Origin of the sequence: Tritonibacter scottomollicae, assembly GCF_003003215.1 — a bacterium.
Classification (GTDB): domain Bacteria; phylum Pseudomonadota; class Alphaproteobacteria; order Rhodobacterales; family Rhodobacteraceae; genus Epibacterium; species Epibacterium scottomollicae.
Genome location: NZ_PVUF01000005.1, coordinates 56,692 through 114,362, shown reverse-complemented (window position 1 = coordinate 114,362; position 57,671 = coordinate 56,692). Strand labels below are relative to the sequence as shown.

General features: G+C 60.9%; 48 protein-coding genes and 1 pseudogene (1 of these 49 running past the window's edge). 25 read left to right on the top strand and 24 right to left on the bottom strand.

Annotation, left to right across the window (positions count from 1 at the left end; translation table 11 throughout):
- From CLV89_RS10290 to CLV89_RS10265, 6 genes are all read right to left on the bottom strand, one after another.
- A protein-coding gene (locus tag CLV89_RS10290; RefSeq protein ID WP_106163578.1) for a holin-associated N-acetylmuramidase crosses the window boundary here: on the bottom strand, positions 1–359 show its 5' portion. The gene continues 250 nt to the left of window position 1, outside the view; only the first 359 of its 609 coding nucleotides appear in the window; the start codon lies at positions 357–359; its stop codon lies beyond the left edge, outside the window.
- Positions 360–447: 88 nt separating this feature from the next.
- Positions 448–891, bottom strand: a complete 444-nt coding sequence (gene ccmE, locus CLV89_RS10285) for a cytochrome c maturation protein CcmE (RefSeq protein ID WP_106163577.1) — start codon at positions 889–891, stop codon at positions 448–450.
- A gap of 13 nt (positions 892–904) precedes the next feature.
- Positions 905–1,933: an N-acetyl-gamma-glutamyl-phosphate reductase gene (gene argC, locus CLV89_RS10280; RefSeq protein ID WP_106163576.1), complete on the bottom strand. Its 1,029-nt coding sequence runs from the start codon at positions 1,931–1,933 to the stop codon at positions 905–907.
- Between the two features lie 86 nt (positions 1,934–2,019).
- Entirely contained in the window at positions 2,020–2,829 is an 810-nt protein-coding gene (gene murI, locus CLV89_RS10275) for a glutamate racemase (protein WP_106163575.1), read from the bottom strand.
- Positions 2,830–2,856: 27 nt separating this feature from the next.
- Complete coding sequence (locus tag CLV89_RS10270) at positions 2,857–3,735, bottom strand: lysophospholipid acyltransferase family protein (RefSeq protein WP_106163574.1); 879 nt, start codon at positions 3,733–3,735, stop codon at positions 2,857–2,859.
- 140 nt (positions 3,736–3,875) lie between these two features.
- Positions 3,876–7,313, bottom strand: coding sequence for an indolepyruvate ferredoxin oxidoreductase family protein (locus tag CLV89_RS10265; RefSeq protein ID WP_279327891.1), 3,438 nt, complete (start codon positions 7,311–7,313; stop codon positions 3,876–3,878).
- 150 nt (positions 7,314–7,463) lie between these two features.
- On the opposite strand from CLV89_RS10265, the gene CLV89_RS10260 reads away from it, so the two are divergent.
- The 5 genes from CLV89_RS10260 to grxD all read left to right on the top strand — a co-directional run bounded on the left by CLV89_RS10260 (position 7,464) and on the right by grxD (position 12,197).
- Positions 7,464–8,369, top strand: coding sequence for a LysR family transcriptional regulator (locus CLV89_RS10260; protein ID WP_106163573.1), 906 nt, complete (start codon positions 7,464–7,466; stop codon positions 8,367–8,369).
- 487 nt (positions 8,370–8,856) lie between these two features.
- Positions 8,857–11,022 carry a phosphoribosylformylglycinamidine synthase subunit PurL gene (purL, locus tag CLV89_RS10255; protein WP_106163572.1) on the top strand — a complete coding sequence of 722 codons (2,166 nt, stop codon included), beginning with the start codon at positions 8,857–8,859 and terminating at the stop codon, positions 11,020–11,022.
- 295 nt (positions 11,023–11,317) lie between these two features.
- Positions 11,318–11,554: a BolA/IbaG family iron-sulfur metabolism protein gene (locus CLV89_RS10250; protein ID WP_106163571.1), complete on the top strand. Its 237-nt coding sequence runs from the start codon at positions 11,318–11,320 to the stop codon at positions 11,552–11,554.
- Positions 11,551–11,799 (top strand): hypothetical protein, encoded by a 249-nt coding sequence (locus CLV89_RS22385; RefSeq protein ID WP_133166714.1) that lies wholly within the window; start codon positions 11,551–11,553, stop codon positions 11,797–11,799. The genes CLV89_RS10250 and CLV89_RS22385 overlap by 4 nt, the downstream gene beginning before the upstream one ends.
- A 35-nt stretch (positions 11,800–11,834) precedes the next feature.
- Positions 11,835–12,197, top strand: coding sequence for a Grx4 family monothiol glutaredoxin (gene grxD, locus CLV89_RS10245; RefSeq protein ID WP_106163570.1), 363 nt, complete (start codon positions 11,835–11,837; stop codon positions 12,195–12,197).
- 218 nt (positions 12,198–12,415) lie between these two features.
- On the opposite strand, the pseudogene CLV89_RS10240 reads toward grxD, so the two are convergent.
- Together CLV89_RS10240 and CLV89_RS10235 are read right to left on the bottom strand one after the other, a co-directional pair.
- A pseudogene (locus CLV89_RS10240) lies at positions 12,416–12,826 on the bottom strand (cell division protein ZapA); the annotation flags it as partial.
- Positions 12,826–13,752 carry a coiled-coil domain-containing protein gene (locus CLV89_RS10235; protein ID WP_106163568.1) on the bottom strand — a complete coding sequence of 309 codons (927 nt, stop codon included), beginning with the start codon at positions 13,750–13,752 and terminating at the stop codon, positions 12,826–12,828. The pseudogene CLV89_RS10240 and the gene CLV89_RS10235, both read right to left, overlap by 1 nt.
- A 324-nt stretch (positions 13,753–14,076) precedes the next feature.
- Between CLV89_RS10235 and tkt the strand changes: the two genes are divergently transcribed.
- Complete coding sequence (gene tkt, locus CLV89_RS10230; protein WP_106163567.1) at positions 14,077–16,098, top strand: transketolase; 2,022 nt, start codon at positions 14,077–14,079, stop codon at positions 16,096–16,098.
- 122 nt (positions 16,099–16,220) lie between these two features.
- On the opposite strand, the gene CLV89_RS10225 is transcribed toward tkt, so the two are convergent.
- The gene (locus CLV89_RS10225) at positions 16,221–17,171 is read right to left on the bottom strand and encodes a DUF808 domain-containing protein (protein ID WP_106163566.1); all 951 of its coding nucleotides are present in this window, start codon (positions 17,169–17,171) and stop codon (positions 16,221–16,223) included.
- 256 nt (positions 17,172–17,427) lie between these two features.
- Between CLV89_RS10225 and gap the strand changes: the two genes are divergently transcribed.
- A complete protein-coding gene (gap, locus tag CLV89_RS10220) occupies positions 17,428–18,429 on the top strand; it encodes a type I glyceraldehyde-3-phosphate dehydrogenase (RefSeq protein WP_106163565.1) in 1,002 nt (333 codons plus the stop codon).
- 101 nt (positions 18,430–18,530) lie between these two features.
- Positions 18,531–18,674: a hypothetical protein gene (locus CLV89_RS22610; protein ID WP_165798116.1), complete on the top strand. Its 144-nt coding sequence runs from the start codon at positions 18,531–18,533 to the stop codon at positions 18,672–18,674.
- Between the two features lie 129 nt (positions 18,675–18,803).
- Here the strand turns inward: CLV89_RS22610 and coaD are convergent, their stop codons facing one another.
- The 3 genes from coaD to CLV89_RS10205 form a co-directional block, all read right to left on the bottom strand.
- Positions 18,804–19,298: a pantetheine-phosphate adenylyltransferase gene (gene coaD, locus CLV89_RS10215; RefSeq protein ID WP_106163564.1), complete on the bottom strand. Its 495-nt coding sequence runs from the start codon at positions 19,296–19,298 to the stop codon at positions 18,804–18,806.
- A gap of 117 nt (positions 19,299–19,415) precedes the next feature.
- Complete coding sequence (locus CLV89_RS10210) at positions 19,416–19,850, bottom strand: CBS domain-containing protein (RefSeq protein ID WP_106163729.1); 435 nt, start codon at positions 19,848–19,850, stop codon at positions 19,416–19,418.
- A 54-nt stretch (positions 19,851–19,904) separates the two neighbouring features.
- The gene (locus CLV89_RS10205) at positions 19,905–20,801 is read right to left on the bottom strand and encodes a LysR family transcriptional regulator (RefSeq protein WP_106163563.1); all 897 of its coding nucleotides are present in this window, start codon (positions 20,799–20,801) and stop codon (positions 19,905–19,907) included.
- 155 nt (positions 20,802–20,956) lie between these two features.
- On the opposite strand from CLV89_RS10205, the gene CLV89_RS10200 reads away from it, so the two are divergent.
- Together CLV89_RS10200 and CLV89_RS10195 are read left to right on the top strand one after the other, a co-directional pair.
- The gene (locus CLV89_RS10200; protein WP_106163562.1) at positions 20,957–22,456 is read left to right on the top strand and encodes a CoA-acylating methylmalonate-semialdehyde dehydrogenase; all 1,500 of its coding nucleotides are present in this window, start codon (positions 20,957–20,959) and stop codon (positions 22,454–22,456) included.
- Positions 22,457–22,686: 230 nt separating this feature from the next.
- Positions 22,687–23,304, top strand: a complete 618-nt coding sequence (locus tag CLV89_RS10195) for a L,D-transpeptidase (RefSeq protein ID WP_106163561.1) — start codon at positions 22,687–22,689, stop codon at positions 23,302–23,304.
- An 88-nt stretch (positions 23,305–23,392) separates the two neighbouring features.
- Here the strand turns inward: CLV89_RS10195 and CLV89_RS10190 are convergent, their stop codons facing one another.
- Positions 23,393–25,243 (bottom strand): O-linked N-acetylglucosamine transferase, SPINDLY family protein, encoded by a 1,851-nt coding sequence (locus CLV89_RS10190; protein WP_106163728.1) that lies wholly within the window; start codon positions 25,241–25,243, stop codon positions 23,393–23,395.
- Positions 25,244–25,536: 293 nt separating this feature from the next.
- On the opposite strand from CLV89_RS10190, the gene CLV89_RS10185 reads away from it, so the two are divergent.
- Genes CLV89_RS10185 through mmsB form a run of 3 tightly spaced genes read left to right on the top strand, consistent with a single transcriptional unit; the run spans position 25,537 to position 28,626 of the window.
- On the top strand, positions 25,537–26,682 hold the full coding sequence (locus CLV89_RS10185; protein WP_106163560.1) for an acyl-CoA dehydrogenase family protein: 1,146 nt from the start codon (positions 25,537–25,539) through the stop codon (positions 26,680–26,682).
- Between the two features lie 26 nt (positions 26,683–26,708).
- A complete protein-coding gene (locus CLV89_RS10180; RefSeq protein WP_106163559.1) occupies positions 26,709–27,749 on the top strand; it encodes an enoyl-CoA hydratase/isomerase family protein in 1,041 nt (346 codons plus the stop codon).
- Positions 27,750–27,753: 4 nt separating this feature from the next.
- Entirely contained in the window at positions 27,754–28,626 is an 873-nt protein-coding gene (mmsB, locus tag CLV89_RS10175; protein ID WP_106163558.1) for a 3-hydroxyisobutyrate dehydrogenase, read from the top strand.
- Here mmsB and CLV89_RS10170 read toward each other — a convergent pair.
- Positions 28,623–29,384, bottom strand: a complete 762-nt coding sequence (locus tag CLV89_RS10170) for a helix-turn-helix domain-containing protein (protein ID WP_106163557.1) — start codon at positions 29,382–29,384, stop codon at positions 28,623–28,625. The genes mmsB and CLV89_RS10170 overlap by 4 nt on opposite strands.
- A gap of 129 nt (positions 29,385–29,513) precedes the next feature.
- On the opposite strand from CLV89_RS10170, the gene CLV89_RS10165 reads away from it, so the two are divergent.
- Positions 29,514–29,963 carry an excinuclease ABC subunit A gene (locus CLV89_RS10165; RefSeq protein ID WP_106163556.1) on the top strand — a complete coding sequence of 150 codons (450 nt, stop codon included), beginning with the start codon at positions 29,514–29,516 and terminating at the stop codon, positions 29,961–29,963.
- A gap of 81 nt (positions 29,964–30,044) precedes the next feature.
- Here the strand turns inward: CLV89_RS10165 and uvrA are convergent, their stop codons facing one another.
- The 8 genes from uvrA to CLV89_RS10125 form a co-directional block, all read right to left on the bottom strand.
- Entirely contained in the window at positions 30,045–32,936 is a 2,892-nt protein-coding gene (gene uvrA / locus CLV89_RS10160) for an excinuclease ABC subunit UvrA (protein WP_106163727.1), read from the bottom strand.
- Between the two features lie 93 nt (positions 32,937–33,029).
- A complete protein-coding gene (locus CLV89_RS10155; RefSeq protein ID WP_106163555.1) occupies positions 33,030–34,214 on the bottom strand; it encodes an MFS transporter in 1,185 nt (394 codons plus the stop codon).
- Positions 34,215–34,368: 154 nt separating this feature from the next.
- Positions 34,369–35,763, bottom strand: coding sequence for a dihydrolipoyl dehydrogenase (gene lpdA, locus CLV89_RS10150; protein WP_106163554.1), 1,395 nt, complete (start codon positions 35,761–35,763; stop codon positions 34,369–34,371).
- Between the two features lie 192 nt (positions 35,764–35,955).
- Positions 35,956–36,639 carry a YiiX/YebB-like N1pC/P60 family cysteine hydrolase gene (locus CLV89_RS10145; protein WP_106163553.1) on the bottom strand — a complete coding sequence of 228 codons (684 nt, stop codon included), beginning with the start codon at positions 36,637–36,639 and terminating at the stop codon, positions 35,956–35,958.
- 163 nt (positions 36,640–36,802) lie between these two features.
- The gene (locus CLV89_RS10140; RefSeq protein ID WP_106163552.1) at positions 36,803–37,381 is read right to left on the bottom strand and encodes a DUF924 family protein; all 579 of its coding nucleotides are present in this window, start codon (positions 37,379–37,381) and stop codon (positions 36,803–36,805) included.
- Between the two features lie 149 nt (positions 37,382–37,530).
- Entirely contained in the window at positions 37,531–38,805 is a 1,275-nt protein-coding gene (locus tag CLV89_RS10135; RefSeq protein WP_106163551.1) for an MFS transporter, read from the bottom strand.
- Positions 38,806–39,076: 271 nt separating this feature from the next.
- On the bottom strand, positions 39,077–40,126 hold the full coding sequence (queA, locus tag CLV89_RS10130; protein WP_106163550.1) for a tRNA preQ1(34) S-adenosylmethionine ribosyltransferase-isomerase QueA: 1,050 nt from the start codon (positions 40,124–40,126) through the stop codon (positions 39,077–39,079).
- A gap of 70 nt (positions 40,127–40,196) precedes the next feature.
- Positions 40,197–43,619 (bottom strand): YhdP family protein, encoded by a 3,423-nt coding sequence (locus CLV89_RS10125; RefSeq protein ID WP_106163549.1) that lies wholly within the window; start codon positions 43,617–43,619, stop codon positions 40,197–40,199.
- A gap of 61 nt (positions 43,620–43,680) precedes the next feature.
- Between CLV89_RS10125 and CLV89_RS10120 the strand changes: the two genes are divergently transcribed.
- From CLV89_RS10120 to CLV89_RS10105, 4 genes are all read left to right on the top strand, one after another.
- Positions 43,681–44,142 carry a peroxiredoxin gene (locus CLV89_RS10120; RefSeq protein WP_106163548.1) on the top strand — a complete coding sequence of 154 codons (462 nt, stop codon included), beginning with the start codon at positions 43,681–43,683 and terminating at the stop codon, positions 44,140–44,142.
- Positions 44,143–44,572: 430 nt separating this feature from the next.
- Positions 44,573–45,415, top strand: a complete 843-nt coding sequence (locus CLV89_RS10115; protein WP_106163547.1) for a ferritin-like domain-containing protein — start codon at positions 44,573–44,575, stop codon at positions 45,413–45,415.
- 230 nt (positions 45,416–45,645) lie between these two features.
- Positions 45,646–46,977: a DUF5930 domain-containing protein gene (locus CLV89_RS10110; protein WP_106163546.1), complete on the top strand. Its 1,332-nt coding sequence runs from the start codon at positions 45,646–45,648 to the stop codon at positions 46,975–46,977.
- Entirely contained in the window at positions 46,967–47,509 is a 543-nt protein-coding gene (locus CLV89_RS10105) for a bactofilin family protein (protein ID WP_106163545.1), read from the top strand. The genes CLV89_RS10110 and CLV89_RS10105 overlap by 11 nt, the downstream gene beginning before the upstream one ends.
- 212 nt (positions 47,510–47,721) lie before the next feature.
- Here CLV89_RS10105 and CLV89_RS10100 read toward each other — a convergent pair whose 3' ends face one another.
- Positions 47,722–48,270: a peptidylprolyl isomerase gene (locus CLV89_RS10100; RefSeq protein WP_106163544.1), complete on the bottom strand. Its 549-nt coding sequence runs from the start codon at positions 48,268–48,270 to the stop codon at positions 47,722–47,724.
- Positions 48,263–48,769: a peptidylprolyl isomerase gene (locus CLV89_RS10095; RefSeq protein ID WP_106163543.1), complete on the bottom strand. Its 507-nt coding sequence runs from the start codon at positions 48,767–48,769 to the stop codon at positions 48,263–48,265. The genes CLV89_RS10100 and CLV89_RS10095 overlap by 8 nt, the downstream gene beginning before the upstream one ends.
- A 212-nt stretch (positions 48,770–48,981) precedes the next feature.
- Between CLV89_RS10095 and CLV89_RS10090 the strand changes: the two genes are divergently transcribed.
- From CLV89_RS10090 to CLV89_RS10060, 7 genes are all read left to right on the top strand, one after another.
- Positions 48,982–50,172, top strand: coding sequence for a phosphoglycerate kinase (locus CLV89_RS10090; RefSeq protein ID WP_106163542.1), 1,191 nt, complete (start codon positions 48,982–48,984; stop codon positions 50,170–50,172).
- Between the two features lie 233 nt (positions 50,173–50,405).
- Positions 50,406–52,184, top strand: coding sequence for a methyl-accepting chemotaxis protein (locus CLV89_RS10085; protein ID WP_106163541.1), 1,779 nt, complete (start codon positions 50,406–50,408; stop codon positions 52,182–52,184).
- A 325-nt stretch (positions 52,185–52,509) separates the two neighbouring features.
- On the top strand, positions 52,510–52,809 hold the full coding sequence (locus tag CLV89_RS10080) for an FtsB family cell division protein (RefSeq protein WP_106163540.1): 300 nt from the start codon (positions 52,510–52,512) through the stop codon (positions 52,807–52,809).
- A 275-nt stretch (positions 52,810–53,084) separates the two neighbouring features.
- Positions 53,085–54,098 (top strand): pyruvate dehydrogenase (acetyl-transferring) E1 component subunit alpha, encoded by a 1,014-nt coding sequence (gene pdhA / locus CLV89_RS10075; RefSeq protein ID WP_106163539.1) that lies wholly within the window; start codon positions 53,085–53,087, stop codon positions 54,096–54,098.
- A gap of 17 nt (positions 54,099–54,115) precedes the next feature.
- Entirely contained in the window at positions 54,116–55,492 is a 1,377-nt protein-coding gene (locus CLV89_RS10070; RefSeq protein ID WP_106163538.1) for a pyruvate dehydrogenase complex E1 component subunit beta, read from the top strand.
- A 12-nt stretch (positions 55,493–55,504) separates the two neighbouring features.
- Entirely contained in the window at positions 55,505–56,830 is a 1,326-nt protein-coding gene (locus CLV89_RS10065; protein WP_106163537.1) for a pyruvate dehydrogenase complex dihydrolipoamide acetyltransferase, read from the top strand.
- Positions 56,831–56,965: 135 nt separating this feature from the next.
- On the top strand, positions 56,966–57,421 hold the full coding sequence (locus CLV89_RS10060) for an NADAR family protein (protein WP_106163536.1): 456 nt from the start codon (positions 56,966–56,968) through the stop codon (positions 57,419–57,421).
- Positions 57,422–57,671: the final 250 nt, after the last annotated feature.

The window sequence follows — 57,671 nt, the reverse complement described above, 5'->3', positions numbered from 1 at the left end:
ATCGCCCCGTCGACCGCAACGTCATATCCCATGTCGCACAAGAGCCGCTGAAGGATGCGCACCGCGTTTGCGCCCGCATTGACATGCATATCAAACACGCTGGCCTGTAGTGGTTCGGGCAGCAGATGCAGGCGTGGGCGACGAAAATACTCGCGCAGGAAAATCGCTTCTGCCTCGCTTGGCTCCACCGCTTTGACGTCGCGCGTGTCAATCTGAGCGTCGCCGGTCAGATCCAGGCCAAGCCGTCGCAGGGTGTGAATGGTCACGCCATGATTGCTCGCCCCCCCGGGATCATCAGGGTCATTCACATAGCCGCCTTCGCGGGCGACGATCTCTCGGGCGATCTGGGCCACATCCATGCCGGGATCTCCACCAATGGTTTGGTAGAGAGACTAGCTATGAGGGTTTGAGATCCGGTGCGCGGAGCGTACGGCGACGACGCAACACTCAGCTGTCGTCGCCTTGATAGACCCCCTGCGCCTTAAGCGCATCCACGACCTCTTTGGGCATGTAGGTCTCATCATGTTTGGCAAGGATTTCAGAGGCTTGAAAAACACCGTCGACATAGCGTCCAGTGCCCACCATACCCTGGTTTTCCTCAAACAGATCCGGCAACACGCCGGTGAATGTCACCGGCACGCTGGCACCGCCATCGGTTACTGAAAACAGCACTGCCTCTCCCTGGCCTCTGGTCAGCGTCCCTTCCTCGACCAGACCGCCAATGCGGAATGTCTCGGTCGGCTGCGGTGGCTCATCCATCACTTGGCTCGGCGAGCGGAAGTAATTGATCCCATCGCGCATCGCATAGCCGATCAACACGGTGGACCCCACCAATGCGACAGTCGCAAGCGCTATGACCTGGATTCGCCGCTGCTTTTTCAGGGACTTCATCTGGACCTCTTGTTCAAGGGAACAGCGGCGCCATCATCAGCCCAGCTGTTTCCTGTTCACCTAACATCAGGTTGGCATTCTGCAAGGCCTGACCGCTGCTACCTTTTGTCAGGTTATCCAGCGCCGCGATGACGATGGCACGACCCGAAATCCGGTCTGCGGTCACCCCGATATGCACGAAGTTGGAGCCGCGTACGTGATGGGTCGAGGGCGCCTGACCAAAGGGCAGCAGCTCCACGAAAGGCTCATCCGCATAGGCCTTGGCAAAGGTCTGATAGATCGCTTCCGCATCCCCCTTGACGTAGGTGGTGGCCAGAATGCCCCGGTTGGCGGGGATCAGATGCGGGGTGAACTGGATCTGCACGGGCCGTCCCGCCAGAGCGGAGAATTCCTGCTCGAACTCCCCCTGATGCCGGTGAGTGCCGCCGATCGCATAGGCGTTGCAGCCCTCGCTCAGCTCCGCATGCAGCAGGTTTTCCTTGAGCGCCCGCCCGGCGCCGGATACCGCGCATTTCATGTCGATGATGATCTCATCAAGGTCGATGACGCCGGCAGAAATCAGCGGCCGCAGCGCGAACTGCCCGGTGGCGGCGTTGCAGCCCGTCCCAGCCACAAGCCGCGCGTCCTTGATCTGGTCGCGGTAGAACTCAGTGAGGCCGTAGACCGCTTCTTCTTGCTGGGACAGAGCCGCATGCGGGTTGCCGTACCATTGCTGATAGGCATCCGGATCGCGCAGCCGGAAATCCGCCGACAGGTCCACGATCTTCAGATCCGCTGGCAGCTTGGCGATCACCTCCTGGCTGGTTTTATGCGGCAGTGCGCAGAAACACAGGTCGATCTTGGAGAAGTCGATTTCATCGATTTTACAGAGAGTTGGAAGGGAAAGATGACGCAGGTGCGGGAAGACATCCGCCATCTCCATCCCTGCCTTGCGCTCAGCGCCGAGGGCGGCAATCTCGATGGATGGGTGCTGGGAAATCAGCCGGATCAGTTCGGCGCCGGTGTAGCCGGATGCGCCAAGAATTGCGACGGAATGGGTCATGTCGAGACCTCGAATTTTATAGGTGTCAGGGGGTGTCCGCATCTCGTGCAGACCGGAAATCAGGTTGGGCGTGTGGCTAAGAGCACTCAGGCCGCTTCAAAAGTGATTTCTCGTCGCAGGAACTGCGTCGCCCGGCTGCTGACCCGCCCGGCATCGCCCGTGGTCACATAGCCGGCCTGGCCACCGCCGACCATGTCGGGGCGCCGTTCGAGATAATGCGCAAGGCTGTCGGCCACCAGACGGCCCTGGCTGAACACCTGCACATCCGCGCCAAGCGCCTCCTGAAAGATGGCCTCCATCAGCGGGTAATGGGTGCAGCCGAGGATTGCAGCCTCGGGTTTCGGCATCTTGCGCTGCAGCGCGTCGACGTGGCTCTTGACCAGTGCCTCGGCCAGGATCATGTCGCCCTCTTCGATGGCATCGACCACGCCGCCACAGGCCTGCGCCTCCACGTCAACGCCGATCGCCCGAAAGGCCAACTCGCGCTGAAAGGCGCGGCTGGCGACGGTGGCCGGGGTTGCAAACAGTGCCACATGTTTCACCGCGACTTCGCGCGGTGGCGAATTGTCGCCCCATTGGCGTTCGGTCAGCGCCTCGATCAGCGGCACAAACACGCCGAGCACGCGCTTGCCCGCGGGCACACCTGCCTCCTGCATCCGGCGCAGGGCTGCGGCCGAGGCGGTGTTGCAGGCGAGGATCACCAGATTGCAGCCGCGATTCCACATGTCATGCACCGCAGCGCTGGTCAGCTGGTAGATGTCTTCCGCATCGCGCACACCGTAAGGCGCGTGCGAATTGTCGCCGTAGTACAGGAAATCGACGTCCGGCAGACGTTTCTGCACCGCGTCCAGAACCGTCAACCCGCCGAGGCCGGAATCAAAAATGCCAACTGCCATGCCACATTGCCTCTCAGCGAGGGCCGTTCAGGCCCTGTGTTTGTCTTCGAACTCAAACCCGTAGTCATAGGATTTGAGCGGTGTCGGAGACAGCTCATACGTGGCTTTGCGCAGGAAATCCATCATTGCTTTGGAGTCTTTGGCCAGCGGGTCCAGCACGTCCCGCCCGATGGGATCGCCGATCACCACCCGCACGGGCGTGTCGACCCGTTTGCGGAACTCCTTGATCAGCAACCCCATTCGCAGGGTGTAATGCAAATGCGAGGCGATCTGGAACAGGCGCGAGGTATGCCCGTCGAAATACAACGGCACCACAACCGCATCGGATTTCGCCACCATCCGCGCGGTAAACCCCCGCCAGCCCGGATCCATCGGATGCGCAAACGGTTTGGACGCGGTCGAGACCGTGCCGCCCGGAAAGATCCCGATCGCGCCACCCTGCCCCAGATACTCCAGCGCGTCCTTGCGGGTCTGCAGATTGACCTTCATCGCCTCTTTTGTTTCGGCAAAATCGATCGGCAGGATCACCTTGTTCAGATCCTCCGCCTTGCGAAACACCTGATGTGCCAGCATGCGGAAATCGCCACGGCTGCGCGACAGGATATGCCCCATCATCAGCCCGTCTAGGATGCCATACGGGTGATTGGCGATCAGGATCACCGGCTTGTCCTGCGGGATATTGTCGAGGCTGCCGCCGGTCACGTCGAGCGTCAGCCCGTAGCGTTCCACGATCACATCCCAGAAGCTGCGCCCCGAGGCGATCTCGGAATCATAGCCCTTGGCCCGCTTGATCAGACGCAGGCGGCCGGTGGTGTTTTCCATCAGGCGGATCATGATGCGTCCCGGCCGCGTCTCGGCCGAGTGCGAATAGGAAATATCGCGAGCGATATGACGACGCTCAAGCATGTCTTTGAGGTCTCCGTAAAGACAGGGAATGCGCTGCCTGCAGTGCAGGTGCCCGGCTACCTAAGGCCGGGCGCGCATATTGCCCAGCCTTGGTAACACATTCATGACGCCATCCCCAAGACACAGTGGCGTGGGGGCCACTATTCGGCGGCAGCCTTCAGCGGCGCAGGCCCCTGTTTCAGCGCCACCAGCAGTTCCTCGCGCCGCTTGGCAGCCTGCTGTTCGCTCTTCATTTTGACAGGGCCAAAGCCACGGATCTGCAACGGCAGCTCCGCCAGCGCCACCAGCGCATCCATGTCTACCGCGTCGGATTTGGCGAGCCATTCCTTCATGTCGGTCTCATATTGCTTGATCAGCGCCCGCTCCATCTTGCGCTCGGCGGTATAGCCAAAGACATCCAGCGGCGTGCCGCGCAGCCCCTTCAGCTTGGCCAGGATCCGCAACAACCGTTCCGTACCGGGGCCGAACTTGCGCTTTTTCGGGCGGCCATTGGCATCCTTGCCGCCCAGAATCGGCGGTGCGAGGTTGTAAGAGATCTTCAGATCGCCATCAAACTCCGCCGCCGCCTTGTCGCGGCTGCTCAGCAGCAGGCGGGCAACCTCGTATTCATCCTTGTAGGACAAGAGCTTGTGATAACCTTTTGCCACCGCTTCCTTGAGCCGCGGATCGGAGACACCCGCCACCAGTTTCTCGTAGCGTTTCGCCAGCCGCTCGCCCTGGTAGTCCACCAGCTGCGCCCGGCGATAGGCGATTTTCTCATCAAGCGTCTTGGGCAGCTCAACGACGCTCGGCGCCAGCAGTTTGGCAGCGTCCTCGGGATAGAGCACCGCCCAGCGTCCGATATCAAAGGCGCGGAGGTTCTTCTCGACCGCAGCTCCATTCAGCTCGATCGCCTGTTTCAGCGCCTCATAGGACACCGGGATTAGCCCCCGCTGCCAGGCCGCGCCAAAGACCATCATGTTGGAAAAGATCGAATCCCCCATGCTGATGCGCGCCAGCTCTGACGCGTCAAACAGATCGACCCGGTCGCGCATCCGCGCCTGAAGTGCGATCTGCAACCTATCGCTTGGCAAAGCAAAATCGGTATTCCGGGTAAACTCTCCCGTGATGATCTCATGGCTGTTCACCACCGCGCCCGTGCGCCCGGTGGAGGTCAGTCCAAGGGTCTTGGCCCCCGCGCTCACCACCAGATCGCCGCCGATCAGCGCGTGCGCCTCGCCGGTGGCGACGCGGATGGCGCTGATGTCGGAGGGCCGCTCGGCAATGCGGCAATGGATATGCACCGCGCCGCCCTTTTGAGCGAGGCCTGCCATTTCCATCATGCCAGCGCCCTTGCCATCTATCTGGGCGGCCTGTGCCAGCACCGCGCCGATGGTCACAACGCCGGTGCCGCCAACCCCGGTGATCACCACGTTATGGGTGCCGTGGATCGCGGGCAGTTGCGGGTCGGGCAGCTCCGGCAGCTCCAGGCTGGCGGTGGCGCTCTTCTTCACCTTGGCGCCCTCAACGGTGAGGAACGACGGGCAAAACCCATTGACGCAAGAGAAATCCTTGTTGCAGCTGGACTGGTCGATGGCGCGCTTGCGGCCCAGTTCGGTCTCTTTCGGTACGATCGACACACAGTTCGACTGCACGCCGCAATCGCCGCAGCCCTCGCAGACATCAGAGTTGATGAGCACGCGTTGATCCGGGTCCGGGAACAGGCCCTTCTTGCGGCGGCGACGTTTTTCGGCCGCGCAGGTCTGGATGTAGATGATGGCGGAGACGCCGCCCACTTCCTCGAACTCGCGCTGGACCTTCATCAGTTCGGCCCGCTCATGCATCCGCATGCCGGAGGGGAACTGGCTGGCGACCACGTCTTCTTTTTCGTCATAAACCACGGCGATGGTCTTCACCCCCATCGCGGTCAGCTCATGGGCGATCTGCGGCGCGGTGAGGCCACCCTCGGCCTGCTGGCCACCGGTCATTGCAACCGCGTCATTATAGAGGATCTTATAGGTGATATTGGTTCCTTCGGCGAGTGCCGCGCGGATCGCCATCACCCCGGAGTGATTGTAAGTTCCGTCGCCAAGGTTCTGAAATACATGATTTCTTTTGGAGAACGGCGCTTCGCCAATCCAGTTCGCACCTTCACCGCCCATATGGGTAAATCCAACGGTTTCGCGGTCCATCCACTGCACCATGAAGTGACAGCCGATGCCCGCATAGGCCCGTGAGCCCTCCGGCAGTTTGGTGGAGGAGTTATGCGGGCAGCCGGAACAGAAATACGGCAAACGCGCGGCGATTTCCTCGGCATTGTCGGCCCGTTTGGCATCGTCGAGCGAGGCAAGACCGGCGCGGATCGCCTCGGTGTCGCGGCCTTCTTCGATCAGGATATTGCCCAGTTTCTCGGCAATCATGATCGGGTCGAGGGCATATTTGGTCGGGAACAGCTCCTCGCGGTGCATGGTGCCCGCGCCACCCTTGTACCAGCCGTAGACACGACGCCCGCGCCGATCATCAAAGATCGCTTCCTTGATCTGGATCTCGATCAGCTTGCGCTTTTCTTCGACCACCACGATCAGATCGAGCCCTTCGGCCCAGTCATGGAACCCCTTCATGTCCATCGGCCAGGTCTGCCCCACCTTATAGGTGGTGATCCCGAGGCGATCAGCCATGTTTTCATCGATATTCAAAAGGCTTAGCGCGTGAACCAGATCCAGCCAGTTCTTGCCCGCTGCAACAAAGCCGATCTTGGCGCCGGGCTTGCCCCAGACGCGTTTGTCCATCTTGTTGGCATGGCTAAAGGCCTCGGCAGCAAAGCGTTTGTAGTCGATGATGCGGTCTTCCTGGCGGAAGCGGTCATCGTCCAGACGGATGTTCAGACCATCCGCCGGCATGTCGAACTGCGGCACCGACACTTGCACCCGGTCGGGATCTCCGTCCACCACCGAGGTCACCTCGATGGTGTCCTTCATCGTCTTCAGGCCAACCCAGAGACCGGAAAACCGCGACAAAGCATAGCCATAGATGCCGTAGTCGAGGATTTCCTGCACCCCTGCCGGGCTGACGATCGGCAGGTAACAATCCAGCAAGGACCATTCCGACTGATGCAGCACGGTGGAGCTTTCGCCGGTGTGGTCATCGCCCATGGCGACCAAAACCCCGCCATGTTTTGAAGAGCCGGCCATATTGGCATGGCGTAGCGCATCGCCGGAGCGATCAACGCCCGGGCCCTTGCCATACCACAGGCCAAATACCCCGTCGTATTTGCCCTCATCGCGAATCTCAGCCTGCTGCGCCCCCCAGAGCGCGGTGACGGCGAGATCCTCGTTGAGACCGTATTGGAATGTCACGTCGGACTGCGTCAGCAGTTTCTCCGCCCGCTTCATCTGCATGTCGACAGCGCCGAGCGGCGAGCCGCGATAGCCGGTGACCAGCCCTGCCGTGTTCAGCCCGGCGGCCACGTCGCGCGCCTTCTGCATCAGCATCAGACGCACAAGCGCCTGCGTGCCATTCAGCAGAATGGGCGACTTTTCGAGATCATAACGGTCATTGAGCGAGATCTTTTGCGTGCTCATCCGGTCCTCCTCAACCATGACTTGCTTGCATTTTGGATCCAATAATAGGTCATAAATGCTGACCTGTATAGCCGTTTCTTAAAGAATCCGTGTCAGCCTCCGGTAAGGTTTGAATCTTATACTGTTCATCATGTAGTTTGGCAGAAAGAGGCAGAAAGAGTAAAAACAATGGATTGGGACAAGCTAAGGATCTTTCACGCGGTTGCGGATGCGGGCAGTCTGACCCACGCCGGTGATCGGCTAAACCTGTCTCAATCGGCCGTTTCACGGCAGATTCGGGGACTGGAGGAGAGCCTGAACGCCACGCTCTTCCACCGTCATGCGCGTGGATTGATCCTGACAGAACAAGGTGAACTGCTGTTTGACGCCACCAAGACGATGGCCAAACGACTCGAAACCGCATCGGCCCGGATTCGCGACAGCGAGGAAGGCGTGTTCGGCGAATTGCGGGTGACCACCACCACTGGCTTTGGGACGCTCTGGCTCGCGCCACGGCTGGCCAAACTTTATGAGCAGTACCCCAATCTGAAGATCGACCTGATGCTGGAAGAGCGTGTGCTCGACCTGCCGATGCGTGAGGCCGATGTCGCCATCCGCATGAAGGAGCCGAGCCAGGCCGACCTGATCCGCAAGCGGTTGATGACCGTGCAGATGCGTCTTTATGCGTCGCGCGGCTATATCGACAAGTTCAGCTGGCCCGAGACCATCGAAGAAATCTGTGACCACCGTTTGATCTGTCAGAGCCTGCGGTCCGCCCAAGTGGGGTCCGCTGCGGTGATGGTGCAAAAGCTGATGACCCATAATCCAAAGTCGATGCTGACGGTGAATAACTATTTCGGCGTACTTCAGGGTGTGCTGCAGGATCTGGGGATCGGCGTCCTGCCGGACTATGTGACAGAGGATTTCCCGGATCTGGTTCAGGTTTTGCCGAACGAAGATGGCAACGGTGTTCCGGTCTATCTCGCCTACCCAGAGGAATTGCGTCACTCACAGCGGGTTTCTGCCTTCCGCGACTTCGTTCAGGACGAGATCATCACACACCGTAAGCACATGAAAGAACTCGGAAAAATATAGAGTTATCGCATACTAATGCGAGCTATGCACACGACGCATGGCGGGCTTGATTTAACTTGTGTTCCAAAACACTTGCGACAGCGAAGCGGGCACCCTAAATGACCCTCATGAAGACGCGGCACACGCCGCACTTCATACCTCCCTGTTGGACTACGGCCGAGCTTAGTGCTCGGCCTTTTTTTTTTGGCGCAATGCCTGCCTTGTCTGCCCCAGTGCTCTGGGCCCGAGACAAACATGCCGCATTCAGCATTCTGCGTATGTAGTGCATTAGAGTTACAATAGATACCCGGCAATGCGTAGCGGTCGCACCGCACAGCCCTGACAAATCACGCGCCTCGCCCTGCATTCAGGCACGCTGCCTCCGTCACGCCCATTTTCCGGGCAGTTTCAGGACGCGTCGCATCGCCTATCATGCCCCCTTTCCCCGCCCCCAGCCTTGCTTTAAAAGGCCGTCAACTGAAGCGACCCGGGGGGCCATCTAAGCGCCATGCAGGAACCAGCCATTACGCCTGAAGTGATCGAAAGCCACGGACTGAATGCCGATGAGTACGATCTGATACTCGAGATCATGGGCCGGGAGCCGACTTTTACCGAGCTCGGCATTTTCTCCGCCATGTGGAACGAGCATTGTTCCTACAAATCCTCAAAGAAATGGCTGCGCACCCTGCCGACCTCCGGCCCTCAGGTGATCTGCGGCCCCGGCGAGAACGCCGGTATCGTGGACATCGGCGATGGCGACGCGGTCGTCTTCAAGATGGAAAGCCACAACCACCCCTCCTACATCGAGCCCTATCAAGGTGCCGCCACTGGTGTTGGCGGCATTTTGCGTGACGTCTTCACCATGGGCGCGCGCCCGATCGCCTCTATGAACTCGCTGTCCTTTGGCGAGCCGGCGCATCACAAGACGCGCCAGCTGGTGAATGGCGTGGTTGAGGGCGTTGGCGGCTACGGCAACTGTTTCGGCGTGCCTTGCGTCGGCGGCGAAGTGCGCTTCCACCCGGCTTACAACGGCAATTGCCTCGTGAACGCCTTTGCCGCCGGTCTGGTGAAGACCGACATGATCTTCTACTCCGCCGCCTCTGGTGTGGGCATGCCCGTGGTCTACCTCGGCGCCAAGACCGGCCGTGATGGCGTTGGCGGTGCGACCATGGCATCGGCGGAATTCGACGACACCATCGAGGAAAAGCGCCCCACCGTGCAGGTTGGCGATCCTTTCACCGAGAAACGCCTGATGGAGGCGACGCTGGAGCTGATGCAGACCGGCGCGGTGATCTCCATTCAAGACATGGGCGCCGCGGGTCTGACCTGCTCGGCTGTGGAAATGGGCGACAAGGGCGGGCTTGGCGTCAAGCTGAACCTAGAGGATGTGCCCCAGCGCGAAGAGGGCATGACAGCCTACGAGATGATGCTGTCGGAATCCCAGGAACGCATGCTGATGGTGCTGAAGCCCGAGCTTGAGGCCGAAGCCAAGGCAGTGTTCGAGAAATGGGATCTGGATTTTGCCATCGTTGGCGAAACCATTGCCGAGGACCGCTTCCTGATCCTGCACAATGGTGAGGTCAAGGCGGATCTGCCGCTGTCAAAACTCTCCTCCTCGGCGCCGGAATATGACCGCCCCTGGATCGAGATCGAGGCCCCCGAGGCGCTGACCGATGCGGATGTGCCGACCATCGACCCGATCGACGGGCTGAAGGCGCTGATCTCCTCGCCCAATTATGCCGGCAAACAGTGGGTCTATGAGCAATATGACACCACCGTAATGGGCGACACCGCCCGTCGTCCCGGACTGGGTGGCGGCGTTGTGCGCGTGCATGGCACCAACAAGAAGCTGGCCTTCACCTCTGACGTGACCCCGCGCTACGTCAAGGCGAACCCGGTCGAGGGCGGCAAGCAGGCGGTGGCCGAAGCCTATCGCAACCTCTGCGCTGTGGGAGCCAAGCCCTTGGCAACCACCGACAACCTGAACTTCGGCAACCCCGAAAAGCCCGAGATCATGGGCCAGTTTGTCGGCGCGCTGAAAGGCATCGGCGAGGCCGTCTCGGCGCTCGATATGCCGATCGTTTCCGGCAATGTCTCGCTTTATAACGAGACCGACGGTCAGGCGATCCTGCCGACGCCCACCATCGGCGCCGTCGGCCTGATCGCCGCCGATGAGGAGCCGATCCTGGGCGAGGTCCGCGACGGTCACGTGCTGCTGCTGGTCGGAGAGACAACCGGCCATCTCGGCCAATCAGCGCTGCTGCACGAGGTCTTCAACCGCGAAGATGGCGATGCGCCTGCAGTGGATCTGGACCTGGAAAAGCGCAACGGCGAATTCATCCGCAACAATCGCGACTTCATCAAGGCCTGCACGGATATCAGCGATGGCGGGCTGGTGCTGGCGGCCTTCGAGATGGCCGAGGCGGCCGGAGTCGGCGTTCAGATCGACGCTGCCGACACGCCGACCCTGTTTGGCGAGGATCAGGCGCGCTATCTTGTGGCCTGCAACTTCGATCAGGCCGAGGCGCTGATGATCGCCGCCGGACAATCCGGCGTTCATCTGGAAACGGTTGGAAAATTTACCGGTGACGCGGTGAAAATCGGTGGCTCCGAGGCCACGCTTGAGGAATTGAGCCAGGTGTTCCGGTCCAGCTTTGCCGAGGCCGTCGCGTAACTCAGTCTCATAAGGGGGGTGCTCCCGCGCCCGCAGGTGCCTTTTGCCTTTGGCAAAGCCCCCTTGGCGGCCTTGGGCCCGGCACCGCGCCCGCGCGGTGCCGGGCCCAACTGTGTTGGGCAGGCCCCTTCGGGGCCGGTCTATAAGCAGGCGGGAGCGCGCCCTGAACCTGTTTGGATGATCGACCTCAAGCGTCAAACGAAATCAGACCTTACAATCACGGTAGAGTTGCTTGCGTCCCCCGCACAGCAGCCCTACATTTTGCCGAAAGAACACCACAGCAAGGATGCGCCCTATGCCAATGCAGGCCCATGAAATCGAATCCCTCCTGCGCGAAACCTTCCCGGATGCTGAAATCCAGGTCGGCGGCAGCGATGGCGTTCACATGTCCGCCATGGTTGTCGACGAGAGCTTTCGCGGCAAGAACCGCGTGCAACAGCAACGAGCCGTCTATGCCGCGCTCAAAGGCAAGATGGACGGCCCTGACGGCGATCTGCACGCCCTCGCCCTGACCACCAAAGCACCGGAATGAGTTGGACGGGCTGGATATTGGTCAGTCTTGCTGTTGTCGCCAGTGCCATCCTGGCCGAGGCAAAGTGGCGATCCAAACGGCCACGCCGATTGGCAGACAGCCAACCAGTCTCCCGCTCCAAGGGCTCTCCCGACCTGCCGCTTGGCATGGAAGCCACCAACCTCGAGGCGGTAAAACACGTACATCGCGCCAACCAGAAGGCGGATACCTACAACAGATCGATCAGCCGGACACTATCGCGGTAATCGCGCTCCCGGCGCCACGACAAAGGACCACAGTCATGACCGACGCAAAGACCCGTATCGAAGACACCGTAAAAGCCAATGACGTCGTGCTCTACATGAAGGGCACCAAGGAAATGCCGCAGTGCGGTTTCTCTTCCCGTGTTGCGGGCGTGCTGAACTACATCGGTGTCGACTACACCGACGTGAACGTGCTGGCGGATGAGGACATTCGCTCCGGTATCAAGGAATATTCCGACTGGCCGACCATCCCGCAGCTGTATGTGAAGGGCGAATTTGTCGGCGGCTGTGACATCATCACCGAGATGACCCTCTCTGGTGAGTTGGACGGCATGTTCGAACAGAACGGCATCAGCTTCGACAAGGACGCCTCTGACAAGATCCGCGAAGCCAACGGCTGAGCCAATCGCCCGCCACCGGGGCAATATGCGCTGCAAAACATTAAGCCCGCCGACCTTATGGTCTGGCGGGCTTTTTCATATTCAAAGGCGAGATTCCCTCGCCGATCTGGCAGAACTCAGAGCTGTTCGGACAGATGTGGAGCGGCCTCGTCTAAATGCTCATCCGCGGCAGGGCCTTCATCCGCAACAGCAACGTCTTCGTCGTCATCATCATCCGGCGCCGCCTTCTCTTCGATCTCGGCAGCCAATGCCTCGGCGCGAGCAGCAAGCTCGGCCAGGGTCTCTGCCACCTGGGGCGGCACTACGGGCACCTCGACCTGCTCCGGCTCTGGCGGCGGCGCATTGCGCAACTCCTCCATCTCGGCCTCCTTGCGGGCGATTTCGGCATCCTTTTCTGCCAAGGTGGCTTCGACTTCCTTGATGCGGTCCTCCACGGCAGCCGTCTTGTCCGCGAGCATCAGACCGGCCATCAGCAGCATACGCGCCTCGGGCATGCGTCCGATCTGGTCCGACAGCACCTGAGCCTCGTCGTCCAGCATCCCCGCAGCCATCTGCAAAAAGCTCTGTTCGCCTTCCTGGCAGGATACCTCGAAATCGCGGCCTCCGATGTGAATGGTCACTTCAGGCATCAGGCTTCCTCTCCTTCGGGCAGATTGGGGGCCGTGGCCAGAAGCGGTTCCAGCCGAGCCAGGACCGCGTTGACTTCGGCCTGATCGGTGGCGCGTGCCGCCTTCAGCCCCTCGACCTCGGCCTCGAGGCCAGAATTAATCAGCGATGTGTCGCCAACGCCCTCGGCATTGGCAGCGCGCAGGGCGGCATTGGACTGGCGCAGCTGGTCGTTGCTGGCACGCAGGCCTTGCAGCTCGCCATCAAGCTCGCTCAATCGCTGGTCCAGCTCGGCGCTCACGCCCTCGTCCACCGGATCAGCTTCCGTGGCGGTGGCCTCTGCGGCCTCGACGCGGGCGCGCAATTCATCCCGCTCCACCCGGAGCGCGTTCAGCTCTGACTCCAGCTCGGCCGGATCAGCCGCACCTGCATCGGCGGCCGCACCCGCATCGGATGTGGCCTCGGGCATGGCCGACAGCTCTTCCAGCTGGGCTTGCAATTGTTCGTTCTGTGCGGTCGCTTCGCTCAGATCATCCTCGAGCGTTTCGCGTTCACTGGCAGCCTGATTGCGCGCAGCTTCCAGATCCTGCTTCAGGCGCGCCACTTCCGCTTTAAGGGCCTCTGTTTCGACCGAGTTACCTGCCGCATTGCGCAACAACTCAAGCTCGGAATGAAGGGCGATCAGATCCTCGGCGCCATCCACGGCGGCCACCTTCTTCTCCATATCCTCGAGCCGGGCATGCAACAGCTTCAGACGTTCCTCAAGCTGCGCATTGGCCATTTTCTCATCATCGAGATCGGCCAGCAGCTCGGCATGCTTTTGCATGTCCAGATCTTCCAACGTCGGCACAGGCCGGTTTGCGTGCTTTTGCTCCAGCGCCGCGACACCGCCATATATACGGTGCAACGCAGTCTGGATGCGGCCCTGCAAGTCTTGTAACTGCTCCATGCGTTCCTCTTTGCCTCGTCCCGTCTGAACCTCTGACAGAGCCTGTCGCCACCATCGGTCCACAGCCGGTCTTTCGCCGTTTTTCACGATGCTTCTTGTTGCAGTCATGGCCCCCGGCACTTGGACAGGGGTACGAATCAACGCAGAAACCATCAGCTGCCGTCAGCTTATCGCATGATGGGGTAAAACACCCCCCCATTGCTTTCAAGCACTTGCACGCGCAAGATCATGCGCCCCCCCGCAAAACAAGCCCTCAGCGCTTGATCTTTGGCCCTTAGCTGCTATCCAGCGACAAACCCTGCGAACCCAAAGAGGAACAGTTCAGTGGATCTGACAGCCCTGCGCTCTGAAAACCCCGATCATTGGAACAAAGCCGCCGCTATTCGCGCCCTGACGCTGGATGCGGTTGCGGGTGCGAACTCCGGTCACTCCGGCATGCCGATCGGCATGGCCGACGTTGCAACCGTGCTGTTTGAAAAGCACATGAAGTTCGACGTCTCCGCCCCCAAATGGGCCGACCGGGATCGGTTCATTCTGTCGGCGGGCCACGGTTCCATGCTGATCTATTCGCTGCTCTATCTCATGGGCGATGCACAGGTCACGCTGGATCAGATCAAGAACTTCCGCCAGTCTGGCGCGCTGACTGCAGGCCACCCGGAAAACTTCCTGCTGGACGCGGTTGAGGTCACCACTGGCCCGCTGGGTCAGGGGATTTCCAACGCCGTCGGCTTTGCCATGGCCGAAGAAATGCTGCGCGCGCAATATGGCAAGAAGGTTGTGGATCACCACACCTATGTCATCGCCGGCGACGGCTGCCTGATGGAAGGCATCAGCCAGGAGGCCCTGGGCCTTGCCGGGCGTCATCAGCTGGGCAAGCTGGTGGTGTTCTGGGACAACAACAACATCACGATCGACGGTCAGCTGGACCTGTCGGACCGCACGAACCAGGTGCAGCGTTTCAAGGCCTCTGGCTGGCATGTGCAGGAAATCGACGGCCATGATCCGGTGCAGATCGACGCCGCGATCGAGGCCGCCAAGAAGACCAAGAAACCGTCGATGATTGCCTGCAAGACCCATATTGCTCTGGGTCACGCGGCACAGGACACCTCCAAGGGTCACGGCGCGCTGACCGATGCGGATCAGCTCAAAGCTGCCAAGGACGCCTATGGCTGGACCGGTGGCGCGTATCAGGTGCCTGCCGAGATCAAATCCCAGTGGGAAGAGATCGGCAAACGCGGCGCAGACGCGCGTGCGGAATGGGAAGGTCGCTTTGCGGAGCTGTCGCAGCAGAAGCAGGACCGGTTCAACCGCGCCTTCGCGCTGGAGGCCCCGAAAAAGCTCTCCGCCACGATCAAGGCGCTGAAAAAACAGATTTCCGAGTCCCAGCCCAAGGTCGCCACCCGCAAGGCGTCGGAAATGGCTCTGGAAGTCATCAACCCGATCATGCCGGAAACCATTGGTGGCTCTGCCGACCTTACCGGTTCCAACAACACCAAGACCGGTGATCTGGGCGTGTTTGACACGGATAATCGCAAGGGCCGCTATGTCTACTGGGGCATCCGCGAGCACGGTATGGCGGCGGCAATGAATGGTATGGCGCTGCACGGTGGTATTCGCCCCTATGGCGGCACCTTCTTCTGCTTCACCGATTATGCCCGCCCGGCGATGCGTCTGGCCGCACTGTCGAAGATCCCCACCGTGTTTGTCATGACACATGACTCGATTGGTGTGGGCGAAGATGGTCCGACCCACCAGCCGGTGGAGCATCTGGCGATCTGCCGTGCGACCCCGAACACCTACACGTTCCGCCCGGCGGATGCGGTGGAGACGGCGGAAGCCTGGGAAATCGCACTGAGCTCAAAAGAGACACCGTCGGTGATCGCTCTGACCCGTCAGGGCCTGCCCACCGTGCGCACCGAACACAAGCTGTCGAACCTCACCGAGAAAGGCGCTTATGTGCTGGCCGAGGCCGAGAGCAAGCGTCAGGTGATCCTGATGGCCTCCGGGTCCGAGGTGTCCACTGCGATGGCAGCCAAGGATCTTCTGGAAGCCAAAGGCATCGGCACCCGCGTTGTGTCCGTTCCTTGTATGGAGCTGTTCCACGCGCAGGACGAGAGCTACCGTCGCAAGGTTCTGCCTGCAGGTCCGGTGCGTGTGGCGATCGAGGCTGCCGTGCGGGATGGCGGCTGGGACCGCCTGCTGCTGGGCGAACGTGGTCAAGAGAAGAAAGCGGGCTTTGTCGGCATGGAGGGCTTTGGCGCCTCCGCTCCGGCGGGCGAGCTGTTCGAGAAATTCGGCATCACTGCCGAGGGCACCGTTGCCAAGGTCCAAGAGCTCTTGGGCTAAGTCACGCGGGATTGGGGGCGCTGCCCCCGACCCTTCCGGGTCTCCCCCGAGGTATTTTTGAAAAGATGAAGGGCGCCCGAATTTCGAGGCGCCCTTTCTTTCGTCTTGCGGCGTGATCGTGTTCAGTGGGCGGCTTTGGCTCCAAACAACGGCGCGATGACCTTGGTCGCCAGAGGGATCAGCAAGAGGCCGATCACAAACCCGAGGATGCCATCGATCACCGCCTTGACCAGCCACTCTACCAAACCGTCGCCCTGCGCGACGCCTTTGGCGAAGGCGTAGATGGTTTCCTCTGGCCAGTGCCAGCCCATCTGATGGGCCGAATGGACGATAATGGAGCCACCGACCCAGAGCATGGCGATGGTGCCGACGACCGACAGCAGCTTCAGGAACCACGGCATGAAGGCGACGATACCGCGCCCAAGCGAGCGGGTGACGCCAGTGCGACCGACCTCGGTCAGCCACAGGCCGACGTCATCCATCTTCACGATGATCGCGACGACGCCATAGACCACGATGGTGATCATGATGCCCACCACCGCAAGGGTCGCGGCCTGAATCCACAGCACGTCGCTCTCGATTGTGGCCAGCGAAATGGTCATGATTTCTGCCGAAAGAATGAAATCGGTCTTGATCGCACCCTTGACCTTCTGCTCCTCCAGATGGGTCGGATCGCCCACGCCGTGGCTGCCATCCGGCCCGCCGGAGTGAGCATCATGGGGCATCAGCACATGCGCGATCTTCTCCGCCCCCTCAAAGCACAGATAACAGCCCCCGAGGATCAGCAATGGCGGCACCAGCCAGGGCGCAAACTGCGACATCAGCAATGCGATCGGCAGCAGGAACACCAGCTTGTTGATGAAAGAGCCGCGCGCGATGCGCCAGATCATTGGCAATTCACGCGCGGGCTGGAAGCCGGTCACGTATTTCGGCGTCACGGCAGCATCGTCGATAACGATGCCAGCCGCCTTGGAGCCCGCCTTCATCGATTGCGTCGCCACATCATCCACCGAGGCGGCGGCAACTTTGGCGATCGCCGCTACATCGTCCAACAAGGCCAGAAGACCGCTCATGTGCCACCTCTTTGAGTGCATGCTATTTCCTGACAGAACACCTAGCGCGCCAAAGGGTTCCCGTTCAAGCGTGCCGCTTTGCAGCATTTTCCCCGCAAGCCGGACACAACAGTTACCGCCAACGGCCGAAACCTGTTAACGCAACCATCAACGTTTTGCGCTAACAGTCTGTGTTTACTGTAGTTTTCGCTTTTTTCGGAGGTTAATGACGTCTATAGGCTGCCCCTAAGACAGGCTTTTTGTGGAGACGACAGAGATGACCATCAAAGTTGGAATCAACGGTTTTGGGCGCATTGGCCGCTGCACATTGGCGCATATCGCGGGCAGCTTCCGCAATGATATCGAAGTCATCAAGGTCAACGCGACCGGCCCGATCGAGACTGCAGCACATCTCATCAAATATGACAGCGTGCATGGCCGTTTCCCCGGCCAGGTCGATTTCAGCGAGGGACGTCTGAACCTCGGTCGCGGCGACATGCAGGTGTTCTCCACCTATGACATGGACACGTTGGACTGGGAAGGCTGCGATGTCGTGCTGGAATGCACCGGCAAGTTCAACGACGGGCTGAAGGCGAAGAAGCACCTGGAGCGCGGCGCGGGCAAGGTGTTGCTCTCTGCACCGGGTACGAATGTTGATCGCACCGTGGTTTACGGCGTCAATGACGAGGACCTGCTGACCAGCGACAAAATGGTCTCCAACGGCTCCTGTACCACCAACTGCCTGGCGCCGCTGGCAAAAGTTCTGGACGAGGCCTTTGGCATCGAACATGGCATCATGACCACGATCCATGCCTATACCGGCGATCAGCCGACGCTGGACCGTCGCCACGACGATCTCTACCGCGCCCGCGCCGCAGCGATGTCGATGATCCCGACCTCCACCGGTGCGGCCAAGGCGCTGGGTGAAGTGCTGCCCAACCTCAAGGGCCGCCTTGACGGTTCCGCAATCCGGGTGCCGACGCCGAATGTCTCGGCCGTGGACCTTACCTTCCGCGCTGGCCGCGAGGTGAGCGTGGCAGAAGTGAACGCCGCCATGGAAGAAGCCTCCAAAGGCCCAATGTCGCGCGTTCTGGGCTATGAGCCGGCACCGCTGGTCTCCACCGACTTCAACCACACCGAAGAAAGTTCCATCTTCGCGCCGGATCAGACCCGTGTGGTCGACGGTCGCATGGTGCGGGTGCTGGCGTGGTACGACAACGAATGGGGCTTCTCGGTGCGTATGGCCGACGTGGCCACCGCGATGGGCCGGTTGAACTAGGGGCCATTGAGCTGCCCGGTTAACCACCGCCCCTATTTGGGTTGAGATTTTGCGCCCGGTCAGGCATATCTGACCGGGCGTTTTTATGCGAGCATCCCTCGATGACCAATACCATTGCCCTCGCTCTCGGCCTGTGCCTGTTGTCTGCACTCGCCATTGATGTTGCCCTTTTCGGAACGGAACACCTGTTGTTCCTGGGCAAGAAGCTGTTTTTGTTGATCGAGTGGATGGCCTTTTGGCGTTGATCTGAGGAGCTGTGGCGGCCCCGGACATGCAAACACCCGACGCGGGGTCTCCGGTCGGGTGTCATTTCAGTCGCAGGCTCGGGCGCGGATCGGGGCGATCTTCACCCAGACCGGGTCACAGCGGGCGCATCAACTGCCCAGCCGCTTTCGCAGATTGTCATTGACCAGCGGTGTCACGAATTTGCTGACGTCACCGCCCAGCCGCGCGATTTCCTTCACCAGCTTGCTTGCGATCGCCTGGTGGCGGGCTTCGGCCATGAGGAACACGGTTTCGATGCTGTCATCCAGAGACCGGTTCATGCCGACCATCTGATATTCATATTCGAAATCCGCAACCGCACGCAGTCCGCGAACGATGACCTGAGCGCCGACGTCGCGGGCGCAATCGATCAGCAGGTTCTCGAACGGATGCGCCACGATCTCTGTGCCGGTCTGCTCTGTCAGCTTGGCGCATTCCGCCTCGATCATCGCCACCCGCTCATCGAGGTCGAACAGCGGACCCTTGTCACGATTGATGGCGACGCCAATGACCAGACGATCCACCAGCATGGCCGCCCGGCGAATGATGTCCACATGCCCGAGCGTGATCGGGTCAAAAGTTCCGGGATACAAGCCGATGCGCATGGGCCCCTCCTGCTTGCGTAAAATTTGAGCGCACGCAACCATGTTGCGTCGCGCATTGCAAGTACGTGGTAATACTTAATCTTCCTCACGTCGCGGCGCACCCGGTCGCACCAGTGATCAATGGCCCATGATCATGCCTTCTAGGGCGGATTTCTCCATCGCCACTTCGGTCAGCTGCGCCTTCACCACATCACCGAGGGAAATGATGCCGATCAACACACCGTTTTCGACCACCGGCATGTGGCGGAACCGCCCCTCGGTCATCTTCGCCAGCGCATCTTCGGCATTGCTGTCCTGCACACAGGTGACAACCTCTCGGGTCATGTAGTCTTCGACCTTGTGCTGAAGGCATACAGAGCCCGACTTGGCCAGCTGCCGCACGATATCCCGCTCTGACAGAATGCCCAGTGGTGTTGTCTGGTCCGATGAGACCACCACCGTACCGATGCCATGCTTTGACAGGAGCTGCGCGGCAGCCTCGATCGTCGCCTCAGGCCCGATCGTGACGACCTCGGCAATCTCCTTGGATTTCATAATCGACTTTACGAGCATTTTGCGCACCCAGAAATAAAACTTCACTCCCTCAAGGTTTGCCGCAAGATCCGATCAAGTCAAGCCTTCCAGCCGCTCGACTTCAACGCGAACCCCCTTTGACAGTGCCTCGGCAAATCGGTTCAGCCGTTCGCTGCGCTGATCCCCCTGATGGCGCACCAGATAGAAACTGCGCGTCAGGCTGAACTCATCTTTCAGCACCTTGCGCAAGGCGCGATGTGCGGGCAGCGCAAAATCATGCACCACACCAACTGCACTTCCTTCGGCGAGCATCTTGATCTGCACCGAGACCGAATTGGACGCGAGCGACACCCGCTCGACACCGAGGTCCGTCAGATAGTCCAGCTCGCGGTCAAAGATCATGTCAGGAATGTAGCCAATCATGCGATGGTGCCGCAGGTGGTCGAGTTTCTCGATCGGCTCATTGTCCCGCAAGTAGTAGCGTGAGGCCGCAAGATGCAGGCGATAGTCGGTCACCTTCTGCACCAACAGCTTTCCAGCCGTGGGGGCGCTGACCGTCACGGCCATATCCGCTTCACGGCGGGACAGGTTGATCACCCGCGGCAGCGCCACGATCTGGATGTCCAGATCCGGATTGTCCTTAGAGATTGCCGCACAGACCTGCGGCAGGATGTAGTTGGCGCAGCCATCCGGCGCGCCGATGCGGATCTGCCCGGACAGCGTATCGCTTGGGCCGGTCAGCGCCTCTTCCCCGGCGCGCATGGCCAGTTCTGCGCTCTCGGCATGACCCAGCAGGCGATCCCCTGCCGCGCTCAGCGCATAGCCCTGCGGTGATTTCACAAACAGCGACGTCTTCAACGCGGTTTCAAACCGGGCAACCCGTCGCCCGACGGTGGCGGGGTCCATCTTCAACACGCGCCCTGCCCCAGAGAGCGAGCTCTCCCGTGCCACAGCCAGGAACACTTTCATGTCGTCCCATTGGGGTTCCATCTGACGGGATCCTCCAGTCGTTTTTGCATTCTGCCAAGGTAAACCTACCTTAACCATTTGCGTTAATGCAAAACCTATTTGAAGCCTTTCCCCTTTTACCTTCGTTTTTGCAATCCTAGGATACGCGGGACTCGAAATTCAGAGGAGGACTGCACATGCAGGAACTGACCCACTACGTGAACGGCGAGAAAGTCGCCGGGACCTCCGGCCGCTTTGCCGATGTTCTGAACCCTGCCACTGGCGAAGTGCAGGCGCAGGTGCCGCTCGCAACCAAAGCCGAGATGGATGCCGTGATCGCCAAAGCCGCTGAGGCCCAGGTCGGCTGGGCCGCCACCAACCCGCAGAAACGCGCCCGCGTGATGATGAAGTTCGGCCAACTCATCAACGAGCATATGGACACGCTGGCAGAGCTGGTCGCCCGTGAGCACGGCAAGACCCTGCCCGACGCACGCGGTGACGTGCAGCGTGGCCTTGAGGTGGTTGAAGTCTGCATGGGCGCGCCCAACATGCTGAAGGGTGAATTCACCGACAGCGGCGGACCGGGCATTGACCTCTACTCCATGCGCCAGCCTCTGGGCGTCGTTGCGGGCATCACGCCATTCAACTTCCCCGCGATGATCCCGCTGTGGAAAATGGCGCCGGCGCTGTCCTGCGGCAATGCGATGATCCTGAAGCCTTCCGAACGCGTCCCCTCCACATCGCTTTATCTGGCGGAGCTGCTGAAAGAAGCCGGCCTGCCCGATGGCGTGCTGCAGGTTGTGAATGGCGACAAGGAAGCCGTGGACGCGATCCTCGACAACGAGACCATTCAGGCGGTGGGCTTTGTCGGCTCCACCCCGATCGCCCAGTATATCTATGGCCGCGCCGCGACCAACGGCAAGCGTGCACAGTGCTTTGGCGGTGCCAAGAACCACATGCTGATCATGCCCGATGCGGACCTTGACAAGGCGGCTGACGCCCTGGTGGGTGCCGGGTTCGGCGCCGCTGGCGAACGCTGCATGGCGATCTCCGTTGCGGTTCCCGTCGGCAAGGAGACCGCCGATGGCCTGATCGAACGCCTGCTGCCGCGTATCGAAAAGCTGAAAGTCGGCCCCTATACCGCTGGCGAAGATGTCGATTACGGCCCCGTCATCACGGCCCAAGCCAAGGCCCGTATCGAAGGTCTGATCGACAGCGGCGTCGAGCAGGGTGCCAAGCTGGTGACCGATGGTCGCGGACTGACTCTGCAGGGGTATGAGAACGGCTATTTCGTCGGCCCGACCCTGTTCGATGATGTCACATCCGAGATGGACATCTACCAGGAAGAGATCTTTGGTCCGGTTCTGACGACTGTCCGCATGGACAACTACGAGGATGCGCTGAACCTCGTGAAGGACAATGCCTACGGCAACGGCACCGCGATCTACACCGCAGATGGTGACACCGCGCGTGACTTTGCCAACCGCGTCAATGTGGGCATGGTAGGCATCAACTTCCCGATCCCGGTGCCGCTCAGCTACCACACCTTCGGCGGCTGGAAGAAATCGGCCTTTGGCGACCTGAACCAGTACGGCCCGGATGCCTTCCGGTTCTATACCCGCACCAAGACCGTTACCGCGCGCTGGTTCTCCGGCATCAAAGAAGGTGGCGAGTTCAACTTCAAAGCGATGGACTGATCCCCAGTTCGGGTTTCAGCTCAGTTACGATTTCAGCTCAGGCCGCCCGACATTGTCGGGCGGCCTTTTTTGTGTTCGACGCATCGGCAAATTCATGCCACCTGAGCCGCGCTCCGTCGGCTCACGCAAATGTCACCCTGCGTTGGGTCGACGGCCACTGGCCTTGCCCTGCGCGCGCTCATATGGTCCCGCGAAGAGATCGAGCAATTAAAACCAATGAGGATGGGCCAATGTCCGACTTCACCAAATCCCGTTTTACCCTGTCCCGCCGCGCGTTGATGAGCGGTGCGGCAGCAACATTGGCAACACCAGGATTGCTGCGTGCGCAATCCGGTGATGCCTTCCCGGCCTCGGAGCCTGCAATTCGTGAAAAGATCCCGGTGCAGCGCAACGTGTCCTCCTTCCAGCAACAGCGCTGGCAAGATCACTTTGAAACACTGGGTGTGGGCTGCCTGCTGGCCGATATCGAGAGTCGCGCCCTGCATTACTGGGGCGGTGATGGCGAGAGCTATTTCCTGTTCCCCTCTTCGGTCCCGATGAGCGAAGAGCTGACACGCCGCGGCTATTCCAAGATCGTGCGCAAGCGGGAGGAGCCAAGCTGGACGCCGACCGCCAATATGCGCGAACGCGATCCCACGCTGCCCCGGCGGATCGAAGGCGGCGTGCCCGGCAATCCGCTCGGCACCCGCGCCATGTATCTCGACTGGCCCGCGTATCTGGTCCACGGCACCCATGACACGCGCAAGATTGGCCGGCAGAGTTCGTCCGGCTGTATCGGGCTTTACAATCAGCATGTGGAAAAACTCTATCCGATGGTGAAAATCGGCACCCAGGTTCGCCTGCTCTAAGCCGATATTTCGCCGCGCAAGAACAGAGCAGCCGCGCCCGGGTTTCGGACGCGGCTGTTTGCGTTCATCGGCTCTGATCTCCTGAGGATCAGGCGGCGGAAATCCCCATGGTCTTGGGCCGGTTGCCGTCGATGTAGTTTTGAAAGGCCTTTTCGAGCAGCCGTTCGAAATCCCGTGTATAGCCCTTGGTATCAAACAGCGGCGCATCGCTGTGGGATGCCGCCAGACGGGCGCGGATGTCGGCCAGATAGTCCGGATCCTGCGCCACGCGCAGCGCCACATCGTGATATTTTTTCTCTGTCGTGGTGACCAGATCCTCCAGCCCGGCGGCCGTCAGGATACTGCCTGCCACACGGGCGGCAAATTGCTCGCCGGTCTTTGTGACCACCGGCAGCCCGGCCCAAAGCGCATCGCTGGCCGTGGTATGGGCGTTAACATTGAACGTATCCAGAAACAGATCGGCGTGTTTTAGTCGGGCCAGATGAACATCCGGCTTGACGCGCCGGGCGGGAATGATCCGGTGTCCGTCAACGCCACGCCGTTCGGCCTCTCTGCGCAGCGGTTCCGTGATCTCGCCTTTTCCGCAATAGAACCACAGGACGCTATCCGGCACCTCTTTCATGAGCTTCATCCAGATATCAAACTCGCGCGGGGTGACCTTGTAGGGGCTATTGAAGGAGGAAAACACAAAGCCATCTTCCGGCAGACCGTGACTGGCGCGCGTATCATCGACCTGAGCGATATAGCGCTCCTCGTCATTGGGCTGATAGCAATGCGGCATATACAGGATGTTTTCAGTGTAGTGCTTGCGCAGGGTCGATGGAATGGTGATGCGGTCAGCCACCATGTAATCCATCGACTTCAATCCCGTTGTGCCGGGATAGCCAAGATAGGACACTTGCACCGGTGCAACGCGACTGTTGAACATGTCGAGGCGACCACCTTCGGTAAAGCCCTTGAGATCCACTGCAATATCCAGCTCGTCCCGGGTTGCCTGCTCCACCAGTTCGTCTGTGGCCATGTGGCGGACATCTCGGAACACATCAGCACTCTCTCGCGCGCGTTCATGTGCAAGATCACACAGTTTGGACCCGTAGTCATATAGATAGAGCTCGAACCGTCTGCGGTCATGGGTTTCCAACAGCCCCACCATCAGCTGCATGGTCGCATGATTGTAAAAATCATTGGAGAAGTATCCGATACGGATCTTTTGCCCCTCCGCTCGCTGACCGGTGAATATCGGCGCCTTGACCGGGTTGGTATGCTTGGCCTGTACCATGGAAATCGAGCGCTGCTTCTGGAAGTCACCGTCATCGCACAACGACAGGAATGCAAAGGGATCAGATAGGATGCCGACCTTGTTAAACTGCTTGAGATAGGTCGGGATCTTGTCAAAATCGTCCCAGCGCAGGTGGTGGGCCTTGAGGTGCATCATCCGTGCCAGCGCGATGTAATTCTTGGGATCGAACTTCACCGCGATCTCGAAATAATCGATCGCCTCCTCGAACTTTTGCATTCGCATCAAGAGCGTACCCACCAAAGCGTAATGGCCGCTCTCCTTCGGCTCCAGTTTCACTGCCCTCAGGATACTTGCCAAAGCGTCGAGCAGACGGGCGGAATCCTTCATCAGCAGTTCGCAAAGAAGCGCATGCGCAGTCGCGTTATCCGGCTCCAACGAGATGGCCTGCCGCAACACTGCTTCCCCGCTCTTGACCTCATGCTTCATCATATCCGCTCGCGCTTTTTTCAGGAGCTTCTGAACGGTTTCTTTTGTCTGTTCGCCCTTGGCCTGATTGGCACGTAGCCCGTGTTTCATCTCATAGGCAAATTTCGCACGTTCCTGCGACGTGACGGATGAGGCGAATTTCTCGAACTCTGGAAACTGCGGCTTTGTATCCCGCATCACGGCGAGCTTGCTGGTTTGATTGGGCTGCGACACGAGGACCACGCTCCTTCTCAGACTACTGATTTGCACTTGCTCCTGACGGAAACACTAGTGCCTTTGGACTAAAGTAGTGACGGCGAGGTCTTAAAATTTCCCTCAAATCCGACGCGAATTCGTGGAAAAATTATGACGGCTCCCCCTCAAATGATGCAGTTCTCGGCACCAGTGCAGGACCATCTTGCAGTTCCGCATGTTGAAGTGTGGCCCTGAGAGGCGTAATAAATAAACAGTTGTTCAATTCTTGTGGCCCGCTCCGCGGCCGCTCATGATACGGGGGAGGAGAGCCCATGGACTTCGCAATGACAGAAGAGCAGACGGCCATTTTCGATATGGCGTATGGCTTCGGGCAGGAACACATCGCGCCATTTGCCCGCCAGTGGGAAGCAGAGGGCACCATCCCAAAAGATCTGTGGCCCAAAGTCGGCGAGCTGGGGTTTGGATCCCTTTACGTCAGCGAAGAATCGGGCGGCTCTGGCCTGTCGCGCCTTGATGCAACTCTGGTGTTTGAGGCGCTGTCGATGGCCTGCCCCTCCGTGGCGGCGTTTCTGTCGATCCACAACATGTGCGCCAAGATGCTTGATATGTTCGCCAGCGATGAACTCAAAGCCCGCGTGATGCCCGATGTCATGAGCCTCAACACTGTCCTGAGCTACTGCCTGACAGAGCCGGGCTCCGGTTCCGATGCCGCCTCACTCAAGACCCGCGCCACGCGCAATGATGAGGGCTATGTCCTCAACGGCACCAAGGCGTTCATCTCCGGCGGCGGCTACTCCGACGCTTATGTCTGCATGGTGCGCACCGGCGAAGATGGCCCCAAGGGGATCTCCACCGTCTATGTCGAGGATGGCACACCGGGTCTGTCCTTTGGCGGCCTTGAAGACAAGATGGGCTGGAAGAGCCAGCCGACCGCGCAGGTGCAGTTTGACGACTGTCGCGTGCCCGCCGGCAACCTCGTGGGGGAAGAGGGTCACGGCTTCAAATATGCCATGAAGGGTCTCGATGGTGGGCGTTTGAACATCGCCGCCTGCTCGCTGGGGGCGGCGCAGACCGGCCTGACCAACACCCTGAAATATATGGCAGAGCGCAAGGCCTTCGGCACATCCATCGACCAATTCCAAGGGCTGCAATTCCGCCTTGCGGATATGGAAATCGAATTGCAGGCCGCCCGCACCTTCCTGCGCCAGGCGGCATGGAAGCTCGATCAGGGCGCACCTGACGCCTCCAAGTTCTGCGCCATGGCGAAGAAATTCGTCACCGAAACCGGGTCGAACGTTGTGGATCAGTGCCTGCAATTGCACGGTGGCTACGGCTATCTCGCAGATTACGGCATCGAAAAACTGGTGCGGGACCTGCGCGTGCATCAGATCCTTGAAGGCACAAATGAAATCATGCGCGTGATTGTTGCCCGCCATATGCTGGCGGAAAACCACTAATCACGCCTAACAGGAGGCCGCACGCCATGAGCGACATCCACATCCGTATCGAAGGCCGCGCGGGGCGGATCACCCTGACCCGCGAAAAGGCCCTGAACGCACTGTCTTATGACATGTGTCTTGCGATTGACGCCGCGCTCAAGGACTGGGCCAAGGACGACAACGTGGCGCTGGTGGTGTTTGACGCCGCCGGAGACAAGGCCTTCTGCGCGGGCGGCGATATTGCCGAACTCTATGAGACCGGCACCAAGGGCGACTTTACCTATGGTCGCACCTTCTGGCGCGATGAATACCGCATGAACGCCCGCATCTTCGAGTATCCAAAACCGGTGGTGAGCTTCCTTCAGGGGTTCACCATGGGCGGCGGCGTCGGCATCGGCTGTCACGGCACCCACCGCGTCGTTGGCAACAGCTCCCAGCTCTCGATGCCGGAATGTGGCATCGGCCTCGTGCCCGACGTGGGCGGCTCACTGCTGTTGTCACTGGCACCGGGGCGACTGGGCGAATATCTCGGCACCACCGGCCATCGGATGACTTCGGGCGATGCGGTCTATGCGGGATTTGCCGACCTCTACATCCCCGAGGATCACTGGCCCGCACTGATCGCAACGCTCGCTGAAACCGGCGATGTCGCCGCCCTTGAGGCCGCCGCACAGCAAGCGCCAGAAAGCGCGCTAAAGGCGATGCAGGCCGACATTGACGCCACATTCGCAGGTGAGACCTCGGCCGATATCCTGACCGCGCTCAAGTCACGCGATGATGAATTTGCCGCAGGTTGCCTCAAGGCGCTCTCGCGCGGCTCGCCGCTGTCGTTCGCCACCACAGTGGAGATGATCCACCGTCTGCGCGCAACCACCACGACCATGCGCAGCGCCTTGGATCTGGAGTATCGTTTCACCTATCGTGCGATGGAGAAAGGCGACCTCCTGGAAGGGGTGCGGGCGCTGATCATCGACAAGGATAAATCGCCCAAGTGGCAATACGCCGACGGCCCTGTGCCTGCCGTCGCGGTGAGCCAGATGCTCCAGCCGCTCGGGCGAGACGCGCTGAGTTTTGAGGAGGACTGAACACATGAAAATCGGATTTATCGGACTTGGCAACATGGGCGGCCCGATGGCGGCAAACCTCGCCAAGGCAGGCCATGACGTGACGGGCTTTGATATGGCGGACGTCGCCATCGAAGGCGTCACCATGGCCAAGAGTGCCGCCGAGGCCGCAACGGGCGCAGATGTGGTCATCACCATGCTGCCCAATGGCGACATCCTGCGTCATGTGGCCTCCGAGATTGTCCCCGCCATGAGCGCGGGCGCGGCCTTCGTCGACTGCTCCACCGTGGATGTGGACAGCGCGCGCGCCGTGGCCGATCAGGCAGCGGAGGCTGGACTTCTGTCTGTCGATGCCCCCGTCTCCGGCGGCATTGGTGGCGCGGCGGGCGGCACTTTGACCTTCATGGCGGGCGGCTCGACCGAGGCCTTTGCCAAGGCTGCGCCACTGTTTGACATCATGGGCCAAAAGGCCGTGCATTGCGGCGAGGCCGGGGCCGGTCAGGCCGCAAAGATCTGTAACAACATGATCCTCGGCGTCACCATGATTGCCACCTGCGAGGCCTTTGCACTGGCCGACAAACTGGGCCTCGACCGGCAGAAAATGTTCGATGTGGTCTCGACCTCCTCGGGCTACAGCTGGTCGATGAACGCCTATTGCCCGGCCCCCGGTGTGGGTCCGCAATCGCCTGCAGACAATGGCTACCAGCCGGGCTTTGCCGCCGATCTGATGCTGAAGGATCTGCGTCTGTCACAACAAGCTGCAGGCAGCGCCGATGCTGATACCCCGATGGGTCAACTGGCCGAAGCGCTCTATACCCAGTTCGTCGACAATGAGGACGGCAAGGGCAAGGATTTCTCCGCCATGCTGCCCCGGCTTGAGAAACGCGGCCGCGGCTAAGACGCCCCCAACTGGATGAGCGCCACCCGCGTGGCCTCATCCGCCGGAAACATGCACTCGATCCGCAGCTCCGACAGGGCGATATCCTCGACCGTTCCAAACTGTGACATCGCCGAGAAGAACGACAGCACCTGACCTGCGATCCGATACCGGGTCGGGATCATCGGCGGTGTCGGCGCCCCATCCGTCGCCTGCGCACCGCGGTTTCTCAGACATTGCATATGGCGCTCGATCACATCGTCCCGCCCGAAGTGCGACAGTTCACTGCGCAACCGCTGCAGGATCAACCGTTCCACCTCTGCAAGGTTGACGATATTGCTGCGCAGGCTGTCATTGTGCAGCAGCGCCTCAAGCAGACTGTCCTCGACGCCCAGCCCCACGGGCCCCATCAGCCGCTGCAGCGGCGCATTCAGCGCCAGCACCCGCCAGTGCCGATCCAGCGCCATCGCCGGATAGGGGGCATGACGCTCCAGCATCCAATCGACCGCCTCCCGCACCGGCGCCAGGTCGGCCTCCGTCAGACGGCGCGCACCATAGGCGGGCGCGAATCCGGCGGCTGACAGCAGGCCATTGATCTCCACCTGTGGCAGCCTCAACTCCGTGCTCAGACGCAATACCATGTCGCGGCTGGGCTGCGCCCGCCCGGTTTCGAGGAATGAGACATGTCGAGCCGAAACCTCTGCCGCGAGAGCGAGATCGAGCTGGCTCATCCGACGCAGCTGCCGCCATTCCCTCAACCGATCGCTGAAATCACCCATATCAGCCCTGCCCTTCATTCACGGCCACTTGGCCTTGGACACGGCCATACACTTACCTGCGACGTAATTGAAGCAGCGCCCTTGCCCGTTCATGTTCCACACGAACCTCAAAATGAGAGAACGAACGCCATGAGACATGATCTTGCAACGCACGTGCTGCGTATCGCCGCGATCGGAACCGCGATATTCGGCCTTGCCCTGATGCTGGCGCCGCACACGCCGATCGAACCTGCCGCGCTTGCTTTTGTCGACATCGCGTTCCTGCCCTTTGACGGCGCGCAGGACGTCGATCACGAAGTGACCCAACTTATGCTGGCGATCTCAGGCGGTGTGCTGATCGGCCTTGCTGTGGCGGTCTGGCAAGTCACCACGCTGATATTCCCACGAGATCCAGCGCTGACCCGCCGCATCCTGCTGCCAACCTTACTGGCGTGGTATGTGCCGGACAGCCTGGGTTCTGTCTTGTCCGGCGCTCCGTTTAATGTGGTGATGAACACCGGCTTCCTTGCCTTGTTCCTGATCCCGCTGCTGCTGGCGCGCACCGCACCATCCGGGGACCAACAGATCCGCACCGAATAGGTCTGTGGTCACGTCCGTGGACACGTGCAGCACAGCGGCACCACAGGACGAGGGGTGCAAGATCCCCTCGCCCCGGCTTCATTACTCTGCGGCAACCTTCTTGCGCGCCTTGGCAGCGAGCATTGGCTTCAGGTAGTATCCTGTGTGGCTGCGCGGCTCTTCCGCCACCTTTTCCGGCGTGCCGGTGGCGACGATCTCACCACCACCATCGCCGCCCTCGGGACCGATATCAATCAGCCAGTCAGCGGTTTTGATCACATCGAGGTTGTGCTCAATCACCACCACGGAATTGCCCTGTTCGACAAGTTCATGCAGCACTTCCAACAGCTTGCGCACATCCTCGAAATGCAGACCCGTGGTCGGCTCATCGAGAATATAGAGCGTCCGACCGGTGGAGCGCTTCGCCAGTTCCTTTGACAATTTCACCCGCTGCGCCTCACCGCCCGAGAGCGTCGTGGCCTGCTGGCCGACCTTGATATAGCCAAGCCCCACCCGCATCAGCGCGTCCATCTTGTCGCGGATCGTCGGCACGGCAGCAAAGAATTCCTGGGCGTCTTCCACAGTCATATCAAGCACATCGGCAATACTTTTGCCCTTGAACTTGATCTCAAGCGTCTCGCGGTTGTAGCGCGCGCCCTGACAGGTCTCGCAGGTGACATAGACGTCGGGCAAGAAGTGCATCTCGACCTTCAGAACCCCGTCACCCTGACAGGCCTCGCAGCGCCCGCCCTTGACGTTGAAGGAGAACCGCCCCGGTTTATACCCGCGAGTCTTGGCCTCCGGCAGACCAGCAAACCAGTCGCGGATCGGGGTAAAGGCGCCGGTATAGGTCGCGGGGTTGGATCTTGGGGTACGCCCGATAGGGCGCTGGTCGATGTCGATCACCTTGTCCAGATGCTCCAGCCCCTTGATCGTCTCGCAAGGTGCAGGCGTCTGGCGCGCCCCGTTGAGGCGCATGGAGGCGGTTTTGAACAGCGTCTCAATGGTCAGGGTCGACTTGCCGCCGCCCGACACGCCGGTGACGCAGACAAATTTGCCCAGCGGGAATTCGGCGGTGACGTTTTTCAGGTTGTTGCCGGTGGCCTTCACCACCTTGATCTTCTTCTTGTTGCCCTTGCGCCGTGTGGCAGGCACCTCGATCTCGCGCGTTCCGGCCAGATACTGCCCGGTCACCGAGCCCGTGTCGCCCTCAACGGCGGCAGGCGTGCCGTGGCTCACCACCTGCCCACCGTGCACACCGGCGCCCGGGCCAATGTCAAAGACGTAATCGGCCTGACGGATCATATCCTCGTCATGTTCCACTACGATCACCGTATTGCCCTGATCGCGCAGGTTCTTGAGCGTGGTGATCAGCCGGTCATTGTCTCGCTGGTGCAGACCGATGGACGGTTCGTCCAGCACATAAAGCACCCCCGTCAGACCGGAGCCGATCTGGCTCGCCAGACGAATGCGCTGGCTTTCCCCGCCCGAGAGCGTGCCTGCGTTGCGGCTGAGGGTCAGATACTCCAACCCCACATTGTTGAGGAACCCGAGACGCTCGCGGATTTCCTTAACGATGGCGCGGGCGATCTCCTGCTTTTGCGCGGTGAGGTGGCTCGGCACCTCTTCGATCCACGCCAGCGCCTCGCGGATGGATTTCTCCACCACCTGCCCCACGTGCAGACGATGCTCTGCCGCGCCTCCTGCGGGGCCGATTTTCACCGCCAGCGCCTCTTCGCGCAGACGGTAACCGCCACAATGGCCGCAATCACGGTTGTTCTGGTAGCGCTCGAACTCCTCGCGCACCCAGTTGGAATCCGTCTCGCGATAACGGCGTTCCATATTGGGGATCACGCCTTCAAAGACGCGGGTCACGTTGTAGACGCGGCCGCCTTCGTCATAGCGAAAGGCAATTTCCTCGTCGCCGGAGCCATGCAGGAACACCTGTTTCACATGCGCGGGCAAATCCTTCCACGGCGTGTTCTTGTCGAACTCATAGTGGTTGGCGATCGCCTCGATGGTTTGCAGAAAATAGGGCGATTTGCCCTTGCGCCAGGGCGCCAGCGCACCGTCATAGATCTTCAGCCCCTGATCGGGCACCACGAGGCGTTCGTCAAAGAACAGCTCCACGCCAAGGCCATCGCAATGCGGGCAGGCCCCGAAGGGCGCGTTGAAGGAAAACAGCCGCGGCTCGATCTCCGGGATGGTGAAACCACTGACCGGGCAGGCAAAATTCTCAGAGAACGTGATCCGCTCCGGGTCGCCCTCACGCGGGGCGGTCTCCAGAATGGCAATCCCATCAGCCAGATCCAGTGCGGTGCGCAGAGAGTCCGCCAGCCGCGTCTCCAGCCCTTCCTTCACCACCAGACGGTCGACCACCACGTCGATGTCGTGGCGGTATTTCTTGTCCAATGTCGGCGGCGTGTCGAGGTCATGGAACTCGCCGTCCACCTTCACCCGCTGAAACCCCTGCTTCCGGAGTTCGAGCATTTCCTTGCGATACTCGCCCTTGCGGTCGCGCACGATGGGCGCCAGCAGATAGCCGCGGGTGCCCTCCTCCAGCGTCATGATCCGGTCGACCATATCCTGCACCTGCTGCGCCTCGATGGGCTGGCCGGTGGCGGGGCTATAGGGCGTGCCAGCGCGGGCAAACAACAGACGCAGATAGTCGTAGATCTCCGTCACCGTGCCGACGGTGGAGCGCGGGTTCTTCGACGTGGTCTTTTGCTCGATGGAGATCGCCGGGCTCAGGCCCGAGATATGATCCACATCCGGCTTTTCCATCATATCGAGGAACTGGCGCGCATAGGCGCTGAGGGATTCAACGTAGCGGCGCTGCCCCTCGGCATAGATGGTGTCAAACGCAAGGCTCGATTTGCCCGATCCCGACAGGCCGGTAATCACCACCAGTTCATCGCGCGGAATGTCCACGTCGATGTTCTTGAGATTGTGCTCGCGCGCGCCGCGCACCTCGATATTCTTCAACTCAGCCATATCGCCCCCAAACTTTGCATTACACATAGGTGAGCAGTCGCGAGTCTCCAAGAGAAAATGCGGAACAGACAGGGAACGGCGTCAGATGTGCTGTCAGAAACTGTCAGCGGCCCAGCGGCGGCGCTGAGAAGCGAGGCCTTGATGTACCACCGCGCCACACAATAGCAGCAGCGCCACGGTCAACATCAACGCGCCATAGCCGCCAAATGCGATCACCGCGACAAACAGCGGCGTACCGATGGCATTGCCCAGATTGCCCGCCTGCGCCATGGCGCCATTTGCCTCTGATTGCGCGGCGGGGATGTCATTGAGCTGCGGCACGGCGGCAAAGCTTGCGCCCTGCACCAGCCCGAACCCCACCGCGAGCGCCATGCAGGCCAGCCAATGCCCCGGCATGGCCCAAAGCCACAGGATCGACGCCACACCAATCAGGAAGCCCATCTGCACCACCGTCACACCGGGTATCTGCCGGAGCAGCAGTGCGCCGATTGTCATCGACACCGCAATGGACACCAGCGGCATCGCCCCCATCACATGTGGGCGGATGCTCTCGTCGAGAAAAGGCGGCAGCACCGTCAGCACCGCCACAAAACAGCAGGTGTAGAACAGCCACCCCGCCGCCGGGGCGAGTTTGTAGGGGGACCGGTAGATGCTCAGATGCAAGGCGGGCAAGGCGGCGAGGTCCGGATAGCGCGTGCGGGCAGGCACCGGCACATCTCGCAGCGCCACATGCAGGATCACCGCAAGCACAGCCATGATCGCCGCATGGACGCCAAACAGCGCCAGCACGCCATAGGCATCGACCAGCGGCAGCCCGGCCCAGCTCAGGATCGAAAAGGCTACACCAAAAAAGGTGCTCCAGATCGTCAGCGCCAATCCGCGCGCCGGGCCGCTTGCCAGAATCGCCATCAGTGTCGGCGCGGCGACAACCACACCGAGATGCGAGATCCCCTCCACCACCCGCGTTAGCAGGAACAGGCCGAAGGGCAGATGCAGCGCCTGCAGGGCCGACATGACCGCGCCAAGCGCCAGCGCGCAGACCAGCGTGCGCCGATACCCAAAGGCCGAGACAAACAGCCCCGCCACCACGCCAAAGACGATCCCCAGCACTCCGACCAGCGACACGGTCCAGCCCATCGCCGCGCCAACACCGGGATAGAGCGCGGGCAGCCGGTCAAAGATCACCGCGATCTTGCCGTATTGCGCCGCAGCCCCCAAACCCGCCGCCCAGATCAGCAGCACCATGACCCAGTTTGTCCCACGATCCTGCTGCTGCATCCCGTCGCCCTCGCCCGCTGAAAATCAGCCGCCACCCTATGCCTGCGTCCCCCGGGACGCCAGACAACATGGCAGCTATTTTGTACCCACACAAACCGCATAAAAAAGGCCGGGCGAAACACCCGGCCTTTGAAAACATCCCAAGATGCGCAGATCAGAGGTGGATCACCCGGTCAAAGGCATCCAGCACACTTTCATGCATCATCTCCGACAGGGTCGGATGCGGGAAGACGGTATTCATCAGGTCCTCTTCAGTGGTCTCCAGCTGGCGACCAACCACATAGCCCTGGATCAGCTCGGTGACTTCCGCGCCGACCATATGCGCGCCCAACAGCTCGCCGGTTTTCTCGTCAAAGATGGTCTTGATCAGACCCTCCGGCTCGCCCAAGGCAATCGCCTTGCCGTTGCCGATAAAGGGAAAGCGGCCGACCTTGATCTTGTAGCCCAACTCCTTGGCCTTGGCTTCTGTGTAGCCGACCGAGGCCACCTGCGGCTGGCAATAGGTGCAGCCCGCGATGCTTTCTGGTTTCACCGGATGGGCGTGTTTGCCAGCGATCAGTTCGGCCACCATGACGCCCTCGTGGCTGGCCTTATGCGCAAGCCACGGCGCGCCGGCGATATCGCCAATGGCATAGACGCCATCGATACCGGTGCGGCAGTATTCATCGGTGATGACATGGGTGCGGTCGATCTTGACGCCCAGCTCTTCGAGGCCGAGGCCTTCGGTATTGCCGACGATGCCGACCGCAGAAATCACCGTGTCAAACTCGTGTTTCTCGACCTTGCCGCCGACTTCGATATGGGCGGTGACCTTGCCAGAGGCGCGGTCGAGCTTCTTGACCATCGCCTTTTGCATGATCTTCATGCCTTGTTTCTCGAACGCCTTCTTGGCGAATTTCGAGATTTCCTCGTCCTCCACCGGCAAGACACGATCCATCACCTCAACCACGGTCGTATCCGCGCCGAGCGTGTTGTAGAAACTGGCAAATTCGATGCCGATCGCGCCGGAGCCGATCACCAGCAGCTTTTTCGGCATGCGTTTGGGGTCGAGCGCATGCTTATAGGTCCAGACCAGATCGCCATCAGCCTCCAGCCCCGGCAGTTCCCGCGCCCGCGCACCGGTGGCGACGATGATATTCTTGCCCGTCAGCTCCTCGGTGCCCTTGTCGGTTTTGACGGACACCTTGCCCTTGGCAGGGATTGTCGCCGCGCCCATGACCACGTCGATCTTGTGCTTCTTCAGCAGACCTTTGACGCCCGCCGAGAGCTGCTTGGCCACACCGCGCGAGCGTTTGACCACCGCGCCGAGGTCATAGCCGATGTTTTCAGCCTTGAGGCCGAAGTCCTTCGCGCGCTCCATCAGGTGGAACACTTCCGACGAGCGCAACAGCGCCTTGGTCGGGATGCAGCCCCAGTTCAAACAGATGCCTCCAAGGTGCTCGCGCTCGACAACGCAGGTCTTCAGACCGAGCTGCGCGGCCCGGATTGCGGCGACATAGCCACCGGGGCCTGCGCCGATTACGATCACGTCATAGGATGCTGCGGCCATTGTGTTCCCTCATGAACAAAGATCCAAAACTAGTTTACCGTTAAACTAATTTCCTCGATGCCGCAACTGTCGAAGCAGAGCAGATACCAGTCCGGCCTCAGACTGCGGCGTCACATCATGCGACCCTAACAAGCAACACTGCGGGTTCAACCAAAAATCCGACTTCGCACCACCAACCGATGCGCCCGCCTATTATGGAAAAACCTGCGTCAGCGCATCCGAGCGCAGCAGCGCATTCACCGTGACGATCTTTTGCGCCGCAACCAAAGACCCGCATTGCGCGCTTGCACAGTCCTGCGGCGCATGCGCGGCGCTCAGCACCCTGTCACCCAGTTCAGTGTCAGCAGCAGTAAGACTGGCAAGCGTGACAGGCTCTGCCAGTTTCACCCCGGCTGACATCGCGGCCTCGTAAATCAGTTCTGCGCTGTAATAGGCGTCATTGCCGAGCAGAAACTGAACATCAAAGGGCGCACCAAACGCCACATTCAGCGCATACCGGGCCAGCGGTCCCTGTAATTGCTGGCCATCCTCAAGCGTGCTGGACAGGCTTTCAATGCGATAGACCGCATAGTCCGCTGGTGTCAGCTCTTCGACAAAGCGGTAAAGCATGACCTCTGTCACGCCCTCCGTCTCGTCGACATAGACCACCCGCGGCCCGCCACTGGAGGCACGCAATATCCCGATCGTCGCCCATGGTGCATCTGAGGCATGTTTGAGCACATCATCCGCGTCATTCAGGCCATTTCGAAAAATCAGATCACCCGGCCGCCAGTCCCATTCTGCCTCCGCCATGAGCCTTGCCCAATCTGGCTCATCCGACATCGCCGCTGAGGCCAGAGCCACGGCTCCTGCGACAATCATCCCGTGCAATTTCATTGCTCGTCCACCTCTCATCTCTGGCAGAGAATTGCACAGGCTTGCAGATTTCGGACAATCTATTCGCTGCTCTCTCACGCATGGCAGCTTCTCGCCCATGCAAACGCAAAAGCCCCGCCAGATGTATCGGCGGGGCTTTATAATGCTTCGGGATCAATCAGGTTCAGGCGATGGCCTGCAACTCCCGCACAGTGGAGCCGTAGCCACCGGCACTGACGTAATCCAGTTCCGGCGCGGTGCTGTGGCGGCTGAGCGCCTCGTTGCGATAGGGAAAACGGCCAAACAGGCGGATCACCTCGCGGTGCGCGCGCGCATGCAGCAGGTTCTGCGCGCCGGTCTTATCGAGGCGCTCATGGATCAGGCGCACGCAGCGTTCCTGATCGCACAGGCTCTCGGAATGCATCATCGGCAGATAGAAGAACTGCCGTGCAGGCTCGTCGATCTTCAGGTCCCATTTGCGATCCACGACTGCCTTGGCCGCAGACAGCGCCGCCTGATCCGACGCAAAGGCACGCCCCTGACCGCGGAACATATTGCGCGGAAACTGATCCATCAGGATGATATAGGCCAGTACACCGCTGGGATAGGTCAGCCAGAGCGAGTAGCTGCCCTCGCAAGCCTGTTTCCATGTGTCCTCGAACCGTGCGCGGATCTCTGCGTCCAGCGCATCGTCTTGCCGATACCAGCCTTGCTCGCCGACGTGATCGAGCCAAAATTCCAGTATCTGTTCAGGGCCTGCCATTGGTCTTTCTCCACCGGCTATAAAATTAACGTAACAGGTCCAAGATGAGCCTGATTCAGGGGGCGAGCACAAGTGACGTTAGGTTACAAAATCGGCCACCTCAGTCACTTTTGTGATGAGATGACCGTTTCCTGTGCGTGATTGCGCTATCAGTTTGGAGAAGCGGCGTTTTCTTGCTCTTCCAACTCGGTCTCGATGGCATATTCCTGTGCCAGTTCCACCGCGACCGACGTGGAGGACGGGCTCATGGCAGGCATGACACCGGTCTCATCCACGGGAATGGTTGCACGCTGCGTGGCGCGATATCCGGCGTAGACCACCAGAATGCCCAGCAGGACCGCCATGAACAGGAAGAACCCATTCGGGCCAGCGACGGAGTCCGACATCAGCCAACCGATGATGACCGGACCGCCACAAGCACCAAGCCCGTTGATAAAGATCAACCCGCCAGAGGCTGAGGCCATGTCGTCATGATCCAGAAAGTCGTTGGTATGCGCCAACAGCAAGGAATAGAGCGGATTGATCAGCCCACCGATGACAAAGGCCGAGACCAGCAGCAGCACGAACGAGCCACCAAGGAGCATCGCCAGCACCGACGTCACACTCGCCGTTCCGGCGACAAACATGATCAGCAGACGCCGGTCCATCCGATCCGAAAGAAAGCCCAGCGGGAACTGCATGAACAAGGCGCCGACATAGAAGCTTGCAGCAAACAGCGAGACCTGATGCAGCTTCATCCCGGCTTCGGTCGCGTACACCGCCGACATACCAAACTGCGCCGAGAACACGCCGCCAATCAGGAACATGCCGACACAGCCCAGAGGTGACGCCTTCATCAGCTCCTTCAGGGTCATCCGCTTTGCGGTGTCAAAGGCCGGCGTCGGCGAAATCGACAGCAGAATGGGCGCAAAGGAGATCGAAACCGCAATGGAGGCGATCACGAAGGGCAGATAGCCCGCCGGGTCACCGATCAGGATGAACCCCTGTGCGGCCACCAGCCCCAGCGTCATCACGATCATGTAGAGCGACAGCGCCTTGCCGCGGTTTTCATTGTCGGCTGCATTGTTGAGCCAGCTTTCCGCCGTGACGTACACCCCGGAGAAGCAGAAACCAACGATCAGACGGCCCAGCATCCAGACGACTGGGTTCGGCACGGCCGGATAGATCACCATCACAGCCGAGATCAGCGAGGCCAGTGCCGCAAACACCCGCACATGGCCCACGCGTCGGATCATGCCCGGCGACACCCAGGAGCCCAGCAGCAGTCCGACAAAATAGGTGGACATGACCAGCGACATGGTCAGCGTGGAGTAGCCTTCGATCCCCCCGCGCACACCCAAGAGCGTGCCCTGAAGACCGTTGCCCAGCATCAGTAGCCCGACCCCCATTAGAAGCGCCCAGGCACTCGACAGAACTTGCAACATGTCGTTTCGTCTCCTTCAATCTTTGTCAGGAGCCCGCCGGTTTAGACCGAACGAGGAGAGTTTCATGAACCCCTGGCGCGCGGCCGGTTTGGGGCAGTGTGTAAATGCAAAAAACGCCGTGGGCGCTCGCAAGGGTCAAGGTATCGTCTGTTTCTCGGCGCAATAGCCCGGCGTTTCCGACTCGGACGTGTTCCTGCGCGACCTTCCCACAGTAACGTTAACGGTCAACCCCTCAGCCTATGGGATCGCCACCGCATGACTGGGATGATGCTCAGGGAATCAGCAGAGAGGCATCTCCGTAGGAGAAAAACCGATAGCGCTCCGTCACCGCGTGATCATAGACCCGGCGCATGCGCTCCTGTCCCATCAGGGCCGAGACCAGCATCATCAGGGTTGATTTAGGCAGGTGGAAATTGGTCATCAGTGCATCTGCCACCCGGAAGGTAAAACCGGGATAGATGAAGATATCCGTCTCGCCTTCCCAAGGTGCAATCGCACCGCTGTCGCGTGCAGCACTTTCAATCAGGCGCAGCGCTGTGGTGCCCACCGGGATCACCCGCTGGCCAGCCGCCTTGGTAGCGGCGATCTCCGCCGCGGCCTGCACGGTCACCTGCCCCCATTCGGCATGCATCTTGTGGCTCGTCACGTCCTCGACCTTGACCGGCAGGAACGTACCGGCGCCCACATGCAGCGTGACATAGGTGAACTCAACGCCCTTTGCAGCGAGCGCCGCCAGCAGTGCCTCGTCGAAATGCAGGCTCGCCGTGGGCGCCGCCACGGCACCGGTGCTACGTGCCCAGACGGTCTGATAATCGGTCTTGTCCTGCTCATCCGCCGGGCGTTTGGCGGCGATATAGGGCGGCAAGGGCATTGCCCCCGCCTCGGCCAGCGCCGCGTCGAAATCATCGCCCGCAAGGTTGAAGCGCAGACGTCCCTGTCCCTCGACCACCTCGACAAGCTCTGCCGACAGCTGATCACTGAACACCACCGTCTCACCGACCTTGATCTTCTTGAGCGGTTTCAACAAAGCGCCCCAGCAGCCATCGGCCTGCGGCTCCAGCAAGGTCACCTCGATCCGCGCCGACACAGCGCCTTGCGCCGAGTCGCGATGACGCTGACCGCTGAGACGCGCCGGGATGACGCGGGTGTCATTCAAAACCAGGCGGTCGCCCGGCTGCAGCCATTGCAACAGATCGGTCACACGGGCATCGGTGATCTGGTCCTGCTCCGCCACCAGCAGACGCGCGGAGGACCGCGGCACGGCGGGCCGCGTCGCAATCAGATCATCGGGCAGGTCAAAGTCAAAATCGCTGAGTTTCATGTGGCGCGCGATACTGCGCGCCCAGAGGAAAGTCCATGGCCCGCAGTCGTCACATCTCAGTTTTTATGGCCTAGCGATTGTCCCGCCGCTGCTGCCGCTCTTCGCGTTGCTCTTGTGCGGATTTGCGAGGTGTTTCTGGCTCTTCGCCGGGGGCCGTCGGCTGCGCGCCGCGGAAAATTTCACGCAGGAAACCCGGTGCAAGCCCCGAGAGCGGATTGACCGAGACCTTGGGGTCATCCGCGTGGCCCGTCAATGTGAAGGAAAAGCCAAACACCCCCTCGCCTTTGCGGGTCATCACGCTGCCGATCGCGTTCACAAGGTAGATCGGCGACAACACCCCACGCATGTTCATGCGGCTGGTGGTCAGATCATAGACCCCGTCCAGCGACAGGCCGATCGAGGGGCCCACCGCGGACGAACTGTTCAGCGTCAGGTAGCGTGATCCAAGCCGGAAATCCGCCTCCACGCTGGTGAACAGGATCCCCTGCCCCGACAGCTCGTCGAACAGCCCAACCAGACTGAGCGAATTGATCAGGGCCGCAATCGCCGGCGCGCGCTTGATGCGGATATTACTGACCCGCACCTGCCCGTTGTATTCCCCCGCCGTCTGCGCCGGGATCAGCGTCATCTCGAACGATCCGCCATACCCGTGGCGCACCACTTCAGCGGCACGAAACACCCCGCCCGCATCCTGCGACCGGACGCGCATGGCAAGCCCGCCAGCCTGCGGGACCACCACGCCCTCAACCGGCGTCAGTGAGCCAAGGTTGCCGGTAAAGGCGCCGTTGAACCCGCCAAGCGTGTCAAACCGACCCTCGAACCGGGTCAGTGCAATCTCGTCGGTAACCTGCAATCTGTTGATCGCCAGCGAGATCGGTGTGTTGCTGCCGCCACCGCCGCCGCTCTGCCCGCTCTCTCGACTGCTGAACGGGGCGGTGCGCAGATCGATCACCCCGCCCGTCATCGCCAGCGCGGGCGTCGCATCGCCGCGCCCGGTCAGGGTCACCGGGCCCTGCAGCCAATTGCCAAGCGAGACATTAGAGAACTGCGCGGCATCCAAGCCGCCGGTGGGTTTTACTGTCACACGCCCCTGCGCCCGCAGGCCGCTGGCCTCCAGCACCAGGTTCTCGACAGAGGGCGTTCCGGTCAGCACCGTGTTGAATGACAGCGTGCCAGCTGAGCGTTCCGGCTTGCTCCAGGCCAGCTCCGGCAACCGCAGGCCGACCCCTTGCAGATCACTTTGAACGCTCAGCTGCACCGGCTTTCCCGGTGGCAGAACCGCCTTGATCGTTGCGCTGCCCGTTCCCCTGACCAATCCATCCGGCAGGCCGATCTTCAGGGCCTCTATGGTGCGTGGCGACAGTTCGATCTCACCCTCGATGGTGCCATCCGGCGGATTGCCGGGCCGCAGCCCCTGACGCCAGCGCGCCCGGATCGGCACCCCGGCGAACTGCCCCGGCCCAGACACCGTCACATGTGTGTTGTCGCCAGAGATCGACAGCTGGTCCGATGCGATCTCAAACCCCGGCACCAGGACCGAGCTGCTCACATCCCGCAGCTGTCCGGCGTAGTGATAGTCCACTTCCTTCACATCGAGCTTCTTCTTTAGCGGCATCGCAGCGGTCGCCGTCACCGAAACCGCGCCCTGACCCAGCTCGACCGGAAGGCCTACATTGTCCAAAATGCTTAAGGGTGCACGATTGAGCAACGACAGCACCGCCAGCGCTGGCCCATCCGCCTGCGCCCGCAGAATCCCAAGACTGCTGTCCCCTTTTTGCGACATATCGGGAATGATGAAAGAGGAGCCGGCCATATCCATGGCGCCCCCCTGTCGGGCCGTCACCGCACCACGGGTGGCCGTAACCACCAGACGCTTGCCATAGATGCTGAGCTGCCCTGCGGCATCTTCAAGATTGGGGTAGAATTTGTTGAACCTGACGCTGCCGTTCTCGAACCCGAGGTCCAGCGCGACAAAGGGTTTCTCCGCATCCCGTCCACGCAACGCAAACTGCGCATTTTGAATGTCGCCCGTCAACACGTTCTCCGTGAACCAGGCGCGGGGTTTGGGGGGCGCCGAGGGAGGCCACATTTCCTTGACGACCGCGACATCCAGATGGTCTGCCGCCCCCTGAACATCATAGTTCCAGCCTTTGTCTCCGGCCCGGACCTCCCCGTGCAACAGAAGGTCCGTGTCGCCTTGCTGAACCAGCATTTCGCCGAGACGCAACCGGAATGGCGCCAGCTCCATCAGGAAATCGACGCGCACACCGGAGAACGTCAACGGCTCGGGATAAAGCCGCAGCGGGTTCAGCTCCAGATCGGTAAATCGCAGCTGGCCGACCAATTCGGTCAGGCGCCCATCGCGCACCCCCACCAGCTCCGCGCGCCCCTCCATCTGACCACTGACCCAGCCGCTGTCGACGGAGAGGCGGGAGAACTCCAGCTCCTGCGTGGCCGGATCGAAGGTAAAGAAACTCTGCGCGGACTGCAGCGGCACGGGTTTCAGAGCCTCGTTTGGCTGGATCACGCCGCTGCCGATCTCCAAACTCGCGGTCAATGGCAACAAGATGCCCTTGCTGTTCACGGCCCCTTGCAAGGCGCCAGAGATCGGCGCGCGCAAGACATCAAGCCACCCAAACGCGGGGCTTTGGCTGGCCACGTCCGAGCTAGGCACCTGATCCACCACCACGGCAAATTCCGCGGCGGTATTGCCAATGTCTGAGCGATAGGTGGCCTCGACCGTGCTGGCATATTCGCGCCCGCTCAGCACCGAGAACCCGGCCTCGATCTCCACATTGTCGCCCGCGCGCGACAGCAGGATCGTTCCGCCGTCCAGCGTCCATGCACGATCAATGCGCCGGTCAATATAGTTCAGGGTAACCGCCTGGGTCTCGACGCGCGTCAGGGCGGACAGGATCGGCAGTTCAAGCTGGCGGTCCCAGGCCTCGATCAACTGCGGCAGGTTCCGAGCCTGCCGGAATGGCGCCGCACCGTCCGAGAAGCTCAGCGCGACCGCGCCATCACTTTCCCGTTGCAAGGTCGCAAAAAGGCCGGACAGGGAAATCGTCTTTGGCCGGATCTGGCCGCGCAGCAACGGACGCATGGCCAGCGCCGCCTGCGCATCTTCCAAATGCGCCGCCGGACTTCCGTCTGGATAGAAAAGCGTCACATCACGCAACGACAGCCGCGGCCGCCAGCCGCTGTGCACCACCAGTTCGATTTCGCCGAATTCGATCTCCAGCCCGCCCAGCTGCGCCTCGAGACGCTGCTCTGCTTCCGCGCGCAGCCAATCAGGCGCGCCCAGCCGCTTGTCCAACAGGACAAACACCGCCACCGCCAGCACAGCCGCAACTGCCGAGACCCACACAAGGATCTTCCAGGTCCGGCGCATGGCCCGACGCCGCCATGTGGGTTTCTGATCCGCAGGCGCCACGAATTGCGGCAGGTCTTCCTGCGGCGGCGTGACGATCTGTGCTTTTTCTTCGCCTGACATGATCTATGTATGGCTCGCACTAGCAAGAAAACTTGCGCGAAAACGTCTGGAGACCCAAAACATGCTCGAACCCTCTGACCTTGCCCCTGCGTTCACTCTTCCGCGCGATGGCGGCGGCGAAATATCCCTCTCGGACCTGAAGGGTCAGGTCGTTGTTCTGTTTTTCTATCCTCGCGATGATACGCCGGGTTGCACCAAGGAATCCATCGGATTTTCCAAACATCTGCAAGCCTTTGCCGACGCGGGGGCGGCTGTATTCGGTGTCTCGCGGGATACGGTGGCGAAACACGATAAATTCGTCGCAAAACATGGGCTCACCGTGCCGCTGCTCTCCGATGCAGAAAGCACCATGTGCGAGGCTTATGGCGTCTGGGTGGAAAAGAACATGTATGGTCGCAAAAGCATGGGCATCGAACGGTCGACGTTTGTGATCGACCGCGACGGGAAGATCGCCCGCATCTGGCGCAAGGTCAAAGTCCCCGGCCATGTCGAAGAGGTACTGGAGGCGGTCAAAGCTCTCTGACCCGATCACACAAAACGACAGGCTCCCGCCCCTTTTTAAGATGCGGCAAAGCCACCTCCAAAAGCGTTGGGCCGGGCGAGGCCGCGCCGCAGGCGCGGCCTCGCCCTCCCGCGATTTGCACAGCAAAGCGCAAAACCTCACAGGACCGCCTGCGCCGTGACCTGACGCCTCGCTCCGGAGCCGCCCGTCACCCGCCCCTGTGACGTCACCGCCCTGGATGGGCTGCAAGAAAAATCGCCGAGGGGCCACACCCTGTGGGTGGGGGGACGGCTATTTTCCTTGCAGGTCAGCCTTTGCGATGGCAGGGGACAGATCAGATGAGGGGCAGTGCCGGAGCGTTTTCGCTCTGGTGAGCTCTGATACAGCCACCCACCGCACCACATGCGCCAGCCACACCCTGCCACGGCCTCAAAGCCAGACTGACGGACCCATGACCCAAAGCCGCCCCACCCTCGCCCAGATGGCGACCGAAGTGCTCAATTGCGCCGATGGGCGCGCAAAGACCGCCCTGTCTCGTGCGCATGCCGCAGCGTGGCGGGCGGCCCGCGCTGGTAAGGCGCCCGAGATCGCGATCGGCAGCGCCGCGCCGCCGCTGCATCCCGCCCGCCCGGACCAGCCGGCGCTGCTGCACCCGCGTGAGGTACCGAAACGCAAACCCGGCTCGCCGCAGGGACGCATCGCGCTGCTGCATGCGGTGGCGCATATCGAACTCAACGCGGTTGATCTGCACTGGGACATCATCGCCCGTTTCACTCATGTCCCGATGCCGCTGGGGTTCTATGATGACTGGGTGAAATCCGCAGATGAGGAATCCAAGCATTTCAACCTGATGTGCGACTGCCTTGAGAGCCTCGACAGCCACTACGGCGCCCTGCCCGCCCATGCCGGCATGTGGCGCGCCGCCGAGGATACGAAGGACGACCTGATGGGCCGCCTCGCCGTGGTGCCGATGGTGCTGGAGGCCCGCGGTCTGGATGTCACCCCGGGCATGATCGCGATCTTTCGCAAGGCGGGGATGCAGCAGGCGATTGATGCACTGGAAGAAATCTATGCCGAGGAGGTCGGCCATGTGGCCTATGGCGCCAAATGGTTCAACTTTCTCTGCGGACGCGACAACCTTGACCCCAAGGCCGAATTCCACACCCTCGTGCAGACCTACTTTCATGGCGCATTGAAGCCGCCCTTCAACGAGGAAAAACGCGCCGATGCCGGGCTGCCGCCGGATTTCTACTGGCCGCTCGCAGATGGCGAGGCCCCCGCTTACGCGCGCTGAGCGCCTTGCAAGATCGCAGCCTGCCCCCAGAGTATTACCGCTGGGCAAACCGGCCCATATCGGCAGCTTTCTGCCTAAGGCCAAGGAATGCCGGAACTTCTTCGTAAACTCTTTGGAACAGGGTTGCCGAATGGCCACAGTCTGGCTATTCCATTCCGCCAAGGCTGCATTTGTCCACACCCTAAGGGCATTAAGAATGTGGTCAGGGGACGGAACAAGGATATCGAGACTTGCGAGGCGGTTTGTACCTACGGATTCACGCGTTTCTGGAACGTCGTTTTCCCGAACGTCGGGTTTTCCTGAAATCAGACAGCGACACGCGGTTCATCCGTCTGAGTTCGGAAACCCAGCTTGTCACCGTCGCCGGACTGGCCCTGTTTGTGTCCTGGGCCATCGTGGCAACCGCGATCGTGCTGATGGACAGCATCGGGTCCGGCAATTTCCGCGATCAGGCCCGGCGCGATCAACAGGTCTATCAGGAGCGCCTGAACGCGCTGTCCACTGAACGTGATCGCCGCGCCGAAGAGGCGCTGGCCGCGCAGGAACGGTTCAACTCCTCGCTGCAGCAGATCTCCACCATGCAATCCGAACTGCTGGCCTCCGAAACCCGCCGCCGCGAGCTGGAAACCGGCATCGACGTGATTCAGGCCAACCTGCGCGAAACCATCAAGGAACGCGAGATCCTGAAACGCACCGTGCTGGACCTGCGTGAACAGACGGCCCCCGACAGCCCCGAGGAAGTCCTCGCAGCGACCGCACCCGCGCAGCTTGAGTTTCTGACCGCGGCCCTGGCAGAAACCGCAGAAGAGCGCGATCAGATTGAGAGCGACGCACAATCCGCCCTCAACCAACGCGATGATCTTGAACTGGAACTGCGCCTGAATGCGCAGCGCAACGACCAGATTTTCCGCCAGCTTGAAGAGGCGATGGCGATTTCGGTCGATCCCCTGAACAAGATGTTCTCCGCCGCTGGCCTGCCACCGGACCGGATCCTTGAGCAGGTGCGCCGGGGTTATAGTGGCGAAGGCGGCCCGCTGGAGCCACTGTCTTTGTCGACCCGCGGCGAAGAGGCAAGCCCGGACGAAATTCGCGCCAATGCTCTACTCAATCAGATGAGCCAGCTGAACCTCTATCGCATCGCTGCGGAACAGGCGCCCTTCTCTGTCCCGGTCAACCTCAGCCAAGTGCGCCAGAGCTCCGGCTTCGGCTATCGTCGCGATCCAAAGACCGGCGGGCGGCGCCTGCACAAAGGGTCGGATTTTGCTGGCGGCACCGGCACGGACATCTTTGCCACCGCTGATGGCGTCGTCACCCATGCGGGTTGGCAGTCGGGCTATGGCCGCCTCGTCAAGATCCAGCATGCCTTCGGCATCGAAACCAGATATGCCCATAACTCCAACCTCCGCGTAAAGGTCGGTCAAAGGGTCTCGCGCGGAGATCATATTGCTGATATGGGTACCACCGGACGGTCCACCGGGACCCACCTCCATTACGAGGTCAGGGTCAATGGCAAACCCGTAAACCCCATGATCTATATCAAGGCTGCGAGAAATGTTTTCTAAGAGCAAAATCAACGAGCCCGGCCCAAAACAAGCCGAGACCCCCACGGCGACCCCGGCCTCCAGCCCGGCGTCCTCTTCCTCTTCGAGCAGCGCATCCACAGGTGCCAGCGAATACAGCAAGCCTGCTGCGCCCAAGGCAAAGCCGCCGGCGTCGCTGCTCAGCTCCGATCTGCACATCACCGGCAACGTCAAGACCACCGGTGACATCCAGGTCGAAGGCACTGTCGAGGGCGACATCCGCGCGCATCTGCTGACCATCGGCGAATCCGCGACGATAAAGGGTGAGATCACCGCAGATGACGTGGTCATCAACGGTCGCATCGTGGGTCGCGTCCGTGGCCTCAAGGTCCGCCTGACCTCCACCGCGCGGGTCGAGGGTGACATCATCCACAAGACCATCGCGATCGAGTCCGGTGCCCATTTCGAAGGTTCCGTGCAGCGTCAGGACGACCCGCTCAGCCCCGGCAAGGCGGCTCAGAAGGCTCCGGCGCATGCGGCAGCAACTGCCGTTCCTGCCAAGGCCGAAGGCTGAGATCACCGGCATCAGGCCTGCGGGTCTGACCTCGCGGATCCTTTCTGCGACCACAACCTATAGCGAAGGCGTCGGAGCAGTCCGGCGCCTTTTTCTTGTTGCTCTCTCGGACCTGGCGCCCTGCCCCACGACGCCTCTCTCACGGCAGACAACAAAAAACGCCCCGCAGCATCAGACTGCGGGGCGTTCTGTCTCAGGAATGGGCGCGCGCCTTACTCGGTCACGGTGACCTTGGTCATCACGTCCGGCTTGCCGGTGATCGCACCGGAGCGCGGCGCGCCGCGTTTGATGGCGTCGACCACATCCATGCCCTCGGTCACACGGCCCACAACGGTATATTGACCGTTCAGGAAATGCCCCTGATCAAACATGATGAAGAACTGCGAATTGCCGCTGTCGGGGTTCTGCGAGCGTGCCATGCCGACAACACCGCGATCAAACGGCAGGTCGGAGAACTCGGCGGGCAGATCCGGGCGGTCGGAGCCGCCGGTGCCCGCGAGACGCATGTCAGAGCCGAGACGGCCATTTTCCACGTCGCCGGTCTGCGCCATGAAACCGTCGATCACCCGGTGGAACACGACACCGTCATACTGGCCATCATTGGCCAGCGCGGTAATCTGCTCCACATGTTTGGGCGCCACATCTTCCAAGAGGTCGATGACGATGGTGCCATTGGCCTCGCCCTCGACCTGGATTTCCAGGCCGGAGGCAAAGGCGGGCGCGGAGACCAGCAGCGCCAGTGCGGTCAGACGCTTAAGCATCCGCTGCCACCTTGACCGAGATCATGCGGTCCGGGTTCGCAGGCGGCTCGCCCCGGGTGATCGCATCCACATGCTCCATGCCCTCAACGACACGGCCATAGACGGTGTACTGACCGTTCAGGAAGTGGTTGTCCTTGAAGTTGATGAAGAACTGCGAGTTGGCGGAGTTCGGGTTCGACGACCGCGCCGCGCCCAAGGTACCCCGGTCATGCGGCAGTTTGGAGAATTCCGCTGGCAGATCCGGCAGGTCGGAGCCACCGGTGCCCGCGCGACCGATGTTGAACCCGTCTTCCATGTCGCCATGGGCCACGTCACCCGTCTGCGCCATGAAGCCGTCGATCACCCGGTGAAAGGCCACGTTGTCATATTCGCCGGCGCGCGCCAGTTCCTTCATGCGCTCGGCATGTTTCGGTGCCACATCGGCCAGAAGCTCAATGACGACATTGCCGTCCTTCAGCTCAACGATGATGGTGTTCTCGGGATCCTTGATCTCGGCCATGAGGCCCTCCTGTCATTTTCGTATTGCCGGAATACCTAAAGTCGATGCCCGGTCTTGCCAAGGGCGCAATGCACACTGTCAATCACCTCGGCGGGAACCGGGCAATGATCGGGGCATTGACTGAGATCCCAAAACACAGGACACAAGCGCCAGAACCGAATTTCTGCCATGCAATCCTCCGCATGCGCGCCATATTCCGAAGGGAGCCGGACATGAGCTGGAAGACACTCGATGACATGGATCTGCAGGACAAGGTCGTTCTGACCCGCGTCGACATCAACGTGCCGATGGAGGGTGGCCGCGTCACCGATGACACCCGCATCCAGCGGCTGGTTCCAACCCTCTCCGATCTGCTGGCCAAAGGCGCCAAACCGGTGCTGCTGGCGCATTTCGGTCGCCCCAAGGGTCAGGTCGTGGCAGAGATGTCGCTGCAGCCGCTGGTGCCCGCGCTGGAAGCCGCCTTTGGCGCGCCGGTGGTCTTTGTCGCCGATTGCCGTGGTCCTGCCGCCGAAGCGGCCGTTGCCGCCCTGCAACCGGGCCAGGTCCTGCTGCTGGAGAACACGCGTTTCCACGCCGGCGAGGAAAAGAACGACGCCGAGCTGGCAGCTGAGATGGCAAAGCTGGGCGATATCTTCTGCAATGACGCATTTTCCGCCGCACACCGCGCCCATGCCTCGACCGAGGCGCTGGCCCGGTTGCTGCCCGCCTGTGCGGGCCGTCTGATGGCGACCGAGCTGCAGGCGCTCGAAGGGGCGCTGTCGACGCCAGACCGTCCGGTCACCGCCGTGGTGGGCGGCGCCAAGGTGTCTACCAAGCTCGACCTGCTCGGCAATCTGGTGGCCAAGGTCGACACGCTGGTGATCGGCGGCGGCATGGCCAATACGTTTCTGGCCGCACAGGGCATCGATGTGGGCAAATCGCTGTGCGAACACGACATGGCCGACACCGCACGCGAGATCATGACCAAGGCCGAGGCGGCAGGCTGCACCATCCTGCTGCCGTCGGATGTTGTTGTGGCGCGAGAATTCAAGGCCGGAGCCGCGAATGAGACCGTGCCCGCCGATGCCTGCCCTGCCGATGCGATGATCCTTGATGCGGGCCCTGCCTCGGTTGCCGCCATCGCCACAGTCCTGGCCGACAGCAAGACCCTGATCTGGAATGGCCCGCTTGGCGCCTTTGAGATCGCGCCGTTTGACATGGCCACCAATGCCGCTGCGCAAAAGGCGGCCGACTGCACCAAGGCGGGCACATTGATCTCGGTTGCCGGAGGCGGCGACACCGTGGCCGCCCTCAATCAGGCCGGTGCGGCGGAGGCCTTCAGCTATATCTCCACGGCTGGCGGTGCCTTCCTGGAGTGGATGGAGGGCAAGACCCTGCCCGGCGTCGCCGCGCTGGAAGGGTGAAACCTGCAGGCAGACTGCCCTCAGGCTGACACTCTGCTTCATCTTGATACCTCTCTTCCGCCGCGCCACAAGCGCGGCGGAAATAATTGAAAATTTGAAGAAATTTTCCACGCCGCGCGATTGAGATCATGCAAACATAAGCCTATCGCAAACGGTTTCTTTACGATGCTTGACGTAAGGTTTGCTCAATTGGTGGGCACTCACGCCCACATGAATACGTCAGGCAGTTAGGCATGAGCAACTTTTCACTCCGCACTCAGATTTTCATTTTCGCCAGCATTTTTATCATCATGATCCTCGCTCTTGCGTCGGTATCCTGGATGACAAATCAGCGAATGACCCAGGCGACCTATCATTACCGCGCCGTCAGCACACAACTCAAAAGCACGGACGCGATCAAGGAAGACATCGAACAGGGCATCGGTGACCTGCTGTCCTATACTGTCGGCATGCCGGAGGGACTGAACGAATTGCGCGGCAATATTGTCGAGGTCCGCGACGAAATCGCAAAGGCCGACGCCAATTTCCTCAGCACAAGCGTGGTGGCAGCCCGCGATCCCGCCGCTCACAAGGCGTTGCTTGAACTCTCCCCCAAACTCGATGCCATCGAAGTCACCTTGGAGCAGGTCGAACGCACCGAGGGCGACGCGCGTCTGGAACTGGTATTCGACAACGTAATCCCAGCAGTTGGCCAGTTGCGCGACATTATCGACGGGCTTCAGGACAAACTGGGCGAGAAAAGCACCGCCGTTCGGGGTCAGGTTGACCAGTTGATTTCCATCAGTCAGACGATCCAGATCTTCAGCAGCGTCGCGGCAACGCTGATCGCGATCGCCGTGGCCTTTGTCTTTGGCCGCAAACTCTCCCGCCCGGTGGCGGATGCCGCAAAAACCATCGATGCACTGGCGCAGCAGGACTATGATGCAGAGATCACCGGCACGGACCGCGGTGACGAGCTGGGCACGATCGCCCGCAACCTGCAGGACCTGCGCACGCAGCTCTCTGAAGCGGATACGCTGGAGCGGCAGAACCAAGAGGAAAACGCCCGTCGAGTGGAGCTGTTCAACGTCCTCGGCGCCGCCATGAGCGGCCTCAAAAGCGGCGAGCTTGACCAGCAGATCCCCAGCGATCATTGGTCGGATCTGGGCGCCAGCTACACCGCGCTCTGCGATGATTTCAACGCGCTGTCCGTCTCTCTGGCCGATCTGGTGGCACAGCTGAACCAAAGCTCCACCGTGGTCGAAGAGAACGCCCGCGAGATGGAGCGCATGTCCGATCAAATGTCCCAGCGCGCTGAAACCCAGGCCGCGACGCTGGAGGAATCCGCCGCCGCACTCGAAGAGATGTCTGCTTCGGTCCAGTCCAGTGCCGCACAGGCGCAGGCGGCGGACCGCGAGGTCGAAGAAGGTCGCCGCCGCGCGGAACAGGGCGGCGAAGTCATGCAAAAGGCCCGTCAGGCGATGGCCTCGATCTCCGAGTCCTCCGCCAACATCACCCAGATCATCACCTCCATCGACGACATCGCCTTTCAGACCAGCCTGTTGGCCCTGAATGCCGGCGTCGAGGCGGCCCGCGCAGGCGAAGCGGGGCGCGGCTTTGCCGTTGTCGCCTCCGAGGTGCGCGGACTGGCGATGAAAGCCGCTCAATCTGCGAGCGAGATCAAGCAGTTGGTCCAGGACAGCTCCAGTCAGGTCGAAGAGGGAGAGCGCCTGGTTCAGGCCACGGCCGAGACCCTTACCCAGATCGTCGAAAGCGTCACGAATGTCTCCGGCATGGTATCCGCGATCGCCAGCTCCTCGGGCGAGCAGGCCGCCGGCATCAAGGAGATCAACATCGGCGTGGCACAGCTGGACAAGGTGACGCAGGAAAACGCCGCAATGGTGCAGGAAACCTACGGCGCCAGCCAAGAGATGCGCATGCAGGCGAGCCGCCTCACCAACCTGCTGGAGGGGTTCACCGGCGGAGCCTCTGCGACGCTTGACGACTTCACCGACACGCAATCCGCTGCCTGACCGGCGCGGCTTCTACGCGGCCGCCATACGATAGCGGCCGAGACTCAATCTCTGTCCTAAAAAGCGCGGTCGGGGCCATCAGTGCCCCGGCCGCGCGTGTCGATGACACTGTGCTTGACCGGCCGACTGCCCATCTATGAACGCCTGGCCGCCTGTACCCGCCTGATATGCGCCCGAAATACACCAGACTGTCCCGACTTTGCGACACTCCGTGGGCGTTCTCCTTTTGGGAATTCACAGCGCAGCTCTCCTGTGGCATACGAAAGACAGACGCCGGACAAACTGGCGCGACCGAGCACATTATTCTTCTACAGGCAGCTCCACCGTGACGCGAAAATCGACCCCATCTCTCGGCACCCTGCTGTTCTTTGCCGCGGCATTCTTGCTGAGCGCCTATTTCACCTTCGCCGCCGTGCAAGGTGATTTTGGTCTGTTCCGCCGTGTCGAGCTTCAGGCCGAAGCGGACGGTTTGTCAAAAGACCTGGAGCGCCTTGAACACGACATTGCGCGGATGGAAAACCTCACCCGTCGCCTGTCCGATGACTACCTTGATCTTGATCTGCTCGACGAACAGTCCCGCTCCATTCTCGGCCTCGTGCGTGCCGACGAAATCATCGTCGACTGAACGCTGCCGCGCGACGGGGCTTGATTTCCCCATCGCAAGACGTCAGCCTCCTCCTGTCACCCTGCGTTTCGTCGGAAAATGCCGCATGTGTTGGCGTCTCGATGCCCGTTTGCGGCGTGGAAAATGCTGTCAGCCCTCTGATCTCACGCGGCTTTTCCCGGCAACTCCATGCTCGAAATGCAATTGCGCTAGATTATTCCTCGCATGCCTGTCCAAAATGCTTTATGAGATAGTTTAGTGTTAAACTACCTAAACTTTAGGGGGAGCCAGCCGTTATGGCCGCAAGAAAAAGCGCTCAGAAATCAAATGTTTCCGCCGAAGAACTGACCAAATACTACCGCGAGATGCTGTTGATCCGGCGATTCGAGGAAAAAGCAGGTCAGCTTTACGGCATGGGCCTGATCGGGGGCTTCTGTCACCTCTACATCGGTCAGGAAGCGGTTGTTGTTGGCCTTGAGGCCGCAGCCGAGGACGGCGACAAGCGCGTCACATCCTACCGCGACCACGGCCATATGCTCGCCTGTGGCATGGACCCGAACGGCGTCATGGCCGAATTGACCGGTCGCGAGGGCGGCTATTCCAAGGGCAAGGGCGGCTCCATGCACATGTTCTCGAAAGAGAAGCATTTCTATGGTGGCCACGGCATCGTCGGCGCGCAGGTGCCGCTCGGCGCCGGCCTGGCTTTCTCCGACAAATACAAGGGCAATGACCGCGTCACCTTCACCTACTTCGGTGACGGCGCGGCGAACCAGGGTCAGGTCTACGAGACCTACAACATGGCCCAGCTCTGGGATCTGCCAGTGGTCTTTGTGATCGAGAACAACCAATACGCCATGGGCACCTCCGTCCAGCGCTCGACCAAGTCGCCTGCGCTGTGGAAGCGCGGCGAGGCCTACGGTATCGCGGGCGAGGAAGTGGACGGCATGAATGTGCTGGCGGTGAAAGAGGCCGGCGAACGCGCCGTCGCCCACTGTCGCGCAGGCAAGGGTCCCTACATCCTCGAGGTGAAGACCTACCGCTACCGCGGCCACTCCATGTCCGACCCCGCCAAGTACCGCACCCGTGAAGAGGTGCAGAAAATGCGCGAGGAACGCGACCCGATCGAACAGATCCGCGAGATGCTGCTGACTGGCAAGCATGCCTCGGAGGAGGATCTCAAGGCGATCGACAAGGAGATCAAGGACATCGTAAGCAAGTCCGCCGATTTCGCCAAGGAAAGCCCGGAGCCCGCGCTCGACGAGCTTTGGACAGACATCTATGCCGCCGACGTGCCGCAGAAAAGCGCCTGAGGGGAGAGACCAAGACTATGGCAACTGAAATTCTGATGCCCGCCCTGTCGCCGACCATGGAGGAAGGCACGCTGGCCAAATGGCTGGTCAAAGAGGGCGATACCGTAAATTCCGGCGATATCCTCGCCGAGATCGAAACCGACAAGGCCACCATGGAGTTCGAAGCCGTGGATGAGGGCACCGTCGGCAAGATCCTGATCGACGAGGGCACCGAGGGCGTGAAAGTGAACACGCCCATCGCCATTCTCGTCGAAGAGGGCGAAAGCGTCGAGGATGCGGTCGCCGCAGCCCCTGCCGCTGACACCTCGGCCCCGGAAGCCGCCCCGGCAGAGGCTGAAAAAGCCCCGGCCAAGGCCGCTGCCCCCAGCGCGCCCGAGGTGGACGAAAGCCCCGACTACCCCGAGGGCACCGAAATGGTCTCCACCACGGTCCGCGAAGCCCTGCGCGACGCCATGGCCGAGGAGATGCGTGGCAGCGAAGACGTCTTTGTCATGGGTGAGGAAGTCGCCGAATACGAAGGCGCTTACAAGATTACCCAAGGCTTGCTGGACGAATTCGGCTCCAAGCGCGTAATCGACACGCCGATCACCGAGCACGGCTTTGCCGGCATCGCCACTGGCGCTGCCTTTGGTGGCCTGCGTCCCATCGTGGAGTTCATGACCTTCAACTTCGCCATGCAGGCGATCGACCACATCATCAACTCCGCCGCCAAGACGCTTTATATGTCCGGCGGTCAGATGGGCGCACCCATGGTGTTCCGCGGTCCCAACGGCGCCGCCGCCCGCGTCGGCGCGCAGCACTCGCAGTGCTATGCCGCATGGTACATGCAGATCCCAGGCCTCAAGGTGGCGATGCCCTACTCTGCCGCCGACGCCAAGGGCCTGCTGAAATCGGCAATCCGCGACCCCAACCCGGTGATCTTCCTCGAAAACGAGATCATGTACGGCAAGTCCTTCGACGTGCCGAAGCTGGATGATTTCACCGTACCGTTTGGTAAGGCGAAGATCTGGCGCAAGGGCGATGATGTCACCATCGTCTCCTTCGGCATCGGCATGACCTACGCGCTCGAAGCGGCGGAAAAGCTGGCCGAGGATGGCATCAACGCCGAGGTCATCGACCTGCGCACCCTGCGCCCGATGGACCTGCCCGCGGTGATCAAATCGGTGATGAAGACCAACCGTCTGGTCACCGTCGAGGAAGGCTTCCCGCAGGGTTCCGTCGGCGGCTATATCGCCTCCGAGGTGATGCAGCAGGCGTTTGACTATCTCGACGCGCCGATCATCACCTGCACCGGCAAGGACGTCCCAATGCCCTATGCCGCCAACCTTGAAAAACACGCGCTGATCACCACCGACGAGGTGATCGAAGCGGTGAAGCAAGTGACCTACCGCTAAAGGAGAGCAAGGATGCCCACTGAAATTCTCATGCCCGCCCTCTCTCCCACCATGGAGGAAGGCACGCTGGCAAAATGGCTGGTCAAGGAGGGCGACACTGTCTCCTCCGGCGATCTGATTGCCGAGATCGAGACCGACAAGGCGACCATGGAGTTCGAAGCCGTGGACGAAGGTGTCGTCGGCAAGATCCTCATTGCTGAGGGCTCCGAGGGGGTGAAGGTCAACACCCCCATCGCGGTCCTGCTGGAGGATGGTGAAAGCGCCGATGATATCGACACATCGGCGGCTAAACCGGAAGCGGCCCCCGCCGCTGACGCGGATAAGGAGGCGGCCTCCGAAGGAGGCTCCGACGCAGCCGCTGCCCCCCCCGCCGCCAGCGCAACCCCTGCCCCGGCCGCACCCGCTGCGGCGGATGGCTCGCGCATCTTTGCCTCGCCCTTGGCGCGTCGCATCGCGGCCGACAAGGGTCTGGATCTTGCCTCCATCAAGGGCTCCGGTCCGCGTGGTCGCATCATCAAGGTCGATGTGGAAAACGCCACCGCCGCACCCAAGGCAGAGGCAAAGACCACCGCGCCCGCCGCAGCTCAAGCTGCTGCTGCACCTGCCGGCCCCTCCGCCGATGCGGTGGCCAAGATGTACGAAGGTCGCGAGTTTGAGGAGGTCAAGCTCGACGGCATGCGCAAGACCATTGCCGCGCGTCTCACCGAGGCCAAGCAGACCATCCCGCATTTCTACCTGCGCCGCGACATCCAGCTCGACGCGCTGCTGAAGTTCCGCTCCCAGCTCAACAAGCAGCTGGAGCCTCGGGGTGTGAAACTCTCCGTCAATGACTTCATCATCAAGGCCGTGGCGCTGGCGCTGCAATCGGTGCCCGACGCCAATGCGGTCTGGGCCGGGGATCGCGTCCTGAAGATGAAAGCCTCCGATGTGGCCGTTGCGGTCGCAATTGAGGGCGGTCTGTTCACGCCGGTGCTGCAAGACTCCGACATGAAATCCCTGTCGGCTCTGTCGGCGGAGATGAAGGATTTGGCCAAACGTGCCCGCGACCGCAAACTCGCGCCGCATGAATACCAGGGCGGCGCCTTTGCGATCTCCAACCTCGGAATGTTCGGTATCGACAATTTCGACGCCATCGTGAACCCGCCGCATGCGGGCATTCTGGCCGTCGGTTCCGGCGTCAAAAAGCCGGTTGTCGGCGCCGATGGCGAGTTGACCGTGGCCACCGTGATGAGCGTCACCATGTCGGTCGATCACCGCGTCATCGACGGCGCACTTGGCGCGGATCTGTTGAAGGCGATCGTCGACAATCTGGAAAACCCGATGGTGATGCTCGCCTGATCTTTCGCCTGAGATCTCGAAATACAAAAGGCTCCCGTTTGCGGGGGCCTTTTTATTGCACTAAGTTCCTATCCCAATGGTCGCTTCGAGACCAAACGTACGTGTAAATTGCGTCAGTTCTGGAAGTCATCTTATATGTCCAAAGAGCCTGAGAACACCGTCTACTTCTATGCGCAAACAGACGCATATTCTGAGTTTTCCAACTTTGCGCCATATGGCGTCGCGCTTGAGGATCGGTGGTGGAGAACTGTAGAGCACTACTTTCAAGCAATGAAATTCTACGATGAGGATTATCGCGAACGCATCAGAAGTTGTGGGAAGCCGAAGGACGCTAAGGCACTAGGTATGACGAGAAGAATCCCACTCAGAGCCGATTGGGAAGAGGTCAAAGATACAATCATGTTGGAGGCCGTCAGATGCAAATTTATGACCCACGACGTTCCACAAAAACTGCTCATATCGACGGGAACCGCTCACATTGCCGAGAACGCCCCAATGGATGCTTATTGGGGGATTGGGCCAGACGGAAAGGGTCTCAATAGACTAGGTGAAATCTTGATGCAGGTTCGAGATCAGCTACAAGCGAACTAATGCTGCAACGCAGGTTTGACGCACCTAACCGCAGTTGGCCTCTCTGTTACGACCAAAAGACGTTGCTTGCCCCCGCCCTCTCACCATGTCCCAAATCTATGATCTGGTAGCGCTCGAACCGCCCCAACGGGTCGGTTGCTGCTCGCCCGTCGCTCGGAGCGGTCGCAGTGGCATTCCAATTGAGCGCGGCAAAATACCCCAGCGGAGCCATCTTTAGATATCTGCAAGCGGTTAACGCCGCGATGGCGGC

Bases quoted from the DNA above. Each gene is read 5' to 3' on its own strand.
- CLV89_RS10185 (WP_106163560.1), top strand. From the start codon at position 25,537: ATGGACTTCGCAATGACAGAAGAGCAGACGGCCATTTTCGATATGGCG.
- grxD (WP_106163570.1), top strand. From the start codon at position 11,835: ATGACCGACGCAAAGACCCGTATCGAAGACACCGTAAAAGCCAATGAC.
- purL (WP_106163572.1), top strand. From the start codon at position 8,857: ATGCAGGAACCAGCCATTACGCCTGAAGTGATCGAAAGCCACGGACTG.
- CLV89_RS10260 (WP_106163573.1), top strand. From the start codon at position 7,464: ATGGATTGGGACAAGCTAAGGATCTTTCACGCGGTTGCGGATGCGGGC.
- CLV89_RS10210 (WP_106163729.1), bottom strand. From the start codon at position 19,850: ATGCTCGTAAAGTCGATTATGAAATCCAAGGAGATTGCCGAGGTCGTC.
- CLV89_RS10265 (WP_279327891.1), bottom strand. From the start codon at position 7,313: ATGGTTGAGGAGGACCGGATGAGCACGCAAAAGATCTCGCTCAATGAC.
- CLV89_RS10170 (WP_106163557.1), bottom strand. From the start codon at position 29,384: ATGGGTGATTTCAGCGATCGGTTGAGGGAATGGCGGCAGCTGCGTCGG.
- murI (WP_106163575.1), bottom strand. From the start codon at position 2,829: ATGGCAGTTGGCATTTTTGATTCCGGCCTCGGCGGGTTGACGGTTCTG.
- CLV89_RS22610 (WP_165798116.1), top strand. From the start codon at position 18,531: ATGACCAATACCATTGCCCTCGCTCTCGGCCTGTGCCTGTTGTCTGCA.
- coaD (WP_106163564.1), bottom strand. From the start codon at position 19,298: ATGCGCATCGGCTTGTATCCCGGAACTTTTGACCCGATCACGCTCGGG.
- CLV89_RS10100 (WP_106163544.1), bottom strand. From the start codon at position 48,270: ATGCTTAAGCGTCTGACCGCACTGGCGCTGCTGGTCTCCGCGCCCGCC.
- lpdA (WP_106163554.1), bottom strand. From the start codon at position 35,763: ATGGCCGCAGCATCCTATGACGTGATCGTAATCGGCGCAGGCCCCGGT.
- CLV89_RS10070 (WP_106163538.1), top strand. From the start codon at position 54,116: ATGGCAACTGAAATTCTGATGCCCGCCCTGTCGCCGACCATGGAGGAA.
- uvrA (WP_106163727.1), bottom strand. From the start codon at position 32,936: ATGGCTGAGTTGAAGAATATCGAGGTGCGCGGCGCGCGCGAGCACAAT.
- gap (WP_106163565.1), top strand. From the start codon at position 17,428: ATGACCATCAAAGTTGGAATCAACGGTTTTGGGCGCATTGGCCGCTGC.
- CLV89_RS10105 (WP_106163545.1), top strand. From the start codon at position 46,967: ATGTTTTCTAAGAGCAAAATCAACGAGCCCGGCCCAAAACAAGCCGAG.
- mmsB (WP_106163558.1), top strand. From the start codon at position 27,754: ATGAAAATCGGATTTATCGGACTTGGCAACATGGGCGGCCCGATGGCG.
- CLV89_RS10120 (WP_106163548.1), top strand. From the start codon at position 43,681: ATGCTCGAACCCTCTGACCTTGCCCCTGCGTTCACTCTTCCGCGCGAT.
- CLV89_RS10205 (WP_106163563.1), bottom strand. From the start codon at position 20,801: ATGGAACCCCAATGGGACGACATGAAAGTGTTCCTGGCTGTGGCACGG.
- pdhA (WP_106163539.1), top strand. From the start codon at position 53,085: ATGGCCGCAAGAAAAAGCGCTCAGAAATCAAATGTTTCCGCCGAAGAA.
- CLV89_RS10200 (WP_106163562.1), top strand. From the start codon at position 20,957: ATGCAGGAACTGACCCACTACGTGAACGGCGAGAAAGTCGCCGGGACC.
- ccmE (WP_106163577.1), bottom strand. From the start codon at position 891: ATGAAGTCCCTGAAAAAGCAGCGGCGAATCCAGGTCATAGCGCTTGCG.
- CLV89_RS10090 (WP_106163542.1), top strand. From the start codon at position 48,982: ATGAGCTGGAAGACACTCGATGACATGGATCTGCAGGACAAGGTCGTT.
- CLV89_RS10060 (WP_106163536.1), top strand. From the start codon at position 56,966: ATGTCCAAAGAGCCTGAGAACACCGTCTACTTCTATGCGCAAACAGAC.
- queA (WP_106163550.1), bottom strand. From the start codon at position 40,126: ATGAAACTCAGCGATTTTGACTTTGACCTGCCCGATGATCTGATTGCG.
- CLV89_RS10155 (WP_106163555.1), bottom strand. From the start codon at position 34,214: ATGCAGCAGCAGGATCGTGGGACAAACTGGGTCATGGTGCTGCTGATC.
- CLV89_RS10085 (WP_106163541.1), top strand. From the start codon at position 50,406: ATGAGCAACTTTTCACTCCGCACTCAGATTTTCATTTTCGCCAGCATT.
- CLV89_RS10235 (WP_106163568.1), bottom strand. From the start codon at position 13,752: ATGGAGCAGTTACAAGACTTGCAGGGCCGCATCCAGACTGCGTTGCAC.
- CLV89_RS10115 (WP_106163547.1), top strand. From the start codon at position 44,573: ATGACCCAAAGCCGCCCCACCCTCGCCCAGATGGCGACCGAAGTGCTC.
- argC (WP_106163576.1), bottom strand. From the start codon at position 1,933: ATGACCCATTCCGTCGCAATTCTTGGCGCATCCGGCTACACCGGCGCC.
- CLV89_RS10095 (WP_106163543.1), bottom strand. From the start codon at position 48,769: ATGGCCGAGATCAAGGATCCCGAGAACACCATCATCGTTGAGCTGAAG.
- CLV89_RS10140 (WP_106163552.1), bottom strand. From the start codon at position 37,381: ATGGCAGGCCCTGAACAGATACTGGAATTTTGGCTCGATCACGTCGGC.
- CLV89_RS10165 (WP_106163556.1), top strand. From the start codon at position 29,514: ATGAGACATGATCTTGCAACGCACGTGCTGCGTATCGCCGCGATCGGA.
- CLV89_RS10065 (WP_106163537.1), top strand. From the start codon at position 55,505: ATGCCCACTGAAATTCTCATGCCCGCCCTCTCTCCCACCATGGAGGAA.
- CLV89_RS22385 (WP_133166714.1), top strand. From the start codon at position 11,551: ATGAGTTGGACGGGCTGGATATTGGTCAGTCTTGCTGTTGTCGCCAGT.
- CLV89_RS10125 (WP_106163549.1), bottom strand. From the start codon at position 43,619: ATGTCAGGCGAAGAAAAAGCACAGATCGTCACGCCGCCGCAGGAAGAC.
- CLV89_RS10250 (WP_106163571.1), top strand. From the start codon at position 11,318: ATGCCAATGCAGGCCCATGAAATCGAATCCCTCCTGCGCGAAACCTTC.
- CLV89_RS10180 (WP_106163559.1), top strand. From the start codon at position 26,709: ATGAGCGACATCCACATCCGTATCGAAGGCCGCGCGGGGCGGATCACC.
- CLV89_RS10195 (WP_106163561.1), top strand. From the start codon at position 22,687: ATGTCCGACTTCACCAAATCCCGTTTTACCCTGTCCCGCCGCGCGTTG.
- CLV89_RS10225 (WP_106163566.1), bottom strand. From the start codon at position 17,171: ATGAGCGGTCTTCTGGCCTTGTTGGACGATGTAGCGGCGATCGCCAAA.
- CLV89_RS10270 (WP_106163574.1), bottom strand. From the start codon at position 3,735: ATGCTTGAGCGTCGTCATATCGCTCGCGATATTTCCTATTCGCACTCG.
- CLV89_RS10145 (WP_106163553.1), bottom strand. From the start codon at position 36,639: ATGAAATTGCACGGGATGATTGTCGCAGGAGCCGTGGCTCTGGCCTCA.
- CLV89_RS10135 (WP_106163551.1), bottom strand. From the start codon at position 38,805: ATGTTGCAAGTTCTGTCGAGTGCCTGGGCGCTTCTAATGGGGGTCGGG.